This is a genomic window from Acidiplasma sp. MBA-1 (assembly GCF_000949015.1).
Lineage (GTDB): Archaea > Thermoplasmatota > Thermoplasmata > Thermoplasmatales > Thermoplasmataceae > Acidiplasma > Acidiplasma aeolicum.
The window spans coordinates 1-57,671 of sequence record NZ_JYHS01000002.1 but is presented as its reverse complement, the minus strand read 5'-3'; the positions used below and the strand labels follow the sequence as shown (position 1 = coordinate 57,671).

Sequence of the window (57,671 nt, the reverse complement as noted above, 5' to 3'; positions counted from 1 at the left end):
TATTGATAATATATGGCTTTAAGCCTTTAGAATAAACATAATTATCATCAATTTTTATAATTTTTGAAACACTAAAAATTCTTAATGCATGCAAAAGTTGAATTCATAAAATTACATCAGATGTTTATATTTTAGTTACTTCAACTTTAGATAAATTTATTTAGGTATACCTAATATTGTTGCATGGATTTTAGAAATAATGAGGAGGATTATATAAAAACAATTTACACCCTCATAGAGGCATTTGGTAGTGCCAACGAAATAGGAATAAGCTCCGATTTAAATGTCTCCATGCCAACAGTTTCTGAGTATTTAAACAAGCTTGAGGCTAAAAACATTATTAAAAAGTTTAACAGAAAGATATATTTAACAACATATGGACTTGACCTGGCCGCACCAATAATGAGCAGGCACAGAATATCCGAGGTATTTGCCGTAAAAATGCTCGATGTACCATGGGAGGAATCCCATGATGCTGTTATGGATATAGAGCATTCAATAGATGATTTACATTTTAATAAGCTCAGGAAGAACCTTGGAAATCCTGATAGATGCCCTCATGGAAATCCCATAAACATTAAAGAAAACCCAAATATCATGGAATTTAGCATTAATCAGGTTCCAGAGGGAAGATACAAACTTTCAAGAATTATATATGAGGAAAATAACCTTCTGAAGAAATTTGCAGATGCATCGATCCTTCCCGGTCAGAACTTAACCTTCTACAGGGATGGTAGGAGCATAGTTATATCAGGTAATAATGAATTTAAAATACCAGAAAAACTTGCAGGCTCCTTCAGGCTAGTGACATCATATGAATGAGGAATCAGATTTAAACCTAAGATCCAGAAAGAGCAGGTTAAGGTTCTACCTTCGCTTCTTTGGTCCCGCATGGCTTGTTATGATTGCTGATATGGACGCAAGCAGTACAATAGGGGCTGCAGAAACAGGTGCCATTTTTAAATACGGATTAATATGGTTCATGATTCTCATGATACTTCCATTATATTTTGTCCAGGAGATATCAGGGAGGATAGGCATAGCAACATCCAAGGGACTTGGTGATGTCATACGTGAGAATTATTCAAAAAAAGTATCTGTTATTATGTCATTTCCAATGGCACTTACAGATGTTGTAACATATGCAATAGAATATATGGGCATAGCCATAGGATTAAACCTGATGGGCATACCAATATTAATTTCACTTCCGGTTATATATGTGGTTCATTTATTCGTTGTTTCCAGACACGGATACAGAAAAACAGAAAAAATCTTAATACCAATAACACTGGTGCTTATAGTGGCCTTCATTGTTGACCTGTTCCTGCGTGGTTTTATTAATTCATCCCCGGTATACTTTTCACCAGGATACTCCTACATATTTATTCTGGCAGTAAATGTTGGTGCGGTCATAATGCCATTTATGCTGTTTTTTCAGGCATCAGCCACGGCAAATAAGGTCAGGTATGTTAAGAACTCATATATTGATATAAACAATACAAGGAGTGATGAAATAGACCGGGCGGCGTTAAAATCAATGAAACGTGAAACGTTATTTGGTGCAATAGTTTCAGAACTGCTCATGGTAATAGTGGAGATGGTATTTTCAGGGGTGCCAAAAACCACAGATTTTGCCTCAGCATCACAGCTTTCAGTTGCGCTTGACGCAGTTGCCGGGTCTTTCTCCCCATATCTATTTGGAATAGGTTTAATTGCAGCAGGATTTATTGCCCTAATAGTAATATCCATGGGCAGTGCATGGGGGGTTGTTGAGTCATTAAACATAAATAAAAAGCATGTTTTCACCGTTTATGTTCTGGAAAGCCTTCCTGCAGTTATAGCCGGAATGATACTGCCTGCAGATATGTTAATTAATTCAGTTCTTTACCTGCTCGTCATCTTTGTTTTTGTTCTGATAGGCCCTGGTGTGATAATGGGCATTATTGGTCAAAACAGGAAAATAATGGGAAAATTTTATATGAAAAAATTAACAAGAATATTTTACTGGTTAAGCCTTATATTTGTTGTATTCTTTGGGGTTCTTGCAATAATTTGAAATTTATTTTTTAAATTTATATTAAATTATAATTTGAATAAAATTTATTTCAAAGGTCATTAATTAAATAATATAAAAGGGCTGCACGCTCGGGCATTGAATTAATGTATATAAATTCATTTTCAGAGTGGGCACCGTCACCAACTGCACCAAGCCCATCCAGAACAGGGGCATAGTATGAACAAAAATTGCCATCGCTGCCACCGGCAACAGATGTTTCCTCAAGATTCATATTTAATTTTTCATGTGCAATTTTCCTTGCCCTCATGAACAGCTCCTGTGATTTGAGCGTTTTTATCATTGGTGGCCTTATATTGTATTCTGTTTCTATTTTTGCCAGTGGATTTACAGGTTTTATATTTTCAATCAGATTTTTAATATCAGACACCATGCGTTCTGATCTGAATCTCAGATCTGCCTCTGCAATGCAAAGATCTGGTATAACATTTGACCTCGTGCCCCCTCTTATGACATCAAAATTTATTCCAGCTATACCTGATTTTTTTACCTCCATTATTATATTGGCAGCCTCTATAATTGCATTTACTCCCTTTTCCGGATCAAGGCCGGCATGCGATGATTTTCCATGCACTGTTAGTTTTACTGTGCCAACACCCATTCTTTCCGTTTTAAGCTTTCCATTTAATGATGGTTCCATAACCAGAACATATTCTGCATTCCTGGCATTTTCTATAATTATATCCTTTGAAAAGCCACTTTCTATTTCCTCGTCAGATGTCATTAAAAGAACGATTTGCCTATTAAATTCAGAATGCTCAACAATGTATTTAAGTGCATATAATGTCTGTATTATTCCGGCCTTCATGTCAAATATGCCGGGACCGTATGCCTTTTCACCCTCAATTCTGAATGGCCTTTCCTTTAATGTTCCCTCTGAAAAAACAGTATCATAATGTGTTAATAAAAGTATTTTTTTTCCGCTGCCAAGTGTGCATTTAATATCATTCCCGGTGTTATCAGATTTTATAATTTCCGGTACACATTTGAGGTTTTCCTCCAAATATCCTGAAATAAAGTCCACAAATTTATCAAGAAGTTTTTTATTATATGATGGGGTTTCAAATTCAACAACAGTTCTAAGGTCATTTATCATATTTTTTTTATTTTTTTCCATATATTCAAGCGGATTCAAAATATAACACCCCTTTCAACAGCATACTTATTAATTAATTCCTCATCTATTTCTATCCCATTGCCTGCGCCATTATAATCCTTTATTATGCCGTCCTCCATATTATATGGATTTTTAACAATGTCCCTTATGTAATATTTGCTGTTTGGTGATGTATCACCGGGATAGTCTATGAGCTTATTTGACGCCATTGCGATGTTATATGATCTGCCAACCCCTGTTTCAAGCATTCCACCGATCCAGACATGGCCATTATTTTCCCTGGCAATTCTTGCAATTTTTAATGAATTGGTAAGTCCTGATACCCTTCCAGGTTTTATATTGATCACGCTGCATGCGCCAATGTCAAATGCTTTCTGTGCCTTTTCAGGGGATGTTATTGATTCATCAAGGCATATTGGGGTTGATATCTCCCTTGCAAGTCTTGCATGGTATATTAAATCATCATGATATAATGGCTGCTCTATATACACCAGATTGAATTTATCAAGTTTTTTAAGTAATTCAAAGTCCTTTTCAGTGTAATCAGAATTTGCATCAACGCTTAAATTTATATCAGGGTATACGTCCCTTATGGCAGAAACTATTTTTAACTCCTCACCCTTCATTATTTTTACCTTTATTCTCTTATATTTTAATTTTAATGCATCATCTATTCTTTTTATCATTTTATTTATATCGTCCATGCCTATTGAAATTCCAACGTTTGCATACCCACGGCTATCACCAAGGAATTCATGCAACGGTTTTCCCATCTCCCTTGCCCTGTAATCATATAAAAGCATTTCAAGTGCAGCCTTTGCCATATTATGGCCTTTTATGTTTGATGATCTTGTTAGAAATTCCTCAGGATCAGGAACATCCTTAATATTTTGTGCCAGATACCTTTTTATTACATGAAGTGCGGTGTCATTATCCTCATAGCTGTAAAATGGATCCTGATCAGTTACTGATTCAGAGTATGATACAATACCATTATGTTCAAGCCTAAAAATAAGGGGCTTTCTGTTCACATCCGTGCCAAAGCTAGTTTTGAATGGCACAATCAATGGCATATCCAGTAAATAATATTCAAGTTTCATTGGTTTATATATATTAACTGTTTATTAATTTTCCGAGTTAAACAATGTATAAATATTTAAAATTGTGATAATGTATTTATATTAAAGAATCACAAAAACAACGGTTACCAGAAGGATTAATGCAACAAGATAGTCTATTTTCTGTGGACTTAAACTGTTTATTTTATTAAAAAGAATTTTATGCAAAAATATGGTTATTGAAAAAAGTGTTAGACCGGAAATTATTATAAAAACGGAGATCGTATTAAATATAAATCCCATGCCATATGTAAGCCCCATGAGTATGACCGGCACTATTGCCGGATCTGGGATAATACTTGTTAAAAGTATGGTTTTTTTAATTGGCTCTGGCATGCGGTTCTCATGTGCCTCATGCCTTGCGTTTATTATTATATAAAATGAAACAAATAATAATATGGAGACCACAAATAGCCTTAAATATATATCAGGAATAAAATGAATACCAAAAATAACTATGGTAAATGATAGCACAGATGAGAATAAACCATGAAGAATTCCCAGTGAAAGTGAAACAGCGCCCGTCTTCTTTTTTGTATATCTATTCTTTATTGCATATGAAATTATTGGGGTCCAGTGGTCAGGTGCAATCATATGAAGTATGGCTATTATTATTGCCAGTGATACTATGGCTGCGGGTACCAGCAGGTATAAAACTACCATCATAAAAAGGTAATGATATAAATGTTAATAATCTTGCCTATAAATATCTGATAAAAAATTGGGTTTTAATTCGCTTAATGCCGTATTTATTAATCTTGTATTAATGAAAAAATAGATAAATGTATTTATTATACTTATTCGATGTTAGATACTTATATAGTTTCGGCAAAAAGAACGCCCATAGGGAAATTTGGAAAATCCCTGGCAAGGGTAAAGGCCACAGAACTTGGTGGTGTGGCAATTAAGGGCGTCATAGATGATTCAAGGATAGATAAGGACCTCGTGGAGGAGGTTATTATGGGTAATGTAATCCAGGCCGGTGTGGGCCAAAATCCTGCAGGCCAGGCAGCATTTTATGCAGGTCTGCGGGATGAGGTGACAAAAAATACAGTAAATGTTGTATGTGCCTCTGGAATGCTTGCAGTTGAAAATGCCGCAAGGGAGATAGCCCTGGGGGAGCACGACATAATAATCGCAGGCGGCATGGAAAATATGAGTGCATCACCACTGTTGCTTAATTCTGAGTTTAGATGGGGACCAAAACAGCTTTTATACAAAAATTTCAAGGTTGAGGATTCCATGCTTGTTGATGGTCTGATAGATGCAATGTACAATGAGCACATGGGCGTTTCCGCCGAGGGGTCTGCAAGGAAGTACGGCATAACAAGAAAGGATGCCGATGAGTTCTCTGTTGAAAGCCAGGAGCGTGCATTAAGGGCCACAGAATCCGGTGAATTTTCAAAGGAGATTGTGCCGTTAAAAAACCTTGAAAAGGATGAGGGAATAAGAAAGACCACCATGGAGGACCTTGAAAAGCTTGTCCCCGCATTTGATCGCAATGGGATTCTCACGGCAGGCAGCTCATCCCAGCTTTCAGATGGTGCCTCTGCCCTGCTTCTGGCATCAAAAAAGGCTGTTGATGAGTATGGATTAAAACCCATAGCAAAAATCACAGGATTTGCCTCCGCATCAATGAATCCAAGGGACTTTGTTGAGGCACCAATACCCGCAACAAGAAAATTGCTGGAAAAACAGGGGAAAAATATAGATTATTACGATCTTGTTGAGCACAACGAGGCATTTTCAGTTGCATCCATAATAGTACGTGATCAGCTGGGTATAGACCCTGAAAGGTTTAATGTAAATGGCGGGGCAATAGCAATAGGCCATCCACTGGGAAACAGCGGGTCAAGAATTATAGTAACACTTATAAACGCACTTAAATCAAGAAAGTTGAATACCGGCCTTGCAACGATATGCCATGGTGGTGGCGGTGGCCACTCATTATCACTGGAGATGATATATTGAGGGTAACTGTAATTGGTGGTGGAACCATGGGTTCCGGTATTGCGGAGGTATTTGCACAGTTTGGACATGATGTCATACTTTCAGATATTTCCGACTCAATACTTAGAAAATCAGAGCTGGCAATCAACGCATCACTTAAGAAATTATCAGAGAAGGGCATAATAAAGGAACCTGAAAGGGTATCAGAAAGAATATTATATGATACAAATTTCACTGCATATGACTCAGAATTTTATGTGGAGGCTGTAATAGAAAAACCTGAAATTAAAAGTGAGGTTTTGCATAAAATTAAAAATCAGAATGCCATTGTTGCAACAAACACATCATCAATATCAATTACAATGCTCTCAAAATATGCGCCGAATCCAAAAAAATTTATTGGCATGCACTTTTTTAATCCTCCAGTAATAATGAAGTTAATCGAGGTTGTTTCAGGATACGATACTGATGGTGATACAATAAAAAGGGTTATGGATATTTCAAAATCACTTGGAAAAACCCCGGTTATGGTTAAGGATTTTCCCGGTTTTATTTCAAACAGGGTTCTGATGGCATTAATCAGGGAGGCAATTATATCACTTGAGGAGGGCATATCAGATGCGGCCGGAATAGATACAATAATGAAGCTTGGAATGAACCATCCCATGGGCCCGCTTGAATTATCTGATTTTATAGGCAACGATGTTGTTTATGATATACTCAATGTATTATATAATGACCTTGGCTATGAAAGGTTTAAGCCACCAGTCACGTTGAGAAATATGGTTTATGCCGGAAAACTTGGTAGAAAAACAGGTGAGGGGTTTTATAAATATGATAAATAATGAAGAGTTTGATGAGTATAATGTAATAAAAATGGATGATGGCGGACTTAATCCACTTGATATTTCAAGGCTGGAATCTGTTAAAAACCTGCTTAAAAATAATAAGATAAACATTATAACAGGAAATAACCGTGCCTTCTCTGCGGGTGCAAATATAAACAATTTCGTTGGCATGAAGGATACAGAGGCATTTAATCTGAGCATGAAGGGGCATGAGATACTTGATGAAATTGAGTCTTTTCCCATGCCGGTCATTTCCGTACTTAATGGATACACACTTGGTGGCGGTCTTGAGCTTGCATTATCAACAGATTTTAGAATAGGAGGGCCGAAATTAAAATGGGGATTTCCGGAAGTTAATCTTGGAATACTTCCGGGCTGGGGGGGAACCCAGCGCCTAAAAAAAATTGCAGGAAGGGCAAATTCTGAATACATAATCATGACAGGTAAAACCTTTAATGCCGATGATGCAGTGAGGTACGGCATAATTGCAGAAATTTCAGATAATCCGATGGAGAGGGCCATTGAACTTGCAGTTGATCTTTATAAAAAATCCCGTGAGGCCATAATAAATATCAAAAAATTGATGATGGAATCCTCATTTTATGATGAATCAAAATATTTTGCTGAATTATTTAACACAAAAAATGCGAAAATGGGCATAGAGAGCTTTCTAAACAAAAAAACCCCAAAATTTAATGAGTAAATATATTTTTCTCCCTGTAAATTTCCATATATTTTTTACCGCTATCAGGAAACACTGTTACAACATTTTTATCAGGAAACATATCGCTTAATTCTTTTGAAACATAATAATTAGCACCCGATGAGGGGCCTACAAAATAAACGCTGTTTATCCATAAGTTCCCTAACACCATAATATGCATATTTTTCATTTAATTCTTTAACATCATCAATATATTTCATATATTTATCAAGTATCCACTTATTATTTGAAATAAACGGATTCCTGAGGCCAAAAATATGCGATCCGGAATCAGGAATTATTCCTACTGTTTTTGTATTTCCATTCTCCTTCAAATATCTTGAAATTCCTGTAATGGTACCGCCTGTGCCAATTCCAGCAACCAGAAAATCAACGTTAATTATTTCATTTTTAATTTCTGGTGCTGTTGTGTAATAATGTGCATCTGAATTAAGGTCATTTCCGTGCTGGTTTAACCTAAAGTATCTTCCGGGATCGGATTCAACGATTGATCTGGCATATTCAATGGAGGCCTCTGTGCTGTTTCCCTTTGTAAGTATCAAATCTGATCCAAGAGATTTTAAATAATCTTTTGTACCATTACTAGCACCCTCCGGTATTATTATTTTACTCTTAAGCCCAAATAAATTTGATATACCTGCCACTGCTATTCCTGTATTTCCAGATGAGGCCTCAACAATAATTGTATCCCTATTTATTATGCCGGTTTTTAGTGCATAATCTATCATAAAAAATGCTGCCCTTGATTTAATTGATCCGAATTTATTGCAAAATTCGGCCTTTGCGTATAAATTATCATCCAGCTTTATAAGTGGTGTGTTGCCTATGCCAAAACTGTACATTTCACTGGCAATATCATTTTCAATAGACATAAACATGGATATATTTTTAATTAATTAATATTTGCAAATTAAAGAATAATATACAAAACATTTAATAATTAAAAAATCATGATTAATAAATGACTGACAATAATGAGAACACAGAAAATGAAATAAAGGCTGAAAATATTTCAAGTGACGAGAATGTTGAATCAACTCAGGTTATAAATGAAAAACCTAAGGGAAATAATAAAGCTCTTTTTTATATAGAACTTGGAATACTGCTGGTTGCCATTATTTTAATAGGAATTGCATCCCTCCAGTTTGATAAGATAGGCCATGTAAAAATTAATGGATTTACAGAGGTGGCATTTCCACTGGGATTAATATTTATAGCATTTCCAAGCCTGTTTTATTTCGAAAAATTAAGGCATAAGAACCCGGCAATTGTCATATTAATAATATTTTTAATAGGAATAATATTAATATACGTTCTTCTGGGTCCATATAAAATGTTCACTGTGCATCTCAGGCTCCTTGGTGCTGTAATGGCAGAGTATATCATTGGATTCTTTATGCTAATGCATCACATATCATATGAGAGAAAACATATAATAAAAGAATAATTGTCTTTATATTTTATTTTTCACCAAATTTTGAGGTGTATTTCCCAGCCTCGTCCATGGCCCTTTCGACAGCCTCCTCTGGTGTTTTAACTCTTATTAATTTTCCATCCCCCTCTTTTACATCAATGTTTAAATTTCCTATTGATATCACACTTTTTCCCTCGGTTAATGCAAATGCCGCCTCGGAGGTTGTCCCTGATTTTCCGTCGATTGCAATTAATGCATCACTTGCCCTTATAATGAGAAAGTTCCTTAAATAGCCTATTCCGGTAGGTATAACCAGTGAAAGATACTTATTTCCACCATTTTTTGTATATTCCGGCATAAAGCCTGCAACAAACCCACCGGCATCATAAACACCATGCGATGCGCACTCCATAACGCCTGTTTTTCCGCCGCAGAACACTGCGCATCCATTTTTGGAAAGTAAATATCCAACCTTATAGGCAATGTTACAGTAAAATTCATCAGCTGTGCTTCCGCCAATAATTCCAATGTTATATTTGAACATGGTCAAAAATTTGTAACAATTATAAAAATTATTGTATTTTTGTAATATAAACCGTTAAATTTTTTATGGCCTTTACATATGCCATTTCACCCTTTTTAAATGTATCCTCGGGATTAACAGGAACGGCACGCCAGATCTGCGAATCTATGCTAATTTCATATGTATTATTTTTGAGAACATTTTTTATTTCACCGGTTTTGCCGATTAGTGCATCCGGCCCTGTGGCTATTGGCCTTCTGAATGGGTGCCTCAACCAGAATCTTGAAAACCATGCCCCTATAAAGAAGAAAATTACTGCAACCAAAAATATTGTTATATAATATTCCTGTGAATTCATAAACATTTAAATGAATTGCTTTATATTAATATTATGTAAATGTTTTAGTGCAATGCTGGAATTATAAAAGAATGAATCTTAATGAAGAAATAATCAATTGCAGAAAATGCCCAAGGCTTGTGGAATACAGGACGACGCGGGAGATACCAAGAAGGTATTCTGGAGAAATTTACTGGAGCAGGCCCGTTACAGGTTATGGGGACATTCACGGTAAACTGCTCGTGATTGGTCTTGCACCGGCATTTAACGGTGGTAATAGAACAGGCAGGATCTTTACAGGTGATAAAAGCTCCGATTTTTTGATATCGGCACTTTACGAGGCAGGTTTTACAAATATCCCAACATCAACATCCAGGGATGATGGACTAACATACAATGATATGTATATAACACTTGCATTAAAATGTGCGCCACCGGATAACATACCATTAAAGGATGAGCTTATAAATTGCCAGCCGTTTCTTATAAGAGAAATACAAATGATGGATAAGCTTAGGGCTGTTCTGGTTCTTGGTAAAATAGCCTTTGATTCCTATTTAAGGATACTATCAGAAAAGGGAATAAACATTAAAAATGTTAAATTTGGAAATGAACTTTATTATGATATCAATGGAATCAGACTTTACTGCTCATACCATCCAAGCCCAAGAAATGTTAATACCGGGTCATTAAAAAGGGAGAACTTTATAAAATTTTTAAGGGAAATAAAAAAATACATAAATTCCTGATCATTCCTTTTTATGGTAAAACCATTTATTATTTTCTAAATGAAAATATGCACCATTTCTTAAATAAATTCTGTCTATTTTTTCCTCACTTTCTATAACATCATGATAGCATATTCTGCTTCTTCTTACCACCTTTCTGATGCAATCATTCCTTCCACCACATTTATTCAATGCCTTTCTAAGGTTTATTATATTATCCTTTTCGTTTTTTAATTTCTGCTTTTCCTTGGTTATATACCCGGGCTCAAAGCGCTCCCTTGAGGAATGCTTTCTTTTTCTTACATAAACTGCCCTTCTGGGTATAAAAACGCCCTTTCTTGGAGTTACAGCCATTGCATATATTAGTTAAATATTATATTTAAAAATTTTTAATCAATGTCCTTTTAAATTATAATTCCGGAGGATATGAATTATTTATGAATTTCAATGTTTAATGATATTATAATCAATAATGTTAAACATTAGAGTGTCTAAAGGCTATTTAAACTTTAAATATAAGAACATCCAGCATTGAAGCTGAATATTTAAATCTTTAATGGCATATTAATGTATGCATACTCTTATACTGAATACCACAAAAAATTTGGAAAATTAGGATAAATAATGGAAATAATAGGTCGTATATATTATGGCCTTTTTTGATGTTAAAAAAATTAATAAATATTTATCATCAGTATTTTATTGCATATATGTTGATATTTGGTTCTGGTATTCTATAAAGCTTGATACAATAATGCATTAACATGATATGGGTTTACCAGTTTTGATAACTATATCTTTTTTTATTTGTACAAATTATTGTTAAAAAATGTGCGTTATCAAAGACGTAATTATGTATTATATGTTTTTTTAATTATACATATTTTTTTATTTGTAACATTCAGTTATGGAAAATGATTCAATACCGATGGATATGGCTACCTTCTTCAATGGGAATATTATTTTATTGTTTTAAACCATATTGTTGATAATATTAATCCTCTAAATTTATTCTTTTAATATCCATTTTGTCATATACGTGGTCAGAACTAATTATTTCTCCATTGCAATAGGCTGAATGGAATGCATCGGAAAAATTAACCCCACTTTTTATATACTCTGCGGCCAAAATATACATACTGTTATTTTCATGGCAGATGGCCATAACGTCTTTTTTAATTTCAATAAATCCAGATCATATTTTTTGGCAAGCAGCATTAATTCAATATATGTTACCTCTGAGGTTTCAATTTTATGGTTTTTCATAATCTTAACTGCATTTTCCTTTAACCAATCAGAATTTTTAAAATTGCCAGAAAAAAGTCGGTATCAGCGTATGTCATTATAAGCCTCCTCATTTATATCATTTTTTAATTTTTTGATCGGTATATCCCTTAACCTTTCTCCAAGCCTTATGAGGTCCTCTATTGGATTTTCAGGAATATCATAAGGTATAATTTTGTCCCTGTATGGAACTATAAAAAATTTTGTTCCATAGTTTTCTCTTATTTCTTTGGGAATGTATATTTTACCATTTTTTTCCATTCCTATTATTGAATTTACCATAAGACTGTATTATATAATTAAATATTAAGTTATTAATAAATAATCAATTTTAAAATTTTTTGAGAATCCATAGGGGATGGATTCCTGAAACAAGATCAAATTAATTATTTTTAGAACAAACATTATGTATACAGTATTTATGAAGAAATTGTAACCTAGAATTATTGATAGTAGATTGAAAATGAACATAATAACTGGCATTGGGATAATGAAGGATATTCATATATTTATTCACCCAGATGTTAAATACAAATAACATTTTCCATGCTTGTTTGGATAATTAATTAAGAACAATATGCAATGTAAAAAATGTACGATGAGATGCAATTATTGAAGTTTTAACAGTGGTATAACATCTAGGCAACTCCAAGTATAAGGGGTGCAAAAGGCCAGGAGAATAATTAAAATTGCCAGTTATTAAAAGTTGAGACACCAATATCAAAAATTCTGTTAAATAATCAATGTTGAAGATATACAAATATTTATTTGATATAAATTCGTATAGAAAAAGTATTAAAATAATGAAAATATGTTAATAACATGTACAAAATTGCTGAATATATGTTTGAGGGTATGGAAACCCGGGATGGTGCAGGCGTTAAATTAAGGCGCATATTCGGGTCACAGCAAACAGTAAAATTAACCGATCCATTCCTGCTTCTTGATGCATTTGGTTCAAAAAATCCTGATGATTACCTTGCTGGTTTTCCATGGCACCCACACCGTGGAATAGAAACCGTTACCTATGCACTTAAGGGTAAGGTATATCACCGGGACAGTGAGGACAACTCCGGAACAATATATCCTGGTGATGTTCAGTGGATGACAGCCGGGAGCGGCATCTTCCATGAGGAAATGCCAAAATATATGGAGGATAATGCGGGAAAGATTCTGGATACAGAGCTTGCAGGATTTCAGCTTTGGATAAACCTGCCGGCATCACAGAAGATGTCAACTCCTGTATACAGATCCCTAAAATCAAATGAAATCCCTGAAATTTCAGGAGACGGCATACGTGTTAGGGTTATTGCCGGCAAATACATGAAAGTTCAGGGTATTTATTCTGGTGGAACTCAAGACATATCATATTTCCATATATCCATGGATCCTGAGGCACAGATAAAATACATATCGGCTGAGAATTACCGCGTTATTATATATATTATAAGCGGCAGCATTAAAATTTCTGGAAATACATTCATGGCAGGCAATGCAGTATCATTTTCACTTTCAGGTGATGAGATAGATGTTTATACGGATGTTTCATCTGAAATTTTATTAATGTCTGGCAGGCCATTAAATGAACCTGTTTACTGGTATGGCCCGATTGTCATGAACACACGTGAACAGATTGAGGAGGCCATAAACGATATAAATAATAATAAGTTTGTAAGGGAAAAACATCCAGTAATAGACTAATTAAATCAATTTCATAAATAACTTTTTGACAGAAATTTTATAAATAAATAATTTATTATGATAAGTAATTTTGGGATTTAAAAATCCCGCTGCAGTGACCCGACTGCGTGAAGTGGAATAATTATGGAATCAAATGGTGAGAAAATAAAAACATATGTACTAATAAGTGTTTTTATAGGCACACTGATGTCCGCAGTAGATACCACAATAGTCCTGCTTGCACTGCCAACAATGACGGTTGATTTGAAGGCACCGTTTCTTTCAACGATATGGGTCATATTAATTTATCTTCTGGTGCTTGCAGCATTTACAACACAGCTTGGTAAAATTGGCGATATTTATGGCAGGGGAAAAATATACAACATTGGATTTCTCATATTTATACTAGGCTCGGGTATGGCCGGTGCGGCACCCAATGTCACATTTTTAATTTCATCAAGGGTAATACAGGGTTTTGGCGCCGTTATTCTTCAGGCAAACAGCAATGCAATTATTGCCGATTACTTTACACAGGGTACCCGCGGCAGGGCTTTCGGAATAACAAGCATGGGCTGGAATATAGGCGGAGTTCTGGGGATTGTCCTTGGCGGGGTCATAACAACGTTTATAGGCTGGAGATATATATTTTATATTAATGTTCCAATTGGCATAATTGGATGGTTAATTGCCGCAAAATACATAGAAGACAATAAAAAAATAAGCACAAAAATAGATGTGCCCGGTGTTATTATACTTGTTTCTATTCTATCTCTAATATCATATGGTTCTGTTGAGATCGCATCCGTTGGTGTAAACACAGTTAATATTATACTGGTTTTGGCAGGCATATTACTTATAGCACCATTCATAGCGGTAGAGGCAAGGTCCAAAAATCCATTGATGCAGCTAAAAGTATTTAGGATAAAAAAACTTTCATATTCATTAATGGCCGCAACCTTTCAGGCCATAGGATTTTTGGCCGTTCTTTTTATATTAATAATGTATCTTCAGGGTGTCAGGGGCTTCTCACCATTTTATGCATCGCTTATACTGGTTCCCGGATATTTATTATCAAGCGTTCTGGCACCAAGAATGGGAAGGCTATCCGACAGAATTCCCCCGGGTATTCTTTCAGGCACAGGCATTGCCATGATGGCCGTGGGTATAATAATATACCTGTTCCTTGGTGTATCCTCACCAATTTATATTGTTATAGCAGGTTCCCTTGTTACTGGCTTTGGGGGATCAATGTTCTGGCCATCAAATACAAGTGCGGTTATGTCAAACACACCAAGGGAATTTTATGGTTCAATTTCTGGTCTTTTAAGAACACTATCAAACATTGGCACATTGTTAAGCTATGTTATTGCAATAACTGTTGCAGCCGCCACAGTACCAAGAGATGTTACCTTTGAGGTTTTTCTGGGCATTGGCAGGCTCAACGGTGGGCTATCTGCAAAGTTTATTACCGGTCTCCACTCAGCATTAATTGTCTCCTTCATTATACTGGTACTTGGATGCATTTTCTCATATATAACCGTGTTACATGGCAGTAATAAAACTGTTGAAGAAACAGCATAAAATATTACATTGAAATAACATCTTTTTTAAATACCTGCATAAATATTTGTTTAAAAAAATCATTAACATAAATCATGTTTTTCATGCAAAACTAAATGATCCTTAAGCGGTATAAGGTGTCGTTTCCATAATAATAGCATTCAGAATATCCCAAACCGGTACCTCCGGGCAGGTTTTCAGTTTTAATTTCTATGTTTAGGATTTTATTCAAATTTTTTGACTCCTTCTGCCGGAATAAAAATACATGGCTTGAATTCTTAAAAATTGAATGTGATCTGATATTCATAAAAAAATCATCTATATTCTGTGTTATATTTATAATGGATGTCCCATAATGCCTGGAATTTCGTATAAAATTGTCTATGGTTTCAGCCGTTTCTGGATTGCCAAGAAGCAGGTGGCTTTCATCTATTACAACAAGCTTATGTCCATTATATGACCTTGCCATATTATTTATCTGTGCAAGTATAAAAATAAAATTAAGCATTTTTAAATCCTCCCTATCAAGGGAGTACCTAAATATTATTCTTTTATTATTTGCATTCACAGGAATTTTAATGTAATTGTTAATGTAATAATTTAATGATGATGAATGGTTACTTCCTGAATAATATTTATTAATGTCGGTTAAGATTTTTTTAATATCATTTCCGGGTTTTATATTATTTAGTGTATTTAATATATCAAGATATTTTACATCCCTTAATATTGTGCTTATAAACAGTGCAAGTATGGATTTTTCCTCATAGTTATCAACACTGAAATTTAAGTATTCACCGCTGGATGAGTTAATAATAAGGCCATCATCATACTCATTTAGGGGGTCTATGATAAATGCCATTTCATAGTATTCATGGAGGGATTTAAGAATTTTTTTGGTGAAAAAGGTCTTGCCAGAACCTGTTTCTCCAGTTATTATCATATTATATGACTGGTAATTAAACGGGTTAAAGTAAAATTTTTTATTATTTATGGAATTTATTGCAATTGCAGGGCATGATTTCTCATATTCAGAAAATGAGAGAGGCACCATACTGGAAAAACATTTTGACCCTATCAAATATTTATATCCATTTACATATAATTTTCTGAGGTTATAATTCCTGTATTTTAAATGATCTGAAATCTTGAATTCCAGCCCCATTGATTTTAGATGCTTAACGGTATTATCGGTGTTATTTTTCAGGTCAACCGGGTGTTCCGATTCTATTATTAAGGTCATATACATATCAAAAATTTTTTTAGAATCCTGCATATTTTTAATTGAATTTATCTGGTCCTTAATATTTACAGTCCTTGTGGATTTATTTCTGAATTCTGAAATTCTTTCGGCAAGCATCCTTTTTAATCTCACATCCTTATTTTTTATCGATTTTAGATTCAATACCGCTATGCAGGGGAAACTAAAACTATCAATAAGGAGGTTATATAGAAAATCCTGATCATAATTCGCATCATGTAGATCAAGAAGTGAGGCAAAATAATCATTGGTTTTTAAGAACGATTTAAAAAACCTTTCAGTTGTCAAAAATAAAATCCTGCTAATTTCTTCATGGTTATAAACCTGATTTTTAATTATTAATTTATTCTTTAATATAAACTCAGAATCATTTTTAATAATATCAATAATCCCTGATGAAATTATTAAAAAGGTTTTATAAAAATATGACCCATCTGCATATTTAACAGGCCTGGATATTATTGTTAATTCGGAATCAATATTCTCTATAAGTCCCTGAAATGATCCCATTATCCTGTTTTTATTTAAATTCATATAATAATTTCCGGTGTTTAATTCAAATGCTGAAATAAATTCTTTATCATTTAAAAAAATCCCATCATCATTTGTTTGATTAATACTGCTGGTTTTATAATTGATACTCTCTCTAAACGAATTATAAAATACCCAAATGTCTGTTTTATGGCCAAGAAAAATATACAGGTATATTATCAGAAAAATAAAAGGTATGTATATATTTATTTTAATTAAAACCGCGAATAAAGTAATTCCTATTATAATTACTAAAAAATTTTTGATAGAGATTCCAAAAACATACGGGGTATAATTATATGTATTTACAGGTATTTTAATTAACATCACCCTTACTTAATTTAACAGTATTTATATGCAAGGTAAGGCATGCTTAAACAATATTTAAGTCTTGAGTGGTATAATTAACCTAAAACCTGTTTAAGCCTTAAGAGTTTAATTCCCTGCCTAATTATTTATTAAATTGCGGATTATATAATATATGAGTTTATCAGGATTTTTTTAATAAATATTTTTAATATATGTGGCATAAAGATTTTAATGAGAATGTGGATGGTTAATCCAAAATATATGTGCAGCAGCCATCTGCTGGGAGAGCATAATGAAATACATATGGCCGTTGGATATTTAAGGGAAGGAAATCATTTGGGAAGGTACGCATCTGAAAAGCTCATACAGGTTAATACAATGTTATCAAGGCATAATCAACTTGTGGAGGAGATGCTATCACGCGGGTATAAACATAATAGCCCTCTAATTTTTGACCCCACGGAGATTGCAGGCCATTTATTTGAATGGGAACTGTCAGTGGTAATTGACCCAAAATATTCACTAAATATTCTAATGGGGCGCTGCAGTGGCTGCCGTGAGAGGTATCTGCAAAACATTGGTAGAATAGATCTTAGGGAAAAATGGGAGTATGCCATTCATAAGCAGCCAAATATTAATAACTCATCTGAAAAACCCAAAAGATATCAGGTGGAAAATGCCATGCAGCTTTTGGATGATATTCTTTAGGCAGTCCTTAAACAAAACATTAATTGTAAAAATTAACAATTAAATATTGCTGGTATGCCGGGATCGGGGATTGAACCCGAGGCCTTCGGATATCTCAGCATATGCTTATGAGTCCGACGCTCTGCCAACTGAGCCATCCCGGCATCTTTTTTTTAATTCTCCACTTCCTGCTCAACAGGTGTTTCATTTAAAACGGTCTGTTCAGATTTGCCCTCAACCTCTGAGCGGCGTATTTCTATTTTTTTAATTGGATATATATCCTTTAATGCATCACTTATATCATTGTATATATCATCGCCGATTAAGTAGAGTGCAAGCTCGGAAAGTTTCATATTTGCAGCCCTGTCACTAATGTATGATACAACTGTGGCCCTAACCTCGGCCCTTTTTGTTCCGGTTAACTTATTATCTGCAACAAGAACTATCTTTACAACGATTTTATACAAATCCTTTGTTGTTACTGCTGTTATAATATCTATTCTTTCCCTTCTTCTCCTTACCATCCTCCTTATTGCATCGTCGCTTACTTTGTGTCCTATGAATACTGTTGAGCATTTTTTACCAATACAGTTATCTATCTTGAAAAGCACCATGGATGATGATTTCTTAAAATTTCCAGTAAATTCTGATACAGGAACGGCCACAGTTCTATTTATTATATATCTTGGATCAGAACCGGGCGTTAATGCAATTTCCTTCTCACCAAAATATGAAGGTGCAACTACCGTATACCATGATTTTTCCTTCCATTTATCCTTTGTGTTAACCTTTCTTTTATCAACCATTTAATCCCCCGTTCACATTCACATTTGAATTTGATTATCCTATAGTGAAATACCTTATTGTTTATAAATTTATAATGTTTTCGTAAAAAGAAATGTAATTAATTATTTGTTTGAAAATATTGGTCTAAACAAAGAGGTGTTCATAAGGCATTAAGAAATCTAAATTACTGGGGAATTTCGGTTATGAAGCATACCCATAAAAAAGAAATATTTAAATATTTTAGCATAATACTAATTTATGGATATAACAAAAAAGGAAAGGGATTGTATTGTAGTTATTCACGATAATAGCAAACCTTTACCCTTAAGGCTTTCTGATGTGGCAGGTCTGATGAATATAAAACCACCCACAGCACATGAATTAATTAACAGGTTATTATCCAAAAACATAATTAAAAAGGAAAGGGGAATGATAACACTTACAGACTATGGGAATGAGATTTATAGTGAGATAATGATGGCCCATAGAACCCTTGAAATAATTTTAACAAGAAGCGGTGTTAACAGTGATAAGGCCTGCACACAGGTTGAAAAGGTAGATTATCTAATGGACACATCATCAATAGAAAAACTGCTTCAGACAATAGGGAATCCTGATAAATGCCCCCATGGAAAGCCGGTCCATGCAGTTTAAGATTTAAATATTTTTTTTATTCTGTCTGTAATAAGCAATGACCCTATTGAAAGGGGCTTTTTTCTTTTAACGTCTATAAATGACATGGATGCATATCTTATATCAATGCCAAAACTCTCCTCCTCATTAAGGTCAAGGTAATAACATATGGCGCATCTTATGGGAAATGCATGGCTGACTATTATGTACCTTCCATCATAGGAATTAATAAGGTCTATCATCCTTTCCATTTGGGACTGGAAGGACTCCATCCCAAGCTCCTCCCTTTTTTTATTTGGTATCTCTATTATCCTTTTTCCATCATAAACACCAAAATCCGATTCTATTGCCCTGTTATCAACAGTAATATCAAGGTTAACATAGGATGCCAGTATTTTTGATGTCTGAACCGCCCTCAGAACCGGACTTGATATTATACCTGTAAATTTCAAATTTTTAAGCTGCTCACCGGTGAATCGCGCCATTTCCTCCCCGGTCTCAGTTAACCCATATTTATTAAGGTCCCTTGAGAGTATGCCGGTTCTATTCGTATAGCTTTCGCCGTGCCTGATTAAAACAGCATAATCCATCCATGGAATATATATAATTAGTTTATAGTTTTTATTAAATTTTTTAAATATATGAAAATTTAATAATTATGATTTTTAAAAGCAAAAATTTTTGCATTCTTTTAAAATCCTGTTAAATTCATATTAATTATATAAAATGGTTAGCAGAATTTAAAACAATATATTTGTATATATAATTTTGATAAGCACGCATGAACCATTTAAAAAATGAAAAGAGCCCATATTTACTTGAACATGCCAATAATCCTGTTGACTGGTATCCATGGTCTGATGAGGCATTTAACCTTGCAAAGAGCCTTGATAAACCTGTTTTCCTGAGCATAGGTTATTCCACATGCCACTGGTGCCATGTAATGGATATGGAAAGTTTTAGTGATAATGATGTTGCGGCAAAAATGAACTCAACATTTGTATGCATAAAGGTTGACAGGGAGGAACGGCCTGACATAGATTCTTTATACATGACAATGAGCCAGATTCTTACAGGCCAGGGAGGATGGCCGTTAAATATGATACTTACCCCTGATAAAAAACCAATATTCGCATTCACATATATACCAAAAACATCCAGAAATAACATGCCGGGCCTTATTGAGATATGCGATAGTGTAATGGAACTCTGGCAGCACAGAAGGTCTGAACTTTTAAAAAATGCTGATTCCGTAATAGGGGCAATTGAAAATTATGAAAACAGTGAAAATAAAAGCAATGATTATGATATAAAATCCCTAATTGAAAATGCATATAAATCACTTTCAAAAAATTTTGATTCCGAGTCAGGCGGCTTTGGGTCAAGCCCAAAGTTTCCATCATTCCAGAATCTAATATTTTTAATGCAGTACTATAAAAAATATCATAATGAAAATGCTTTAAATATGGTTGAAAAAACATTAAGAAATATGCGCCTTGGAGGTATTTACGATCAAATAGGTGGTGGCTTTCACAGGTACTCAACAGACTCAATATGGAGAATACCGCATTTCGAAAAGATGGCATATGACCAGGCCCTTGCAATTTCAGCATACAGCTTTGCCTACTCTTTAACAAAAAGGGATCTTTATAAAAACACCGTTGATGAAATTTTTAATTTTGTTAAATCTGATATGTTTAATGGTGCATTTCTTACCGCAATTGATGCGGATTCAGAGAATGAGGAGGGTAAATATTATCTATGGGATTACACAGAACTAAAAAATCTGGTTGATGAGGATTTTATGAAAACAGTTGATGTTTTACCGCAGGGTAATTTTTATGACGCCTATTCAAGACCAACAGGAAAAAATATCATTTACATTCCACAGAATTTGAATGACGATGAAATTTTTAATAAAAAGTTTAGAGAAAATATATTAAGGCTCCACCAGGCCAGGGATAAAAGGATAAAACCAAATACCGATGACAAGATATTATCCGATATAAATGGCATGATGATAGAGGCACTTTCAAAGGCATATATTGTTTTTAAAAAACCTGAATATCTGGATCTTGCTGAAAATGCTGCAGATTTCATCATCTCAAAAATGTATAAAGATGGTGTGCTTATGCACAGATACCGTCAGGGGGAATCTGAGATCCCGGGATTTCTTGATGATTACGCGTTCTTTGCCTCGGGCCTGCTATACCTCTATGAGGCAACATTTAATGATATTTACCTTAATTATGCAGATGATCTCATAAAAACAATGATAGGTAAATACCATGATAAATCATCAGGAGGTTTTTACTCATACCTGACAGATCTGCCGGTCAGGTTAAGGGAAAGCAATGATAATGCAATTCCATCAGGCTTTTCAGCAGCATTAAATGATATTATCATTGAATCATATATTCATGATGAATACAATGAAATTATTGATAACAGCATAAGGTCTGTTGCATCCAGTATTAAAAGGAATCCTGTATTTTTTACAGGTTCATTAAATGCATTGTTTAAAAGAATAAATATGTATAAGATAGAAACAACCAATGAATCTGCAATAAATTCTATATTAAAATACTATCCATGGAACTACTTTATTTTAAAAAAAGGTGATAATAAAATAAATGTATGCGATGAAAACAAATGCTATAATATAGATGAATCAATGATACCAAAATTGATTAATGCTTAAATACACCTATGCAATAATAAAATGATGAAATGCATAATATGCGGAAAGAACGAGGCATATAAACATGGTATGTGTTCATCCTGCCTTGCCGATCAGATCCGCCTTCAGTCCAGTAAAATGGAGATTACAGTATGCCCAAAATGCGGGGCACTTAAAATAAATAAAAAATGGTATTATAATGATACTGAAAATGTATTGAAAAGACAGGCCCTTGGCCATATTAATATCGATAATGGCAATGTTGAATCCATAAATAATCTGGAGTTAAGTGATGATAGAATCATAATAAATATAGATGTAAATAGCAAAACACTTGGCATGGTAAATAAAACAGCTGAAATAGATCTTAAAATTTTAAAGGAAAGCTGTCCTGTATGCAACAAGGTTACCGGGTCTTATTATGAGGGTATAATACAGCTAAGAACGTTCAGCACAGAATTTGACAGCAGGCTCAATGATGCCAAAGACCTAATTGTGTCGTATGTAAGGGATTTAAACAGGGATAACCCAAATTCCTTTATAAGCAGGATAGAAAATAAAAGGGAGGGCATAGACATATATCTGGGCAGAAAGGAGGACGCAATAAAAATAGATAAGCTTTTAAATAGCATGTATTTTACATCAATGAAGCAAACAAAATCACTTGCCGGGAGAAAGGATGGCAAAGACATATTCAGATACACACATTTAATAAGAATACTTGATGTTACAAAGGGATCAATATTATTTGATAAAAAATATTATATGGTTACATCCATATCAGCAAACAGCATTGGGATTATGGATTTGGACACCCAGACCACAGAAAATATTACACAGAAGGAATTTTACAGAAGGAATTTTAATATTATAAGAAAGGAGCCATTAATTGATAAATTCATAGTAATATCCACTGATGGTGGAGAATCACAGATAATGAATTCTGAAACATATAAAATTATAACTGTAAGACAGGTATTTGACTCAAAGGAGGTCTCGCTTTACAAATACCGGGATAGGTACTACAGCATGTAAGCATTTGAAGAAATTTAATAAATCATAACCGCGCGCTTAAAATTTTATGGCTTATTTAAACCAATTTAGAATTACGGTGAATCACCGGATAATACCACCAAAGTTTTAATAATATATTTGCCTTTTTAATTTATGGCAACAATTGAGGGCCTTCAAAAAATTGCAAGGGAATTTGTTGAAAAAAGGGACTGGCAAAAATTTCAGACATTAAAGGATTTATCAATGAACTCTGCCATAGAATCCTCTGAACTCATGGAGATATTTCTATGGCACGATCTAAATTTTGAGGCTGATATTAAAAACGGGCGTAATCCTGATATAATGAAAAAGATACAGAATGAAATATCTGATATATTTTTCACATGCCTTGCAATGGCAAACGAGCTGAACTTCAATCTTGAGGATGCATTCTTAAATAAAATGTCTGAACTGGATCAGAGGTATGATGTGGAAAAGGTCAGGGGAAAAATAGTAAAAATACCATCACCGGACCATAAGGAAAAGTAACAGCAGCTATTTTAAAAATTTCATTAATTTAATTTTGTGTGTAAATTGATTTATATATCCTGTAAAACTTCCCCTCCTTTTTAAGCAGGGCCTGCGGATTTCCATATTCCACTATGCTGCCATTATCAAGATAATAAACAGCATCCGTATGAAGTATTGTTTTAATATGATGTGCTATTATAATCATTGTCTTATCCGCCATTAAATTCAATAATGCATCCTGAATTCTTTTTTCATTGATTGAATCAAGTTCAGATGTGGCCTCATCCATTATTATAATATCAGGGTTTTTAATAACGGCCCTTAAAATTGACACCGCCTGCCTCTGCCCCTCAGAAAGCCTGTTTCCATGCATGCCAATATCATCATGCAAATTTAAACCTGAAAATACCTCTGAGAGGCCAAGATCATTAATTTTATTTTTTATTTCCTCCTCTGTAATATTTTCATTTGAAAATTTAATATTGTCCAGAATGGTGCCATCAAACAGAAAGGGATCCTGAAGTATCACACCAAAATGTTTTCTGTAATTATATGTATTAATTCTTGAGATATCAATATTGTCCATTAAAATTGATCCTGAATCTGGATGATAGAATTTTAGTATTAAATTTGTAATGGTGGTTTTTCCAGCACCCGTTCTGCCCACAAGTGCTATTTTTTCACCCTTTTTTATCTCCATTGATATATTTTTTAAAACCCTTGTTTTATTGTATGAAAAATCCACATTAATAAGTTTTATTGACTCTTTTAAGCTGATATCATCCACATCATAATGATTTTCCTCTGCAGGCTCATCAATTATTCTATAGATACGTTCCACCGCAATTGATGATGACTGGTATGAGTTATAAAACTGGGAAAGCTGGACAATGGGCGTGAAAAATCCCTGAACATATATGACAAAGGATACAACAAGGCCTATGCTGATGGTACCGGATAATATCTGCATGCCACCCATATAAAGCACAAGGATAATTCCGGCCGCCTCAATAATCTCCATCATGCTGGAAAAAATTGATGTTAATTTAACTGCATTAACATTTGCATTAAAATTATTCCTGTTGAGCGATTCAAACTGCCTTTCAAATACATCCTCTGCACCATTTGATTTAACAGCATTTATACCATTTATTGATTCTGAAACACCACCTGTTAATGCTGCTATTTTTCTTCTAACCTCATGATAATTATATCTTATTTTTCCGCTCATAATTGCAATTACCGCCAGAAGGAACGGAATAACAATAATCGCATAGGCAGTTAACACAGGGTCAAGGTAAACCATAATTATTATGGATGCAATTATGCCAATTACACCTGCAGCAACCTGTGGAAGTTGAAATGTTAAAAATTCGCTTAATGTCTCAGCATCGTTTGTAATCCTGCTAATGATCTGGCCTGACTGTTTCTAGCCATAATATGATAGCGGCACATACTGTAAGTTTTTAAACATGCTCTGGCGCAGGCTTTTTATAACCTGCTGGGCCGTAATCATGGAAAAAACGTCCTCTTTTTTGATGCAATATAATTAATAAAGTATACCAAAATATAAATTATTGAGAATAAAACCACAAGCCTGAATCTAAGATCCAGTATATAATCAACAGAAAGGCCTATAAACAGTGGGCCAAGCATTGAAACTGCAGATGTTGCTATTATTGAGATTATAATAATTAATGAATTCTTCCGGTAACCCAGCATCTGCCTTATTAATCTTATAAGGTATTTATTAAACATTAATTATACCTCCTGGCTTTCATAAAATTGAGCCATTATGGGGCTGTGCTTTTCAACATAATCCCTTGGGCCATGATCAATTACTGCACCATCCTTCATTATTATTACAAAATCTGCAAGACTTAATGCGGAAATTTTGTTGCTTATTATAATTGCAGTCTTGTCAATAATATAGTTTTTGAGCGACTCAATAATCTCATGTTCCGTGTAAACATCCAGATTTGTGGTGGAATCATCAAAAATAATAATTTTTGGATTTTTTATAACCACCCTTGCAATGGCTATTCTTTCCTTCTGGCCCCCTGAAAGGTTAATGCCCCTTTCACCAATGAGTGCGCCATATTTGTCTGGAAGTGATTCTATAAAATCATCAATGCCTGCAATTCTGGCAGCATTTTTAATCTCATCATCTGTATATTCCATGCCAAGCGTTATATTAAATTTAATTGTGCCGGAGAATAATGTTATGTCCTGTGAAATTATTCCTATGGTATTCCTTAGAATCTTATCGTTTATTTCCCTTAATTCATTTCCACCGAGATAAACATGGCCATCATAATTCTTATAAAGACCGGATATTATGTTTGCAAGTGTTGTTTTACCGGATCCAGTAAAGCCCATTATCATTATCTTTGACCCCTCATGCATATCCATGTTAATATTTTTCAGCAGGGTCCTGCCATTGATATTATAACTCAAATTAACTATTTTTATATCATATGAATTTATGTTTTTTATAGAATATAAATCTTTCTCCGGGGTATAATCCATTGAATTAATCCTTTCAAGGCTGGCCCTGCCATTTTCATAGAATGATATGTACCTTCCATAAAATCTAACCGGTCTGAGCACTATGGCAAAAACATTGACTGCTGCTATTATTGAACCAATGCTAAGATTATAATAAACAGACCGGTAGCCACCATATATTATTATGAAACCTGTTGCCATGCTTATTAGAAAGAGTGATAATGGCACATAAAAGGACCTTATTGCCGCAATATTTTTATAGTCCCCATAGTAGTCATCTGTTATTGAATTAAATTTATTTATTTCACTGTCCTCAGCATTAAAGGATCTGACAACCCTGTTACCGGCAATATTCTGGTTCAACCTATCATTCATATATCCATATTTTGACCTTAAACCCCTCCAGTACGGCCTCTGTAATATCTGTAATTTAACAGTTAACAGGATCACAGGAATGATTACAGCAAAGAATATTAATGTAAAACCATAATAAAGCCTTGTCAAATCTATGGCTGCAACAATTATTAGGAATGTTACACTGAAGAAGTTTGACAGTGTCATATTTATTAATCGGCGTAATGTTTCCATATCCATTGTGAATTTTGATAATGTATCGCCGGGGTGATTCTGCATAAAATATTCATAATTTCTGTCCATTACCTTTTCAAACTGTTCCCTTCTTAAATTATATATAAATCTCTGGCTTACCTTATTTGAATAATAATCAATAATAAATATAAAAAATGATACAAGTGCCGATACAAATAATATTAGGATGGAGAAATGATAGATTCCCATAAAATTTTTTTCCTTCATTGAATTTACCGCATCACCGATATAAAGCGGTATTAACACACTAAAGTATGCAAACAGAATGGATGCTGCAACAACCGCTGTAATGAGATGCCACAGCCCCCTGACATTCCTAAATATTATGGAGTAATCATTTAACCTATAACGCATTATAAATCTATATGCCCGATTTGTATTTTTATTTATCTTTTACCGGTATTAAGTGAATAAAAAATTAAAGTTTCATACCGATAATATTATATATTCTCATTAGTTTATTGTATTTGGGATAATATGAGTGGTGAAAGATATTATTACTATTTAAAACTCATTAATTCACCAGCAGATAATTCCATAGATTATTTCATGGATATATCCCAGCAGCTTGAAAATGATGCAGGCCTGGATGAAAATGAGATAATAAGCCTTGAAAATATAATCAACGATGCAATGGCAAGGTATAACAGGGTGCCCGTAAGGGTGGTTAATTCTGTAACAGGCATGGAGGAGGAGCCACCAAAAACTACAGTTGATGACTTCGGGGGCAATGCCATTTATTTAGGCATCGAGAAAAAGTATGGCATAGAATGGAAGGTTTATGAGCCAAAGTATGATTACAGCCTGCTCTTTAAAAAATGGTATTACAATGAAAATATTTCAAAAAAATTAAACACAATACTCAGGCCTGCCATACCGGGAAGGCTGAGCAATTATTTTGACATACCGCCATGGATGTTCGGTACAAGCTCGTTAAAGGGTATAAAATACGTTGGCCTTAAGGATATAATAGACGCAGCTGTATCCATGGAGGTTATCCCAAATAAATATCACCTTGTTTCTAGGGGTATACCAAAAGAATTTATAGACCATCTAAAGGAGGGTGATATGTGGATTTGAATTTTCTTATTTTTCTGTCATTCAATGTATGACAGAATTAATTATTTCATTTTAAATAAAATACATAAAAAATTGAAAACGTTTAATTAATAGCTAATAATTATAGAATATATGTTAGAGGATAAATTTATTGATGTGGATGGTGCAAGCATACATTATATTGAAAGCGGATCTGGAAAGCCCTTTTTAATGTTTCATGGGGCAAGATTTAACTGCAGGACATACGAGGAAACCGGCACAATAGATGCCGTTGCAAATTCTGGTTTTCACGCAATATCTGTGGATTTCCCGGGTTTCGGCAAATCTGCAAATCTTAGCATATCATTATCAGAATTTATTAACAAATTTATGACAGCACTAAAAATTAAGAGTGCAATAATTCTTGGTGCATCCATGGGTGGTGAGGCTGTTGTTGGCTTTGCAGTAAATTATCCTGATATGGTTGATGGCCTTGTACTCAGCGGTGCTGTTGGTGTTTCACAGTATGAGGAAAAATTAAATAATATCTCAGGCAAGCCAATGCTGTTAATGTGGGGCAAAAACGATGCCGTTTCACCACAGAATAATTATGAGCTGCTGTTAAAATACAATAAAAAGGCAGAGTTTTATAATGTTGGAAGGCAGCACGCATGCTATCTTGACGACTCTAAAGAGTTTAACCAGCATATAACAGATTTTTTAAAAAAATTGTAATTTTTATTATTATCATTAAAATAAAATGCGAAAAATTATATACTCCAGATATCATTAACACATATGTCCAGTCTTAAAAAGGAATACGAGGAATTAACACAAACTTTAAAGGGGCTGCAATCAGAGCTTGGGGATAAGGATAATGAGATCAGCCAGCTGAAGGAAAAGATAACACAGCTTGAAAATGAAAATTCAAAGCTTAATGATACAATTATGGGAAAGGATTCTGAGATAGAAAAATACGCAAAATCACAGGCAGATTTAAAGGACCAGATATCTGCGCTTTCCGATTTAAAGGATAAATTTACAGAGGAAATTGAGAGTTTTAACGCACAGACACAGCATTATAAGGATGAAATTAATGATTTGAATAACAGGCTTTCAGAATCCGGAAACCAGATACAGGATTTAAAATCGGAGTTGCATGATCGGGATATTAAAATCGCATCATTAAACAGTGATATAAATTCAATACAAAAAAAATTTAATGATTTAATGGAGGAAAACAAAAAATTAAATTCAATTTTAAAGGATTTGCAGGATAAAAATGATGATCTTTCATACCAGATAAAGACACTGCAGCTGGAGGATAAAAACAACAAGGATATTATAGATAGCTATGAAAAGGAGCATGAACTTTTTAAAGGCCTTCTTGAAAAATACAGATATATATTAAATAACAATATATCAATGCTGACAACAGAAAAATCACGTACATATTCAAGAACAAAAAAGGCAAAGGAGGCAGATAAAAAATCACAGTAATTTAAAAAAATTTTATTGCATTAAAATAATGTTATTATTTTATAATAGAAAACATAATATAATATATTTAAATAATTAAGCGTGCAGTATGAATTTAGGGGCGGAAAAATTTATCAGGACGGTAACGAGGTCTATTCAGTAAATACAGTTCAGGGCAGCCTCGGTTCAAGAGCTGTGGAAATTACCGGTCAGCAGACAATATCAATACAGAGAACCGGCGGTGTATATAAGATAATGCAAAATGATATGGACATGGGTTCAATTTCACGCGGGCTCAGGATGAATTACAATGGTAGAAATTATTCAATAACTGCATTCAGCTCCGACGGAATGAACCGCGTTTCAAATCTGCTTTCAGATGGCACAAAGGTTGGAACAATTACCATTTCAGGTGACAGTTTAATTGGTGTATGCGATTTTATGAATGATGAGGTTCCATTAATAATTTATTTATCATTACTGTCACCGTATATTAACCGTCTTGGCCCACAGCCCGGAAACATGCAAAATAACCGTGCAAACATGTACAGAATGTCACGTGGCTATTTAATTGCATCAAACCTTGTATTTGTGCTTGCAATAATTTTTATTTTTGCAGGTTCATTTATACTTCCCAAATCAATTGTTGATTCACATTATTTCCTTTACATAGATTATGGTGTTATCGTTATTGCCATAGCCCTTTCATACGTTATAAGGTTTATTGGAAGAAAAAAATACAGGGAGCAGATGGCGCAGAAAAATGATGATATGAATAATAATTTATAATCATTTATAATTTAGATACCAGTTATGGATTTCTATGAAGAAATTACAAATGAATTAAAAAGCGGAAGAATAAGAAATAAGATGGAATTGCAGAAAGAAAAGGTTAAACTATCAAAAAAATTTAATCTTGATGTTGTTCCAAGCGATGTTGAAATTTTAAATTATGGGGATAATAAAAACGAATTCAGGGAGCTTTTAAAAAAGAAACCAACAAGAACAATTTCAGGGGTTGCCGTGGTAGCAGCAATGACATCCCCGGAGGCATGCCCGCACGGCAAATGTTTATTCTGCCCCGGTGGTGTTGATAATAATTCACCGCAGTCATACACAGGATTTGAACCATCTGCATTAAGGGGTAGAAATAATTATTATGATTCATACAATATAACATTTAACAGGTTAAAGCAGCTTGAAAATATTGGGCATGATACAAGCAAGGTTGACCTCATAGTAATGGGTGGCACATTTACCGCGAGAACCGAGGAATACCAGAAAAACTTTGTCAAGGGTTGCCTTGATGGCATGAATAAAAAAATATCAAATACACTTGAGGAATCCATTTTAGAAAATGAAACAGCATCAAGGAGATGCATAGGATTAACAATAGAAACAAAACCGGACTGGTTTTATGAAAAGGAAATAGACCTTGCACTGTCATATGGTACAACAAAGGTTGAGCTTGGGGTTCAGATTTTAAATGATAAGATTTTAAGGGATAACTTAAGGGGGCATGGTATAGCAGAAATCATAAGATCAACCCAGCTTGCAAGGGATGCCGGTCTTAAGGTTTTATACCATCTTATGCCGGGCATGTACGGGGCGGATTATAAGGATGATATAAAAAGTTTTGACCTGATGATGTCATCACCGGATTACATGCCTGACATGCTTAAGATATATCCTACGCTTGTGGTTAAAAATACATCAGTATACAGACTCTGGAGGGAGGGAAAATATACACCATATGATACAGAAAGGGCTGTGCAGGTAATATCATACTTTATGAAAAACATGCCACCATGGGTAAGGGTCATGAGAATGCAGAGGGATATACCGGTGCATTTTATAGAGGCCGGCGTTAAGAGAAGCGACCTTCACAATCTTGTAAATGAAAACCTTAAAAGCCTTGGAATAAGGACAATGGAGATAAGAAGCAGGGAGGTAGGAATAACAGGAGAAAAATTTGATGGCGATTACAAACTTATCAGAAGGAATTATATCGCAGCCGGCGGGGATGAAATATTTTTATCATTTGAAAACTCCAGAAATGAGATTATTGGATATTTAAGGCTCAGGATCCCCTCTGAAATGGCACATAGAAAGGAGGTTCTGGGATCGTCCATCATAAGAGAAATAAAGGTTCTTGGTGATGTGGTGCCAATAGGTTCTGAAATAGAAACAAACTGGCAGCATCATGGTTTTGGCCAGAGGCTAATCAGGGAGGCCGAGAGAATAACACTTGAGGAATATGACAAAAAACGCATACTTGTAATAAGCGGAATTGGTGTCAGAAACTACTTCAGGAAGCTTGGTTATGAAAGGCTTGGTCCTTACATGGCAAAATCCCTGAATCACAACTAAAAATACATGCATTTAATATCCAGAATAAAACTAAAAAATGATTATTTATCAGGCACCATTATAATTCAGGATACATTCTCTTTTTATGGTTATTCCCAGTTTTTCCATTGTTTAAGATAATTTCCAGACTTTTCCATTAATATTTTTATATCCTCATCCGGTATTGTTGTGTATTTTCCATACATAATAGCATAGGACATAATTCTTGCAGTTTTTTCTAAAACCTCTGAGGCGGCCATTGCCCTTTCCATATCCTGGCCAACTGAAACCGCACCATGGTTTGCCATTATTGCCGCATTATTACTGCCAAGTGCATTGACAACGTTCTGTGCAAGCTCCTCTGTTCCGGTTAATGCATACCTTGCTATTTTTACCGATTTCCCGAGTATCATTGCAACGTCCTCAGTAATTGCCGGGATTTCCATGTTTATTACTGAAAATATGCTTGAGTATACGGCATGTGTATGTATTATAAAATTAACATCCGGCCTTTTCTTATATATTTCATAATGCATGAGCCTTTCACTTGATGGTTCAAGTGTACCCTCTATTTTTTTCCCATTTATGTCTGTTACAACTATATCTTCAGGCCTTAATTTTGAATAATTTGATCCACTAGGGGTAATGCATATATAATTACCAGAACGCATGCTTATATTCCCCCAGGATCCAACGGTAAAGCCGCTGGCATACATTCTTTTGCATGCATTTACAACATTTTCCTTGCATGATTCTAGCATTATTTGTGATTATTACAATATATAAAAATGTGATTAAATATAAATATATGGATGATATTAAACAATACTCATGCTGGTATCGTATATAATAGTTGGTGTACTTCTTTTATTGGTTGCAGTATACCTTATAATCTCAATATTAGAGGCTGAGAGGCTATGATCAGTATATACTCATTAATAGACAGTAACAGGGAAATTTCTGGGCTTTTAATTGTGTTTTTTTATATAATTATCGCCCTGTTTTTTGGCTACCTGATTTCGGGGTTTATCAGGAAAATTTATCTTGATCAGGAGGAAAAAACATGGATTTATCCGGTATCCGGGAGAATTGTAAATTTTTTTGAGCGATTTTTAAAAGAGGATAAGAACAGGCAGATGGATTTTAAGGAATACTTTTTAAATCTTCTTATCTTTAATTTTTTTGCAGGTCTCATTGGCATAATCTTTATTTATTTTCAGAATTATTTACCATATTCACATGCAAATAATCACATGACACTATCACTAATTGTTAATACAGTTGTCAGCTTTCTAACAAATACAAATCTTGAGCATTTTTCAAATCCATTTGATCTGAGCATACTTTCATGGACATTTGTAATAACCGGATTGATGTTTTTATCTGCAGGAACCGGTTTTGCAGCATCCATGGCATTTATACGTGCAATATTAAACGACAATGGAAAGCTGGGAAATTTTTATCATGATTTTTTGATATCCATATTTTATGTAATATTCCCGCTGACCATTCTTTTTACTGTTATTCTTGTACTTTCCGGTGTGCCTGAAACCCTGAGCAGTTATATAAATGTACTTCCAATTGGAAGCAACTCTGCGGTCAGGCTTCCACTTGGCCCTGTGGCAACCCTGGTTTCAATTAAGGGTGTTGGAACCAATGGCGGTGGCTTTTACGGTGCAAATGCCGCATATCCCCTTGGAAATCCAAACTGGTTTACAAACATAGTTGAGTATGTTTCGTTCATGCTTGTTCCACTTGGTTCGGTATTTTCATTAAGATTGATTTTTGATAAGAGATTTGGAAACATGGTCATTGGTGTTTTAACATTTATATTTGTTTTTACATCCGTTGTTGCATTTATTGCAGAATACACGGGAATACCGGCACAGTCAGCACTTGCACTGTATACCGGAAACATGGCAGGAAAGGATGTGTACCTTGGGCTCTCAGAATCAACTGTTTTTCAGGTCGGCGCTGTATTTACATCCACGGGTGCCTCCACAGGAGGAATTATAGACTACACCCCAATAGGCCTTATGTCATTGCTAACAAACCTTGTTTTAAATGATCCACTGGGCGGTATTGGCACCGGAATTATCAATATATTTACATACATAATATTCACAGTGTTTATCACATCCTTAATGGTTGGAAAGCTTCCGGAATTAATGAACATAAGAATAGGTTCAAAGGAGATGAAGTATTCAACATTGTCACTGATAACACATCCGCTTATAATTTTAATACCACTTGGAATTACATTAATTATTCCAGCGGTAATGCACACATTTTACAATGGATTTTCATCAAATATTTCAGATCTATTGTATGAGTTTTCAAGCTCAGCATCAAATAACGGTTCAGAGGCGGGTGGATTTCTTACAAACTCGCCATATTTTAATTACCTTGATTCCTTAATAATGCTCCTTGGAAGGTATTTAATAATGGGCATACAGCTGCTGCTGGCACAGCAGTTTGCATTTAAGAAGCCCAAGATGATATATGAAAAATCAACAATAGATACCGGATCATTCTCATTTGGATTCATGCTTCTTGCTGTAATTATAATGGTTGGCCTGCTGTCATACATACCTGTCTTCTCACTTGGAACATTGTATGACTGGGCAAGGGATTTTAACTTTCTGGTGATTCCATGAACATTAGGGAAATTGTAATAAATTCACTTAAGGGTTTTGACCCACGTAATGAAATTAAGAACCCTGTAATGTTTATAACAGAAATAGCCTTTGTGCTATCAATATTTATAGCAGCATTTCCATCATCGTTTAATGTGCCATCATCAGGTGTATACATGGACTTTTATATTTCTGTCACGGTCTTATTATTTTTAACAGTGTTCTTCTCAAATTTAAGCACGTCATTATCTGAAAGCCAGAGCAAGGCCATAACAGAATCACTTGAAAAAATGAAAGTTTCCACAAAGGCAAATTTACTCAAGGATGGAAAAATAGAGATTGTTGAATCCGATAAATTAAGAAAGGGCGATATAGTTTTAGTAAGAAAGAATGAAATTATTCCGGCCGATGGTGAGGTAATAAAGGGCTCAGGATATGTTAATGAGTCAAATATAACCGGTGAATCCAGACCGGTCCTTAAACTTGTGGGTGACTCTGTCACAGGTTCAACAATGCTTGTAACAGATGAAATCACGGTTAGGGTCAATGTAAATCCCGGGGAATCATTTATAGACAGCATGATAAATATGGTAAAGAATTCTGTAAGGGAGAGAACACCAAATGAAATAGCATTATCCATATTTTTATCCGGGGTTACATTAATATTCCTAATAGTTGTTGCATCAATATTTTCAATATCAAATTACAGTGGTGTGAGGCCAAACATTGATATTTTAATAGTTTTATTAATAGCATTAATACCAACAACCATAGGCGGCCTGCTTCCTGCAATAGGCATAGCTGCAATAAACAAGGTGTCACAGTACAATATTATAGCGAAGAGTGGAAAGGCGGTGGAAAATGCAGGGGATATTGACACAATAATACTTGATAAGACCGGAACCATTACAATGGGTGAGAGGGAGGCTGTAAAGTTTTATCCAAATATGAACGTTGATGAGAGGGATGTTGCCCGGGCAGCACTGATGTCGTCATTAAATGATGAGACAATAGAGGGGATATCAATAGTCAGGCTGGCAAGATCAGAAAATATAGATGTTAATGATGATGAAATTAAGGATTATGAATTCATACCATTTTCATCAGAGACCGGTTTCAGCGGCATAAGGAAGGGTGATCATTACATCTATAAAGGCTCCTTAAGGTCATTATCAGAAAAACTCAATCTGCAGGATCAGTACATAAATGGAATATGCAAACAGATATCATTAAAGGGTGGCACCGCCATTCCCGTGGCATCCGATGGAAAATTCCTTGGCGTTATAGAATTAAATGATATATTAAAACCAGGAATTAAGGATAGAATAAACGACCTTCATAAAATGAACATTGAAACAGTGATGCTCACCGGTGATGATGAGGTTACAGCTGCATATTTTGCACGTGAGGCCGGTATAGACGATTTTATTGCCAACAGCAAGCCGCAGGATAAGTACAACAGGGTTGTCATGGAAAAGGAAAGGGAAAGAATGGTGGCAATGATAGGTGATGGGACAAACGATGCACCGGCCCTGTCAAAGGCAGATGTTGCCATGGCCATGAATACCGGCACACAGGCTGCAAAGGATGCTGCAAACATGATAGATCTGGACTCCACGCCAACAAAACTTATTGATGTAATCTTCCTTGGAAAGCAGATTTTAATTACAAGGGGATCACTTACAACATTCAGCATTGCCAATGACATATCAAAATACTTTGTAATAATACCTGCAATGTTTTACATGTTTCCTGAGCTTGGATTCCTGAACATACTTGACCTTACAGACCCGCTCAGGGCCATTACAGCGGCGCTTATATTCAACACAATAATCATTGTAATACTGGTTCCACTTGCATTAAGGGGTGTTAAGTATTCGCCATCAAGTGCATCAGACCTGCTGAAAAGAAACATAATAATATACGGCTTTGGTGGCATTGTCTTTCCCTTTATTGTTATATACATAATTTATTTATTGTTAAGTTTAGGAGGCATAGCATGGTAAAATTAAGAATTATAAAGGCATTTGCGCTTGCCATATTAATAATGTTTGTGGCCGGTTTTGCATTCCCGGCGGTAACATCATTAATAACGGAAAGCACACTTCCATACTATTCAAATGGGCATCCAGTGAAATACGATGGAAAAATAGTTGATTCATATCTTTTGACAGAGGCATTCAATGAGTCATATTTCTTCCAGCCAAGGCCATCTGCAGTGAATGATAACATTTCATCCAGCGGATCGTACTCAACATCATTAAGCAATAAAACAACACTTGAATTAAGTGAAAAATATCTAAAGGAATTTGAGGAAAGAAACCATGTCAATGCATCACAGATACCTTATGCCATGATCACATATTCCGGATCCGGTGTTGGCTATGCAATTCCATTAAAGGGTGCAACGCTTCAGGTTCACAGAATTGCGGTCAGCATCAGCAATTTAAGCGGTGGCAATTTAAGTATTTCTTCAATAGAATCATTCCTAAATGGCATAATAAATAAGGATAAGCAGAGGAACTTCCCGGTATTTGGAACATACTATGTAAACGTTGTGCAGCTCAACATGCAGATACTAAATTACCTGAAACAGAACAATATTTATGTGGATGTTCATTGATTATTTTTTTATTAATAATGTATCAACCCTCTGATCCTTTGATATATACTTTATATCAGAATTTATTCTTATTCTCTCATTTGCCGGTGACCTTGCGCCAATAACAACGCAGTCAGGGTCCTCGTTAAGTATAATCGAATCTATCTCTGTTTTTATTCCAGATTTTTCTCCCGATTTTTCTATTTTAATATCTATACCATTTTTTGCTATATCTCCTATGCCATCAAAGAGGTTTTTAAATCCATGTGTTCTCCTTTTATCGTATTTTCTTAAATCAAAAATAATTATTTTTGCATGGTTAATCTTTGCAAGCTCAATACCAAAATACACTGCAGCCCGGGTGTTTATGGACTCTGCAACAGGCAAAAGTATTTTTTTATACGGGTATTCACGCTCGCTTATGCTTAGCAGTGCCACCGGTATATCTATGTTTTTAAGTATGTAATCACCAATGGACCCAAAAATAGAACCTGAAAGCATTGCCCTTTTATGTGTGGCCATTAAAAGCATGTCATAATAATGCGATGATGCCTCCTTTAATAGCCCGGACCTTACATTATCGCTTGTGGTTATTTTTGGTATTACCTTCAGGCCGCGCCTTTTTCCATCCTTATATGCATTTGTTACAAGTGTAACACTGTTTGACCATTCTATGCTATCATTTTTTTCCCTTACTGTTATTGCTGTAATCTCAGAGTTATTATACTCAGCAATATCATATGACATCTTAAGCGCCTTAATGGAATTTATACCCCTAAACATAGGTACCAGTATATGATCTGTTTTCAAAAAATATGATCTGGATGCCTCAAACATAATCTATTATATGTTATACGCATATAATAATTTCTATTAATATGTGTGTAAAAATGACAATGATTAACACATATAATAAATTATTATATGAATATATTAATTAATATATATAAATTGTGAGTGTTTATCTCAGGTACAGAATTTTGATAATGTTTGAATTTCATAAAATCAAATGATATTTTTTACAACACAAAACTATAAATAATTGTTTTCATTTTAAATTGTAAGGGGAGCCATTAAATTGGCTGAGAGGATTGGGATCGACCCTTGGAACCTGATCCGGGTAATGCCGGCGGAGGGATGTTATGTATGAGGATGCTGGTTATAATGATATAAGGAAAAATTTGGATTATCACCATTGGAATAAACAAGATTCACTCATACTGACAACAATGATATCAACATTTTTTATATGGGGCGTTGTCTTAAGCATAGCACCTTTAATAACAACATGGCCTTTTATACCAAAATATTTTGATGAATACATTATATTATCATCACCATCAGGACTGCTATCAGGAAACTTTCTTTTGGGATATATTTCTGACAGGTACGGCAGGAAAAAATTATTTCTCTTAACAGTATTTTTAACATCTGCCGGTCTTCTTGCCATTGCACTCATTAAAAATCCCTACCTTATAATATTATCTGTTTTTACTGCAGAATTTGGGCTTGGAGGGGATGAAACAATATCATTATCATATTTATCAGAGCTTATACCCCTGAAATACCGTGGGGCGGTGCTGGTTGAAACATCAAATGTGGCAAATGTTTCCATAGTTGTTATGGCTGCAATTTTTTTATTTATACCAGACTCTGTTTATGCTGATAAACTATCCCTTCTAATAATTGCAATTTCAGGATTTTTTATATCATTAATCGCAAGGCTAAAATTAAAAGAGAGCATACGTTGGGATTATTTAAATAAAAATACAGAAAAACAGAGGGTTAAAATTAATTTTTCAAACTCCATAAAATTTTTATCATTATCATTCATAGCAATAACCATTGTTGTTGGCTTTGCCTTTTCAAGCCTTGTTCTTGGCCCATTTGAATTTCCGCAGTACTCATCTCTTATAATATTTGGCTCAACACTTGGCGGGACATTAACCGGTTTAATAGGTGGAATTTACATCGGTAAATCCAGAAGAAAAATTGTATCACTGCTGGGCTATACCGGTATGTTTATTATATGGATTTTACTTTTAATCTTCATAAAATTTGTTCTGTCAAACATATATATACTTATATTTATGATAGCTGTAAGCGGCATATTCGGCGAGCTTGGCTGGGCATCAAGGGAGATGCTGGAGCCTGAAAACTTTGAAACGCTGCACCGCGGCACCGGCATTGGTAGCGTAAGGACTGTTGGATACTTTATATACATAATTTCAGTGTTTTTGCTTGTTAATAAATCAATTTATTTTTACCTTTATTACCTTTTAATAATATACCTAATAGGTTTCATCGGGTCTGTGCTTTATTACAAATATGGCAGGGAAACAAGAAAAAGCAGTGTTCTTTAAATCCATATTTTTATTTTAACAGTATTTATATATCCAATCAAATTTATTAATATGAATACAATATTTAAATGTGTTATGCATTGGAATAAGCAATAAAAAGATAGTGGGATACCCAAATATAATGAATCTACTTAAATCTGGTGTTGAATCATTATTTTTAATAGATTTTGATGCAATTCATAAAAGGGTTTTAAACCTGGAAATATACGAAAAACTATCCAAATTTTTTGACCTCACCGTTATGAACTATCCGCAGACCGAGGAGGATCTAATGGATACAATAATCAGCGGGGCCACATATGTTATAATAAACAATAATCTAACATATAAAAGGATACAGAGCTATTTATCATACACGCAGAACATTGGAATTAACTATGATTACAACGATACATGTGTTTTTTTCAGCCAGAACGGCGGAAATATATACCTGACAAATAAACAGGTAATGCTTCCATATAGGCTTGCCTTTAACTACGGCCCATTTGATCTGCCAAATTCCATAAAACTTGAAAATTACCCATCCTCATTCATTTAATCTTTAATCTGGGAATCATTTTTGTTATTTTAAATATTATTTTTGGAATACTTTAGATATTATTAAACAATTAGGATGCAATGAATCTAAATGTGGATATAGGAATTAAAATTTCGAATCCCTTTATCCTGGCCTCCGGAATTCTGGATGAAAACGGCTACACAATGAAAAGAATTCTAGAAAATGGTGCGGCCGCGGTGGTTACAAAGTCCATCGGAACATCTGAAAGGCAGGGATACAATCCTCCAATTATATATGAAAATGACCCTGTATTTTTAAATGCTGTTGGCCTTTCAAACCCCGGCATAGACAATTTTAAAGATGAGGTAAAAATAGCCCTCGAATCCGGAAGGCCTGTAATAGGAAGCATTTTTGGAAAGGACGCCCCTGAATTTTCAGAACTTGCCAAAAAAATGGAGTCATACGGTGTTTCTGCCATAGAATTAAATTTATCATGCCCGCATGTAAACGGCTATGGCATGGAGGTTGGATCAGATCCTGACCTTGTCTATGAAATAGTATCTGAGGTTAAGTCAAGAGTAAAAATACCGGTTTTTTCAAAGCTGAGCCCAAACACATCAAATATACTCGAGGAGGCAAAGGCTGCTGAAAAATCAGATGCGCTTGTATTAATAAACACATTAAAGGGCATGGAAATAGATATAGCATCGAAAAAACCTGTTCTTAGCAATGTATACGGTGGTTTATCCGGAAAATGCATTAAGCCTGTTGGAATAAGATACGTTTATGAGGTAAAAAAGGAGACCGGAAAGACAGTTATAGGCGTTGGTGGCATAGAAAATGTTAATGATGCCATAGAATACATTATGGCCGGTGCATCTGCAGTTCAGATCGGAACTGCAATTTACAGGCATGGAATAAAAATATTTAATGAACTGAACTCTGGATTAATAGAATACATGGATAAAAACGGAATAAGTAATATTAATGATATGATAGGGGTGGCCATAGCATGAATCATTCCATAGTTTACAGCAATGTAAGGATTAATGAAAGCACGCATTCATTGAGATTTTTCATGGAATCTCCAGTACATCCGGGCCAGTTTATTATGATCTGGGCACCGGGGATAGGTGAAATACCCATATCCTTTTCATCTGTAAATAATCCGGTTGAAATTACCGTAAAAATTTATGGAGAACCATCAAAATATATTGCAAACCTCATGCCGGGAGAAAAAATTTTTTATCGCGGGCCATATGGAAGGCCATTCACCGGTGTAACTGGAAAAAAGCTAATTATAGGTGCAGGAACAGGAATTGCACCGTTAATGCCACTTGTTGATAACATGACATCAGGAATATTATCCGCAAAAACAAAAAATGATCTGATATTTACAGACAGAATTAAAAATTTATATGTTGTAACAGACGATGGAACACTTGGAATAAAAGGTTTCGCGGTTGATGCACTTAAACAAATGGATATAAACGAATTCGATATGATATATGTATGCGGCCCGGAGATAATGATGAAATCCGTTTATGATTATTTATTAAACAAAACAGACAGGGTAGAATTCTCACTGGAGCGTCCAATGAAGTGCGGTATAGGCATATGCGATTCATGCTCAATCAACGGCATTCAGGTATGCAGGGACGGCCCTGTATTTTCAATTAAAGATTTAAAAAATATGGATGAATTTGGCAGAACAAGGCTTTCATTCTCCGGAAAAAGGATTTATCTTTAAAATTGTTTATATATTATTATAAAATTATATATCATGGTCTCACTGGAGGAGTCATGTGTTTTTAACCGCGGTGGCATATGCTATTTTCTTGAATCATCCACATCAAAATGTTCGTTATGCTTCAATTTTAAAAGTTTTACAAAATACGGAAGCAGGAGGAAGATATATTATAATTTATTTGACTATATAAAATCCACCGGGTCACAGATTGCCTTTCCAAAGGGTGATGAGGAGCAGGAAACCCTTGAGTAGTTATTGAAATTTTATATTATTAATTTAAAAATCCATAATTATTAAAAAATAAGATTAAATTTATATGTATTTTAAACATACAATCAGAATGGGAATAACCGACCATCTTGCAAATAAGAGAACATTCCTTGCATGGGTTAGAACTGGCATAGCACTCATGGGCTTTGGTTTTGTAATCTCAAAGTTTGAAATTTTTATTCACATATTAAATAGATCATCATATAATAATATTGGAAACTCACTAATAGCCGGGGAGATTATGATAATTCTTGGCATTGTTACCATAGGCTATGGCCTCTATGAATTTCTATCAAATGAAAAGGATATAGAAAATAATAATGTAAATTCAAGAAAGGTTGAATCAATAGTATTTTCAGCCATTATAATTGGCATGGCAATACTTCTTCTGGTATTTATTGTTTAAAAATACTATTATAAAAATTTTTAATTAATATGTTTAATTCTTCGGCCTGCCCCTTAAAACGATCTCTCTGAGCTCACGGCCGACCTGCTCCTCAAGGGAATTATCAAGGTCATCCATTAATGCCTGGAGGTGTTTTGATCCCTCATCGTATTCCTCTATCCATTCACTGGCAAATTTTCCACTCCTGATCATTTCGGCCTTCTCCCTCATTCTTTTTTTGACCTCATCGTTAATTATATATGGCCCAACGGTAAGCCCGCCATACTTTGCAGTATCTGAAACTGCCCTGAGCATGCCTGAAAGCCCCTTATCATATATCTGGTCTGTGATCAGTTTCATCTCATTTATTGCCTCAAAATATGCCATCTCCGGCCGGTATCCAAGATCAACTATGGTCTGAAATGTTGCCCGGAGCATTGCGGTGAGGCCGCCAACAAGGTCAAGCTGCTCACCCATTAGGTCTGTCTCTGTCTCCTCCCTGAATGATGTTTCAAGCACGCCTGCCTTTGTTGCTCCAAGCCCCTTGGCTATGGCCAGGGCCTTGTTCAGGGCATTTCCTGAATGATCCTGATGAACGCCTACAAGCACCGGAACGCCGCCGCCCTTAACGAAGAATTCCCTTACAGACGGCCCTGGTGCCTTTGGGGCTGCCATGTAAACATCAACATTTTCTGGTGGAACAATCAATTTATAGTGTATGTTAAAGCCATGTGCAAAGACCAGGTCCATGCCATCCCTTAAAACAGGCATAACCTTTTCTGTATATATCTTTCTCTGCACCATGTCCGGAACAAGGAATATAACTATATCAGAATCCTTCAATGCATCCTCTGTTTTTTCCGGTGTTATGCCATCAGAAACTGCCTGCTTCCATGAATTGCCCTGCCTTTCAAGACCAACATGAACATTCAATCCGGAGTCCCTAAGGTTCAGTGCCCAGGCCCGGCCCTGGCTGCCGTATCCCAGTATTGCTATCTTCTTATTCCTTATGTAATCAAGATTTGCATCATTTTCAGTGTATACCTTACCAAGTATCTTACCCAACAAGCTCACCCCATTCATATTTTTCCGATTTTTTAAAATTAATGTTAAATTTATTTACATTATAATCCTCCAAGACCTCGACATTGTCAACATCAACTGTCTTGCTAAGTGTCATTATTGCTATATTCATATTGCCGAGATTGTACCTGTCGTAAAGGGACAGGTAAACCGTGCATTCATTTTCATCATTGCATTCCGCATTCATCCATTTTATATCAACCCAGAATTTTCTAAAATTGGCTGCAATTCTCTCAAGCAGCCCCGGGTCTCTATAATTGGCCGTTACCTTTATTACCTTTTCTTGGGTCACTTACTATCACCTCGCTTAATTTTCCTCCCGGCGGTAATGTCGGAAGGGCCAGCTCCTCCTTATTAACCGGCACCCTGATGACTGACGGCACATTCTCATGCATTGCCCTTTTTATGGCCTCTGCAATGTCACCATATGTTTTTGCATCATATGCATCGGCACCGAAGGATTCTGCATACTTAACTATGTTTGGAGAATTGCCGTAATCAACGCCAACTATTCTCTTATTCTGGAACATGTCCTGAACCTGTCTAACAAGTCCAAGAGTCCTGTTGTCGTTTACCACCGCTATTACCGGTATGTTCTCATCCACTGCGGTGGCAAGGTTGTTCCCTGTCATCATAAAAGACCCATCACCGTCATAGTCCAGAACAACCTTATCCGGCCTGCCGACCTTTGCCCCCATTGCAGCAGGAAGCCCAAAGCCCATTGTGCCCATTCCAGTGGATGAGAAGAATGATCTTGGCTCAAGATTTTCCCAGTAAACCTCTGCCCACATCTGGTGCTGGCCAACACCTGTGGTTAATATCGCATCCCTTGGCAGCGAATCCCTCAGCGTCTTTAGTATTCTCCACGGCCTTAAGTGGCCGTCATCCGGTGGATGTGAAAACTGTGAATAATACTCCTTTAGCTCATTTACCCTTTTGTTCCACTCATGGTTCTGGTGCTTGCTTCCCAGAAGGGCCATGGCATTTAATAATTCTGATACTAAAACCTTTGCATTGCCCTGAAGCTCTATGTCAGGCTTTATGCCCTTATTAAAATCTGTCGGGTCCAGATTTATTGATATGAATGTTTTCCTTGTATCCTTCATTTCATCGTACGATGTGAATGTACGGTCGCTAAACCTTGCACCTATGGCAACCATGACGTCAGATTCAAGTGCCACCATGCTTGCCTCTGCACGGCCATAGTAACCCATGGCACCAACATATAATGGGTAATCAGCAGGTATTACTGATTTTCCGGGAAGCGTTGATACTATTGGGCACCCGATAAATTCAGCAAGCCTCATTATTTCATTGGTTGCATTGGCCCACATTGCCCCGGTTCCAACTAAAAGCACGGGTCTTTCTGCATTTAATAATGCATTTGCAGCCTGCCTTAATTTGTCCTTATTTACAACGGTTCTGAATGGCCTGTAATGAACCCTTGGCTCTTCTGGATAATTAACATTATCTATGTCCTCGAGCTGTATGTCCCTTGGTACATCCATTACCACCGGCCCTGGCCTTCCAGTGGAGGCTATGTAAAATGAGTTTTTCACCCATAGCGGTATCTCATTGATATCCTTTATCTCAACGGCATATTTGGATACCGGGAATGAGGCGCCAAGGGTATCAGATTCCTGAAATGAAAGCTTCCCCATAGAGCTTCTGTTAACACCGCCTGTTATAGCAACAACCGGTGAGGAATCCTGGTATGCCGTGATCAATCCGGTGATCAAATTGGTCACACCAGGACCGGATGTCGCAGTGCATACACCAGGTATGCCTGTGGCACGTGCAAAACCGTCAGCAGCGTGCACCGCTGCCTGCTCATGCCTCATCAGGATATGCCGGAGCTCGCCATTGTTGACATCCTCAAAAAATGAGTCATACATTGGCATGTTGTATAGCCCCGGTATTCCAAAAATATTTTTTACACCCTCCCTTTTCAGGGATTCCACTAAAAGCCTAGAACCCTTCATTTACATCACTTTCTTTAAAAACAAACCCAGTAGCATGCATTATACCAAAAAAACCGCCACAGATGTTAGATAAACCTTTTCATCCCATACATATTTATTCACCACCCCATGCATTAGCACGACACAGGGTAATCTCTATTAATACTTAATACTATTTAAATATTTCTCAATATTTTATGGAAATATGTCCCAATTTTAAATTTTTAATAATTTTTTTCCTGTACATTACATTATTTTAAATGATAAAATCAGAAATTATCTCATTTTTTACATTATTAATATTTTTTTAAACATAATTTTTTAAAATTTTAATAATCAATTATCAATTCATTACATAATCACATATTTTTATAAAAATTTATATAATGGCAATTGTCCGCTTAACAAGTCTTATATACTATATTGCTTTTAATTCAAAAATGAAACGATCTGATGTTACCTACAGCGGTCCCGAAAGGGCACCCAACAGGTCTTACATGAAGGCCATGGGGCTTACAGATCAGGACCTTGAAAAATATATTGTTGGTGTTGCTGCAGCATGGAATGAGGCAGGTCCATGCAATATTCATGTCCTGTCACTTGCGAATCATGCGAAGGAGGGTATAAGAAATAGAAACGGAACACCAAGGGTTTTTACCACGCCTGTTGTAATAGACGGTGTTGCAATGGGCACAGAGGGGATGAAATACTCACTGGTGAGCCGTGAATTAATAGCAAATACAGTTGAATCCACTGTCAATGCCCATAGTTATGACGGCTTTGTTGCACTTTCAGGCTGCGATAAGACCAGTCCAGGGATGATGATGGCAATGGCCAGGCTTAACCTTCCGTCAATAGTGATGTACGGCGGAACCACACTTCCCGGATACTTCCATGGAAAGCAGATTGCTGTTGGAGACCTTTTCGAGGCTGTTGGCGCATACATGAACGGGAAAATGTCGCTTGCAGAGTTAAAGCTCATGGAGGATAAGGCCGTACCAACTGCAGGATCATGCGGTGGACTTTATACTGCAAACACAATGGCAATGATGACCGAGGTTCTTGGACTTGCATTGCCGGGCAGTGCATCGCCGCCTGCAGTGGACAGTGCCAAGGAAAAGTATGCATATGAAACCGGCCGCACATTAATGGATTTAATTGAGACAGACCTTAAACCAAGGGATATACTAACTCAGGAGTCATTTTACAATGCAATCTCTGTTTTGATGGCATCTGGGGGTTCAACCAATGCTGTATTGCACCTGCTTGCAATAGCCCATGAGGCCAATGTTAAAATAGATCTGGATGACTTCGACAGATTATCAAGGAAGATACCTGAAATTGTTAACATGAAGCCATCAGGTGAGTATGTCATGGCAGATCTTGATAAAATCGGCGGTGTTCCAATATTAATGAAGATACTTTTGGAGCATGGCATTTTAAATGGGGAACAGCTCACTGTAACAGGAAAAACCATAGCAGAAAACCTTAAGGATATAAGGGTTGCAAATTTAAATAATGTTATATACGATTATGATAAGCCGCTTAACCCTACCGGGGGCATAAGGATACTAAAGGGATCACTGGCACCAGATGGTTCTGTTTTTAAGATATCGGCATCAAAGGTTAAGTACCATAAGGGCCCTGCAAGGGTATTTGATTCTGAGGAAGAAACATTTAAGGCAATAAAGGCCAGGAAAATAAAAGCCGGTGATACTGTAATAATCAGGTATGAAGGGCCAAAGGGTGGACCGGGCATGAGGGAAATGCTATCGGTCACATCAGAAATCGTTGGTGAAGGTCTTGGAGAATCCGTTGCCCTTGTTACAGATGGACGGTTTTCCGGTGCAACCAGGGGAATAATGATAGGCCATGTGGCACCAGAGGCCATGGATGGCGGCCCCATAGCACTTGTCAGGGACGGAGATATGATTGAAATAGACGGGGTAAACGGAAAAATAAATATCCTTGTCAGCGAGGATGAGCTTGAAAGGAGAAAAAAGGAGTGGAAAAAACCGGAGCCAAGGTATAAGACAGGCCTGCTTCACCAGTATTCAAGGCTCGTTGCATCCTCTGCTGTGGGTGCCTACCTTGAATAAAACATACAAAATATTTTTTAAGTATTTTCAATAATCATTTTTAATAATTTTATCTTATGGGTATTATTTGCATTATCAAAAAAAAAATAAAGTTTAATATAAAATAATTAACAGGACCTAATGATAATTCAATTGTTTTGCTGAAATCCAATAAATAATTAAAATGTGTGTAAATAAGCATAAAAACTTCATGAAAAGTGGTTCATGAAGACTTAAAATTATAAAATATTAAAAAACATTGAAATTGAGAAAAACCAGCTGCATTATTTTAGTCTATCCCCATAAAAATACAAAAGACTAAATATTTTTAATATATAAACACAAATGGAAGATATAAAGTCAATTGAGGAACAGATGGAAAAAACGCTTGAGGATTACAGGTCAAAAATAGAATCTATAGTAAATTCAGAATATGAAAAATTGAATACAAAAACATTAAACAATCAGGATGATGAAAATGTTTCAGGTGCCCTTACAATGATGGAATCAATTAATATTGATATTCTGCACATCTTAAGAGACCTTGACGACCTTATTTATTATTTAAATGAGATTAAAAAATTATAAAATTTATTTTATTAGTTTCCCTTATTTCCCTCTGCCTTCTTTGCATTTTCCTCCATTGAAAACCTTTCTATCTCGGCATTTGATGGCGGGTATGACATGTCAAATCCAGTTTCCCCATGTATTGCCATATCTCCTATCTTAAGATTCTCCTCCTTTTCCTTTAATGGTATAAACACACCTATAAGCTTTAGTATTCCATAGGTGAGTGCAAATACATATATTATGACGACCACAGCAGCAAATGCCTGTATGCCGAGCTGATAGAAATCACCGTATATTGCGCCCCTCAATCCCGGGTCTACGTACTGTGTGACAACAGGGTCGGCCAGAACACCTGTAAGAAGCCCGCCAACAACACCCGCAACGGCATGTGAGGAGAACACACCAAGGGTGTCATCAACCCTGAATTTTGGTTCTATTTTATATAAAAATATCCATGGTATTATTCCGGTTGCTATTCCTATTACCATGGCACCGTATATATTCACGTATCCTGCAGCAGGAGTAATTCCGACAAGCCCCGCAATGGCGCCCACGGATGCACCAATTAATGACGGCTTTTTAAAGAACTTCATATCCATCATCATCCATGTAATCATGCTCACGGCCGTTGCCACATTTGTGTTTATTATTGCAATGCCCGCATCAATTGTGCTTCCATACGGGTCACCACCATTGAAGCCATCCCAGCCGAGCCATATCAGGCCAAGTCCAAGCATGACAAGGGCAAGGTTGTTTGCCTTCATGTGCATTTCCTCCTTGATTCTGGGCCCTATGGCAATTGCAGCGGCAAGTGCGCCTATGCCCGCATCAACATGTATTACATAGCCACCGGAAAAATCCACTGCGCCAAGCTGGTTCAGCCACCCACCTGCAAAGAGCCAGTAGGCAACAGGGCTGTATACAAGAAGCGACCAAACAGGAACAAATATCATCCATGCCTTGAAGTTCATCCTCTCAAGTATCCCCCCCATCAGAAGCACCGGTGTTATTGCGGCAAAAACAAACTGGAAGAACATTACAGTTGAGTTTGGAATCGTAAGTGCCTGCTTAAGCGGGCCAACAATGGCCTGTCCCCCGATAAAGCCCCCGCTCATTGCCGGCGTTGGAATTCCAAGGATGTAATAACCATCTATCTTTAAAATGCTTGATGTGCCAAACCCGAAGTTATAGCCTGCAATAACCCATATTACCAGAACGGCAGCAAATGCATAAAGGGCCATCATCATTGCATTGACCATGTATTTTCTTTTTGTTAGCCCGGCATAGTAAAGTGCAAGCCCTGGTATGCTCTGTAGACCTACAAGGGTTGCTGCAGTAAGCATCCATCCATTATTGCCATTGCTTAACCACGACGTATTTGTTAGGAACATCGTCAAAAAACTTCCATTAAGCATATAATATAAACCTAAAATGCATAATATAATTTACCATGATTTTTCTGTCATTTTATTATAAAAAATTTATTTTAGGAACAAAAATTCAAAAAATTAAAATATTAACAGGTAAAAATGCAAGCCGTGTCATTTAATAACGCGGTGTTATGACCGTGAATTTTGAATCCAGATATTTTATATTTTTTGTTCCCATGGATGAATCAAACTCATTGATTAAATTTCTAACCTCCTGAATTTCATCCTGATTAAGCTTTCTGTACTCATAACTTGGAATTTCATGCTTGCTCATCATCTTCCTAACGTATTTTTTTGCCTCATCAGGGAGTTTGTCAAAAATGTCAATTATGTTTTTGTTTTTCATTGAAATGTAAAAATCATTGTCTATTATGGATGCCTTTCTAAGAGCCATGAGCATGCTTCTTACGTATTCTTGTGATGGCTGCAGTCCAACATACTTTTTATTAATTTTTTTCCTTATTATTATTTTCCCGCCTATCATGCCGGAACCGATATATTTACCTGTATATGCATTGTTGTTTGCAAATGATATTATAATGCCCCCGGACATGTACTCACCAAGATAGTCGGCAAATCCACCATTAATGATCATTACTGGTTTATAATCCATGTATGCCCTCATCTGCAGGCCTGATCTGTTTCCAACGTTGCCCAGCACAAATATTTTTCCGTTCTGAAAGGCCTGTCCAAAAACATCGCCGGCATTTCCATGAATTCTTATGGTTCCGCCAGTCATTGTATCACAGCAGTCATCAGCAACGTTGCCATACACATCAACATCATGGTTATAATTAAGGTTCATAAGGCAGTTCCCGGGGTTTCCATATAATTTTATATGTTTATTTCCAGCAGGGAATTTCATGCCTATGTATCTGTGGCCCAGTACATTTGAAATTATAATATCATGCTTATTTAACGCCATAATATGCGAATCAAGATCATTGTATTTTACTGATGATGCATCTATATCTGCATCATTATATGAATAAACATAATCTGTTATTTTATGTCTCGTTCCATGGCTTATTATTCCCTTTTTCATTGATGCAATAAAATATGAACCGGGCTCCATGGGCCATACCGTGGCATTTTTGTTAATATTCCTTATCTGGTTCTCCTCGCTGGCAATGTAATAATTATTTTCATCTGAACCCAAAATAACAGGCCTGAGTTTTGTCTTATCTGTAAGGCATATCATGTATAAATCATCGCCGGAATCATATCCGATAATTAATGTATATGGCCCATCAAGCACTGCACCACGGTACTTGTATTTTATAACAGGGTCATCACAGTTGTTTGACATTATCTTCACGGCTGTTATTAAATCAAAGTCCCTTAAAAGCTCCCTGAATAAAAAGGCTATAACCTCGCTGTCAGTGCCAACAAAGCTCCTCATTCCCCTTGATATTAAAAACTCCCTGTTTGCACCAAATGAGCTTATATCACCGTTATGGACTATTGCTATATTAAATGATGAGAATGGATGGGACCAGTATGGATAATTTCCGGGTGAGTTTGTTGGCTGCCTTGTATGGGCCAGCCACATATCGGCCTCCTTATCATATATATTGAACGCCCTGGCAACATCTGCCGGAAACCCAACACCCTTAAAGACATTAAGTGATTTTCCTGCACTGTAAATCCTGCCACTGCCATTAATCCAGAGTTCATCGTTAATTTCATCAAGTGCATCCTCATTATTATATAATGAAACATTAAAGCAGTAACTCTTTGTATTGCCTGCATCCTCAAATGTTACATTATCTGGGTATATGCCTTTTTCAGCAAATATCTTTTTAATCTCATCCTCGGTGCCATTAAAAAATGTTTTTATTGTATAATAATTGTTTGAATCCAGATTAAATGCAGCATAGCCAGACCCCTTATCGCTTCCCCTGTATTTTATTAGCTCAAGGGAATTTGCAACATTATTTCCGCATATCTTTTTTGAATCAATTTTCCTCAAAACACCCAAGAGACCGCAGCTTGATGGAGAATAATTCATAGTGAACCCGCCTCATCAACTTTTATTCTTGACTCTATATCGATATCAAGATTCACGCCCCTCATTAATTCTCTGTTGCCTGTGACAGAATATTGCAAATTTGATACACCCATGGCACCGGCAATTAATGCAAGTTCCCTTCTAATGACAATCAGAAAATTTAATGCTTTTTCATTTAAATTTGAATAATTGTTGTTAAGTGCATCCGTGAAAATGCCTCCGTTGAGTATGATGGTATCCGCACCAAGTGCAAGATATTTAATTATGTCACCGGTATTTCTCAAATTATTAAGGTAAACAAGAAGATCGAAATTGTATCTTGTGCCATTGTTTTTCAGATTTATGTCAAGGTCTGATAGCCTCAATTCCTGATATTTTTCAGGGAATATTATGAAGCCATCCAGACCATGACCTCCGGCAGGGCCGTATCTTATATTATTTTTTACAAGCAAATTACCATTTTTTAATATTGTCATCTTTTTGAATCCCTTTTTATACGATTTATCAACGATAACGCTACCTGTGAACATTGATGCCCAGTAAAGCGACGACCTAACATCCTCCGGCTCTGAGGAAGCATCAATTATAACCGGCATTGGAATTTTAATCCTGCCATGCGCCAGATAAAAACTGGTATCTATATTTTCCCTGTATGGATCAATGGGCGGCCTTGTAACCTGTGCCCCATCAAGCCTGAGAAAATCAATTATCCTTGATGGTCTGGCAACCTCCGGTGATGCTGTGCTTCCCATGCTTGTTATGGGAACCTCGCCCTTTGTAATAATCTCATTGAGGTATTTTTTATTTGGTTTGAAGTCATCAAGCATTATAGTTGAATTGGATTCTGCATGAATCTTAAGAACATCCGCAGCTCCTTTTGATATATTTTTTGCCGCAAGCAAATCCTTCCTGCCTGTTAATTCTTTTATGGAATTAAATCCAAGATTGTCCAGAATGCCTGCAAGCTCAAGCCTGAAACCTGTTATAAAATTGACTATATTGTTTACGCCGAAATCAACATCATAAATTCTTTTACCGTCTATTTTATTTGTAAGAGCCGTCGGGCAGAACCCAAGGTTGCACTTCCTTACCATGATGCATCCCATGGAAATTAATATGGCCGTGCCCATGCTGACCACATCTGCACCCAGAGCATACAGCTTTGCCGCATCGAGTGCACCGGTAACCCTGCCTGCGGCTATTATCCTAAATTTATCCCTTAAATTCTCCCTGACAAGCGCATCATGGGATGCTGCAACCGCAAGCTCAATTGGAATGCCAAGGTTATCCCTGATTACCTCGGGGGTTGCGCCTGTGCCTGCCCCCTGTCCATCTATTATGACCCCATCGGCACCTGATCTGGCAATTCCGGTAACTATATATGGTATATAATTTGTTGCCGCAACCTTTACAAATACAGGTTTTCCTGTGGCTATTTTTAATGCCTCTATCCTCTGTGATAAATCCTCTATGGAGTATATATCATGGTGGGGCGCCGGTGAGATTGCATCTATATTCTCAGGTATTCTTCTTGCCCTTGATATTTTTTCGGTAACCTTGCCCGCTGGGAGGTGGCCTCCTATGCCGGGCTTGGCACCCTGACCGATCTTTATGACTATCCCTGAACCAGAATTTATGGTTTTATAATCCACGCCAAATCTGGCGGAAGCCCACTGGACATATATTCTCCTATTATCACGTATTTCCGGAAGAAGGCCCCCCTCACCAGTACCGGCAAAGGTTTTTGTAATCTCTGCCGCCCTTGCAATTGCTATATTTGGATTTCCACTCAGGGCCCCAAAGGACATATCACCAAGGTAGAGCGGAACCGAAAGCTTTAAACCTTTGAAATTTACCTCTGTATCTGCAAGTGTGGAACGCAAATCTAGAGGCATATTCTTGAAATATATCTTGTCCAGTATTCTGTTGCCGCTATCTGAAGGATTAAAAATTCCAGTGGGTTTTCCAGTGTATGCGAGTTCCCTTATGTGTTCAATTATACTCCCTGTCCAAAAATCCTCCTCTTTCTGATTGGGTACATTAATAAAATTATCAACTATATTGGCCATGTGCAATATGATAGATTGTGTCTAGCTATATATATTTTTTGTCGAATTGTGCAATTATGAAGTAAATTAAAAAAATATTAATCTCAATAATAAAATAGGCTAAAGGTTATCAATATTTATCCATTCATTATTAATTAATCTCTGCCTCAGCAATGATATATTCAGGCCATTATATTCATTTAATGTTTTAATTTTCAATGCCCTTGATACTACATTTTTTGCAGTTTCCTGATGCCCACGCTGGTTATGCACATTTGCGGCGCATATTAATATCAGGAATCTTAAGGTTTCCTTTTCAATTCCATATGAATCTCTCCATATATTTTCAAGAACCTCATGGGCAAGCCAGTACATGCCATTATTCATCAGTTCCAATCCATCAGAAAAATTTTTGTCATTCCTAAAATTATCGACATTAATTACCTTATAACTCCTTGAAAAGAGGTCTGCCACAACCCTGTTAATATAATCATATGATGCAATTTCAACATGATTTTTCCCTATTCTAAGATCATAAATATTTTTATCAAGCAATTTGAATGATTTTAATAAATCATCACGCATATCATTTTTAAGCATTATGTCATAAACATATATTAACAACATGGCATAAGACGTTTAAAATATCTAAATATTTTTATTACCACATTTTCAGGATATAAATTGTGTTTATTCTAATAAATTTCTAATTATTAAAAAAAATCATCCAGTGTTTCATTTTTTGTTATTTTCCCAAGCCTGACGCCGACCCTTCTTATATTTCTCTGATCCTCGTTGATGATCCTGTTTAATAGACCTATTGCTATTTCAAGTGCGCGGTTTTTATCTATTCTTGCACCTGTATATGACCTTGATAGTATTGAAATATCCTCCATAATGGCAACAAGGCTTAACTCAGATGGCAGGCCTGGTGCCTTTTCATATGCTGAATCAATTGCCTTTTTTACATATGGTATGATGATATTCACATCCCTTGTATTCTCAGGCAATGTCATGTACCTACCAAAATTTTTCTTCTCCCTTGGTGTTACAGGTTTATTGTATGTATTATTTGCTATATCATAAAGATAATTATATTTGGCAGTTCCAATTATGTTGATAAGTTGATCCCTATCTGCATTGATTACATCTGTGATATATTTAATACCAGCATCATTTAGCCTCTGCCCTATTACTTTGCCAACACCAGGTATTTTGCTAATCTCGAGGCCCTTTAGAAAATCCTGAATCTCTGATGGCCCAACAGACTTTATACCATTGGGTTTTGCCATGTCACCAAGAACCTTTGCTATTGCCTTGTTAACTGAAACACCAACAGATACCCTTACACCCGTTTTATTGTATATCTCATCCTTAATCTTTTGTGCTGTGTTAACAGCATCATTAAAATCTTTACATGAATCTGTTACATCAATATACGCCTCATCAATGCTGGCAATTTCAATTTTATCAGAGTATTCGGAAATTATATCCATGATATGGTCAGACCATTCCTTGTAAAGATCCTTTCTTATGGGCAGGAAAACGGCCCTGTCCTTTCCTATTTTCATTGCCTGTGGAAGTGGCATTCCCGATTTTATGCCGATCTTCCTTGCAAGGTAATTTGATGTTGCAACCGCCCCGCTTGTTTCAGTTCTTCCGGAATAAACGCAGACAACAACGGGCTTTTCCCTGATTTCTGGATTTAATATCTCCTCTACCTGTGCAAAGAAGTAATCAAAGTCAATGAAAATTATAAACTGAGGCATTATAAAATAAATATTTAATTCATATTTTAACATTTTGAATAAATTTTAATTCTTATATGGTTATTATCATCAAATGTCAAGTGTGTTTATTGCGCCAAAGAGCGAGGAGGAATCATATAAAAAACTGCTCGAAATGATAAATAACGGCATATTATATAAGGACATTGAAAAATATCTAACGCCAGAGAATAAAAAAATTTTAGGATTAAAGGAAAAATTTTATGGCTGCGGGTTAAGAAGGACATTAATAGATTATTATAACATGATAAACATTAACGACAAAATTATATTTTATAGAAAAAAGGATCTTGTATTCTATGGAAAAATAATAGCAAAGCAGTATATACCTGAGGTACCAGATATTTATGGTTGGCCCATAAGGCATAACATGAAGAGGTCCTATGTTTATTTTTTTGATAATATTAAACCAATTAACATATCTGTTTATGTTTTTAACGAATTTAATTATAATATTATGCCACTAACGCATTTTAGCAATATTAATAATGAAGTTATGGATAAAATAAATGAAAGATATGGGAGTTTTGACAGCTTTATTGATGTTAAAAATAAATACATTCATTTTTTTTAATGATTTTATTAAAATATTTTTGTATATGTAACGATAGCTTGAAGGATAAACAAAATAAAATTTACAAATTTTAATATTATTCGGCTTGTTCTGACCATAAATTTATTTATAAATGGATAATAAAAAAATAATTCCATTTAAAGCAAAAATCATGGTTCACTGCCCTAGGCAACAAGTACTGTACGTGAAACGCCGGTATATATCATGCCACGATCCGATTTGGTTTGATTTTAGACTGTTTTCAGAATTCATGGATTTAAAATTTTTTATATTATTAATATTTCTGCGGGCTTAAATAGAATAAGTTATGGAAAAACAAATAATTAGATTAATAATAACATAATGCATACTAAATTATGCCAGATAATTCAATGGAATTAATAGGAAATTCCAGATTTAAAGAGGCGGTTAACACTGAATTTGCAAGACTTCTTATTGAAAACCACTGCCCGGAAAATTTGCTAAAAAAATATTTTATTCAGGATTATTTTTTTGTACTTGAGGATATAAAAGTTTTAAATAAATTGATTGATATATCAAATGATAATTATGCTGAAAAATTCAGACGGTTCAAACACATTGTTGAGAATGATGAGATAAAATTTTTTACTGATTTTTTTGTTAAAAATAACATAAATTCTAAAAATATTGAGTTATCAACATGCACAAAAGAATACATAAATTTCATGGATGAAGTAATAAATTCCAACGATTTTGTATTAATATTATCAATGCTCCTTGCAGGTGAATGGATTTACCTTGAAACATTTTCAAATAGGAATTCTCAAAATGATTATATAAATACCTGGGAAAAGCTGCATTCCGAAGATTTAAGAATATTTGTTAATTTCATGATTGATATAATAAATAATGAAAATATAAATGATAAAATTATCAATGTATTCAAAAATACTGTTGAACTTGAAATAAAATTTTTTTGCCAGTTTTTAAAAAATTAAAATTCTTATGATTGCAAAATTTGATTTTTATAAAAATTATTATCAATCCTTGTTATATATCTCCTATCTTCATTGTTTTCATGCTTCCTCCTGTAATAGTATGTTATCCTGTTAATTCCAGAATAATAGCATGCTTTTTTTACTTCAATTCCATTATTATTCATCTCATTCACCGAACTCATCTTTTCCTCCTCATATAATTTTTTTTAATATTTCATTTGCTATGGTCATTTCACCTATTATTGAGTTAAGATTCTCATTCTCCTTCATTAAAGACTTATCAGGATCCTTTCCTTCCAATCCCTTTTTGCCTCCTTCTAAAAACTGTTCCCTCCATTTATAAAATAGTGATACTGCTATTCCATGGTTCCTGGATATTTCTGCTATTGTAATATTTGGATTCTGGAATAATTACATTATAATATTGAATTTCTCCTCACCAGTCCATATTCTTCCAGGCATTTTACATTACCCACCTTTGTATATTTATATAAATCATTCTTTATATAGAGCTCTTTAGATGTGTTTAACTTTAAACTCCTATGAAAAACCTTTACTTAACAATCTTTTATGCCTCCATTGTATTTTAAATTTGCTGAATCCCCCTTTATATCATTATTGCCTTTTAATAATGTATATTCCATAGCCCTTCTTTTCCTTATTGCAAGGCTTTCCAATTTATCATAATAAGAATAATCAATATTTTTTAGATCTGTTTTATTCCTTTCATAGTCAATGTAACCTGTATTATTTTTAAGCATGGTAAATATTGTCTCTGCTAATATCCTTGCTATTGCTATTATGGACCTCTTCTTTCCTAATCTTCTTACAATGCTTAGGTATTTAGTTCTGAACTTCTTTGTATATTTTATAATTATGTGTGATATTTCTGTTAGGAAGAACCTTAATAT

General features: G+C 35.4%; 59 protein-coding genes, 1 tRNA gene, 1 pseudogene and 1 riboswitch. Of the genes and pseudogenes, 32 read left to right on the top strand and 29 right to left on the bottom strand.

What is annotated here, in order from left to right:
• The first annotated feature begins 183 nt into the window (after positions 1-183).
• Both TZ01_RS03465 and TZ01_RS03460 read left to right on the top strand, forming a co-directional pair.
• The gene (locus TZ01_RS03465) at positions 184-822 is read left to right on the top strand and encodes a metal-dependent transcriptional regulator (protein WP_048101435.1); all 639 of its coding nucleotides are present in this window, start codon (positions 184-186) and stop codon (positions 820-822) included.
• Positions 815-2,059, top strand: a complete 1,245-nt coding sequence (locus TZ01_RS03460; protein ID WP_048101434.1) for an NRAMP family divalent metal transporter — start codon at positions 815-817, stop codon at positions 2,057-2,059. The genes TZ01_RS03465 and TZ01_RS03460 overlap by 8 nt, the downstream gene beginning before the upstream one ends.
• Before the next feature lie 49 nt (positions 2,060-2,108).
• On the opposite strand, the gene TZ01_RS03455 is transcribed toward TZ01_RS03460, so the two are convergent.
• From TZ01_RS03455 to TZ01_RS03445, 3 genes are all read right to left on the bottom strand, one after another.
• Positions 2,109-3,212, bottom strand: coding sequence for a M20 family metallopeptidase (locus tag TZ01_RS03455; RefSeq protein WP_052656733.1), 1,104 nt, complete (start codon positions 3,210-3,212; stop codon positions 2,109-2,111).
• On the bottom strand, positions 3,209-4,294 hold the full coding sequence (menC, locus tag TZ01_RS03450) for an o-succinylbenzoate synthase (protein ID WP_048101433.1): 1,086 nt from the start codon (positions 4,292-4,294) through the stop codon (positions 3,209-3,211). Before menC ends, TZ01_RS03455 begins: the two co-directional genes overlap by 4 nt.
• Positions 4,295-4,375: 81 nt before the next feature.
• On the bottom strand, positions 4,376-4,978 hold the full coding sequence (locus TZ01_RS03445) for a hypothetical protein (RefSeq protein WP_048101432.1): 603 nt from the start codon (positions 4,976-4,978) through the stop codon (positions 4,376-4,378).
• Positions 4,979-5,116: 138 nt separating this feature from the next.
• Here TZ01_RS03445 and TZ01_RS03440 point away from each other — a divergent pair, with 138 nt between their 5' ends.
• Genes TZ01_RS03440 through TZ01_RS03430 form a run of 3 tightly spaced genes read left to right on the top strand, consistent with a single transcriptional unit; the run spans position 5,117 to position 7,813 of the window.
• Positions 5,117-6,283, top strand: a complete 1,167-nt coding sequence (locus TZ01_RS03440; RefSeq protein WP_048101431.1) for an acetyl-CoA C-acetyltransferase — start codon at positions 5,117-5,119, stop codon at positions 6,281-6,283.
• Entirely contained in the window at positions 6,280-7,107 is an 828-nt protein-coding gene (locus tag TZ01_RS03435; protein ID WP_048101430.1) for a 3-hydroxyacyl-CoA dehydrogenase family protein, read from the top strand. Before TZ01_RS03440 ends, TZ01_RS03435 begins: the two co-directional genes overlap by 4 nt.
• Positions 7,097-7,813, top strand: a complete 717-nt coding sequence (locus TZ01_RS03430; RefSeq protein WP_052656731.1) for an enoyl-CoA hydratase/isomerase family protein — start codon at positions 7,097-7,099, stop codon at positions 7,811-7,813. Before TZ01_RS03435 ends, TZ01_RS03430 begins: the two co-directional genes overlap by 11 nt.
• 110 nt (positions 7,814-7,923) lie before the next feature.
• Here the strand turns inward: TZ01_RS03430 and TZ01_RS03425 are convergent, their stop codons facing one another.
• Entirely contained in the window at positions 7,924-8,706 is a 783-nt protein-coding gene (locus TZ01_RS03425; protein WP_052656729.1) for a pyridoxal-phosphate dependent enzyme, read from the bottom strand.
• Positions 8,707-8,795: 89 nt separating this feature from the next.
• Here TZ01_RS03425 and TZ01_RS03420 point away from each other — a divergent pair, with 89 nt between their 5' ends.
• Positions 8,796-9,281: a hypothetical protein gene (locus TZ01_RS03420; protein WP_048101428.1), complete on the top strand. Its 486-nt coding sequence runs from the start codon at positions 8,796-8,798 to the stop codon at positions 9,279-9,281.
• A 13-nt stretch (positions 9,282-9,294) separates the two neighbouring features.
• Here the strand turns inward: TZ01_RS03420 and TZ01_RS03415 are convergent, their stop codons facing one another.
• Together TZ01_RS03415 and TZ01_RS03410 are read right to left on the bottom strand one after the other, a co-directional pair.
• Positions 9,295-9,792 carry a TIGR00725 family protein gene (locus TZ01_RS03415; RefSeq protein ID WP_048101427.1) on the bottom strand — a complete coding sequence of 166 codons (498 nt, stop codon included), beginning with the start codon at positions 9,790-9,792 and terminating at the stop codon, positions 9,295-9,297.
• Positions 9,793-9,820: 28 nt separating this feature from the next.
• Positions 9,821-10,129: an NfeD family protein gene (locus TZ01_RS03410; RefSeq protein WP_048101426.1), complete on the bottom strand. Its 309-nt coding sequence runs from the start codon at positions 10,127-10,129 to the stop codon at positions 9,821-9,823.
• Positions 10,130-10,200: 71 nt separating this feature from the next.
• On the opposite strand from TZ01_RS03410, the gene TZ01_RS03405 reads away from it, so the two are divergent.
• Positions 10,201-10,857, top strand: coding sequence for a uracil-DNA glycosylase (locus TZ01_RS03405; protein ID WP_048101425.1), 657 nt, complete (start codon positions 10,201-10,203; stop codon positions 10,855-10,857).
• Here the strand turns inward: TZ01_RS03405 and TZ01_RS03400 are convergent, their stop codons facing one another.
• The 3 genes from TZ01_RS03400 to TZ01_RS03390 all read right to left on the bottom strand — a co-directional run bounded on the left by TZ01_RS03400 (position 10,858) and on the right by TZ01_RS03390 (position 12,402).
• Entirely contained in the window at positions 10,858-11,190 is a 333-nt protein-coding gene (locus tag TZ01_RS03400) for a hypothetical protein (RefSeq protein WP_048101424.1), read from the bottom strand.
• A 756-nt stretch (positions 11,191-11,946) separates the two neighbouring features.
• Positions 11,947-12,102 (bottom strand): hypothetical protein, encoded by a 156-nt coding sequence (locus TZ01_RS09715; RefSeq protein WP_197065852.1) that lies wholly within the window; start codon positions 12,100-12,102, stop codon positions 11,947-11,949.
• 63 nt (positions 12,103-12,165) lie between these two features.
• Positions 12,166-12,402 carry a hypothetical protein gene (locus TZ01_RS03390; RefSeq protein WP_048101423.1) on the bottom strand — a complete coding sequence of 79 codons (237 nt, stop codon included), beginning with the start codon at positions 12,400-12,402 and terminating at the stop codon, positions 12,166-12,168.
• Between the two features lie 540 nt (positions 12,403-12,942).
• Between TZ01_RS03390 and TZ01_RS03385 the strand changes: the two genes are divergently transcribed.
• A complete protein-coding gene (locus TZ01_RS03385) occupies positions 12,943-13,821 on the top strand; it encodes a pirin family protein (RefSeq protein ID WP_048101422.1) in 879 nt (292 codons plus the stop codon).
• A gap of 123 nt (positions 13,822-13,944) precedes the next feature.
• Positions 13,945-15,381 (top strand): MFS transporter, encoded by a 1,437-nt coding sequence (locus tag TZ01_RS03380; RefSeq protein WP_048101421.1) that lies wholly within the window; start codon positions 13,945-13,947, stop codon positions 15,379-15,381.
• A gap of 91 nt (positions 15,382-15,472) precedes the next feature.
• On the opposite strand, the gene TZ01_RS03375 is transcribed toward TZ01_RS03380, so the two are convergent.
• Positions 15,473-17,479 carry an ATPase/DNA packaging protein gene (locus tag TZ01_RS03375; RefSeq protein ID WP_048101420.1) on the bottom strand — a complete coding sequence of 669 codons (2,007 nt, stop codon included), beginning with the start codon at positions 17,477-17,479 and terminating at the stop codon, positions 15,473-15,475.
• A 213-nt stretch (positions 17,480-17,692) separates the two neighbouring features.
• Between TZ01_RS03375 and TZ01_RS09165 the strand changes: the two genes are divergently transcribed.
• Positions 17,693-18,169 (top strand): pyrimidine dimer DNA glycosylase/endonuclease V, encoded by a 477-nt coding sequence (locus tag TZ01_RS09165; RefSeq protein ID WP_052656728.1) that lies wholly within the window; start codon positions 17,693-17,695, stop codon positions 18,167-18,169.
• Between the two features lie 55 nt (positions 18,170-18,224).
• Here the strand turns inward: TZ01_RS09165 and TZ01_RS03365 are convergent.
• A tRNA-Met gene (locus tag TZ01_RS03365) sits at positions 18,225-18,312 on the bottom strand.
• A gap of 9 nt (positions 18,313-18,321) precedes the next feature.
• On the bottom strand, positions 18,322-18,954 hold the full coding sequence (locus tag TZ01_RS03360; RefSeq protein ID WP_048101419.1) for a 30S ribosomal protein S3ae: 633 nt from the start codon (positions 18,952-18,954) through the stop codon (positions 18,322-18,324).
• Between the two features lie 238 nt (positions 18,955-19,192).
• Between TZ01_RS03360 and TZ01_RS03355 the strand changes: the two genes are divergently transcribed.
• Entirely contained in the window at positions 19,193-19,588 is a 396-nt protein-coding gene (locus TZ01_RS03355; RefSeq protein ID WP_048101418.1) for a metal-dependent transcriptional regulator, read from the top strand.
• Here TZ01_RS03355 and TZ01_RS03350 read toward each other — a convergent pair.
• A complete protein-coding gene (locus TZ01_RS03350; RefSeq protein ID WP_048101417.1) occupies positions 19,585-20,157 on the bottom strand; it encodes a 2,3-diphosphoglycerate-dependent phosphoglycerate mutase in 573 nt (190 codons plus the stop codon). The two genes, TZ01_RS03355 and TZ01_RS03350, sit on opposite strands and share 4 nt — an antisense overlap.
• Positions 20,158-20,348: 191 nt before the next feature.
• Here TZ01_RS03350 and TZ01_RS03345 point away from each other — a divergent pair, with 191 nt between their 5' ends.
• The 3 genes from TZ01_RS03345 to TZ01_RS03335 all read left to right on the top strand — a co-directional run bounded on the left by TZ01_RS03345 (position 20,349) and on the right by TZ01_RS03335 (position 23,789).
• Positions 20,349-22,268: a thioredoxin domain-containing protein gene (locus tag TZ01_RS03345; RefSeq protein WP_082180444.1), complete on the top strand. Its 1,920-nt coding sequence runs from the start codon at positions 20,349-20,351 to the stop codon at positions 22,266-22,268.
• Between the two features lie 24 nt (positions 22,269-22,292).
• Positions 22,293-23,282 carry a 60S ribosomal export protein NMD3 gene (locus TZ01_RS03340; protein WP_048101416.1) on the top strand — a complete coding sequence of 330 codons (990 nt, stop codon included), beginning with the start codon at positions 22,293-22,295 and terminating at the stop codon, positions 23,280-23,282.
• A gap of 132 nt (positions 23,283-23,414) precedes the next feature.
• The gene (locus TZ01_RS03335) at positions 23,415-23,789 is read left to right on the top strand and encodes a MazG-like family protein (protein ID WP_048101415.1); all 375 of its coding nucleotides are present in this window, start codon (positions 23,415-23,417) and stop codon (positions 23,787-23,789) included.
• Between the two features lie 28 nt (positions 23,790-23,817).
• On the opposite strand, the gene TZ01_RS03330 is transcribed toward TZ01_RS03335, so the two are convergent.
• From TZ01_RS03330 to TZ01_RS03320, 3 genes are all read right to left on the bottom strand, one after another.
• A complete protein-coding gene (locus TZ01_RS03330) occupies positions 23,818-25,173 on the bottom strand; it encodes an ABC transporter ATP-binding protein (RefSeq protein WP_231563427.1) in 1,356 nt (451 codons plus the stop codon).
• Between the two features lie 110 nt (positions 25,174-25,283).
• Positions 25,284-25,529 (bottom strand): hypothetical protein, encoded by a 246-nt coding sequence (locus TZ01_RS09845; RefSeq protein ID WP_048101413.1) that lies wholly within the window; start codon positions 25,527-25,529, stop codon positions 25,284-25,286.
• A gap of 3 nt (positions 25,530-25,532) precedes the next feature.
• Entirely contained in the window at positions 25,533-27,242 is a 1,710-nt protein-coding gene (locus tag TZ01_RS03320; protein WP_048101412.1) for an ABC transporter ATP-binding protein, read from the bottom strand.
• A 123-nt stretch (positions 27,243-27,365) separates the two neighbouring features.
• On the opposite strand from TZ01_RS03320, the gene TZ01_RS03315 reads away from it, so the two are divergent.
• The 5 genes from TZ01_RS03315 (at position 27,366) to TZ01_RS03295 (ending at position 31,775) form a co-directional block, all read left to right on the top strand.
• Positions 27,366-27,968, top strand: coding sequence for a hypothetical protein (locus TZ01_RS03315; RefSeq protein WP_048101411.1), 603 nt, complete (start codon positions 27,366-27,368; stop codon positions 27,966-27,968).
• 111 nt (positions 27,969-28,079) lie between these two features.
• Positions 28,080-28,661, top strand: coding sequence for an alpha/beta fold hydrolase (locus TZ01_RS03310; RefSeq protein ID WP_048101410.1), 582 nt, complete (start codon positions 28,080-28,082; stop codon positions 28,659-28,661).
• Between the two features lie 63 nt (positions 28,662-28,724).
• Entirely contained in the window at positions 28,725-29,426 is a 702-nt protein-coding gene (locus TZ01_RS03305) for a hypothetical protein (RefSeq protein WP_048101409.1), read from the top strand.
• An 81-nt stretch (positions 29,427-29,507) separates the two neighbouring features.
• Entirely contained in the window at positions 29,508-30,194 is a 687-nt protein-coding gene (locus TZ01_RS03300) for a hypothetical protein (protein ID WP_048101408.1), read from the top strand.
• A gap of 24 nt (positions 30,195-30,218) precedes the next feature.
• Positions 30,219-31,775 carry a tRNA uridine(34) 5-carboxymethylaminomethyl modification radical SAM/GNAT enzyme Elp3 gene (locus TZ01_RS03295; protein WP_048101407.1) on the top strand — a complete coding sequence of 519 codons (1,557 nt, stop codon included), beginning with the start codon at positions 30,219-30,221 and terminating at the stop codon, positions 31,773-31,775.
• 89 nt (positions 31,776-31,864) lie between these two features.
• Here the strand turns inward: TZ01_RS03295 and TZ01_RS03290 are convergent, their stop codons facing one another.
• A complete protein-coding gene (locus tag TZ01_RS03290; protein ID WP_048101406.1) occupies positions 31,865-32,515 on the bottom strand; it encodes a class II aldolase/adducin family protein in 651 nt (216 codons plus the stop codon).
• 156 nt (positions 32,516-32,671) lie between these two features.
• On the opposite strand from TZ01_RS03290, the gene TZ01_RS03285 reads away from it, so the two are divergent.
• Genes TZ01_RS03285 through TZ01_RS03275 form a run of 3 tightly spaced genes read left to right on the top strand, consistent with a single transcriptional unit; the run spans position 32,672 to position 37,013 of the window.
• Entirely contained in the window at positions 32,672-34,411 is a 1,740-nt protein-coding gene (locus TZ01_RS03285) for a potassium-transporting ATPase subunit KdpA (RefSeq protein WP_048101405.1), read from the top strand.
• Positions 34,408-36,396 carry a potassium-transporting ATPase subunit KdpB gene (gene kdpB / locus TZ01_RS03280; RefSeq protein WP_048101404.1) on the top strand — a complete coding sequence of 663 codons (1,989 nt, stop codon included), beginning with the start codon at positions 34,408-34,410 and terminating at the stop codon, positions 36,394-36,396. The genes TZ01_RS03285 and kdpB overlap by 4 nt, the downstream gene beginning before the upstream one ends.
• A complete protein-coding gene (locus TZ01_RS03275) occupies positions 36,390-37,013 on the top strand; it encodes a potassium-transporting ATPase subunit C (protein WP_048101403.1) in 624 nt (207 codons plus the stop codon). Before kdpB ends, TZ01_RS03275 begins: the two co-directional genes overlap by 7 nt.
• Here TZ01_RS03275 and TZ01_RS03270 read toward each other — a convergent pair whose 3' ends face one another.
• Complete coding sequence (locus TZ01_RS03270) at positions 37,014-37,829, bottom strand: universal stress protein (RefSeq protein ID WP_048101402.1); 816 nt, start codon at positions 37,827-37,829, stop codon at positions 37,014-37,016.
• A 216-nt stretch (positions 37,830-38,045) separates the two neighbouring features.
• A riboswitch (TPP riboswitch) is annotated at positions 38,046-38,147 on the top strand.
• On the opposite strand from TZ01_RS03270, the gene TZ01_RS03265 reads away from it, so the two are divergent.
• From TZ01_RS03265 to TZ01_RS03240, 6 genes are all read left to right on the top strand, one after another.
• The gene (locus TZ01_RS03265; protein ID WP_048101401.1) at positions 38,135-39,355 is read left to right on the top strand and encodes an MFS transporter; all 1,221 of its coding nucleotides are present in this window, start codon (positions 38,135-38,137) and stop codon (positions 39,353-39,355) included. Its footprint overlaps the riboswitch before it by 13 nt.
• A 121-nt stretch (positions 39,356-39,476) precedes the next feature.
• Positions 39,477-39,893, top strand: coding sequence for a hypothetical protein (locus TZ01_RS03260; RefSeq protein ID WP_231563411.1), 417 nt, complete (start codon positions 39,477-39,479; stop codon positions 39,891-39,893).
• Positions 39,894-39,973: 80 nt separating this feature from the next.
• Entirely contained in the window at positions 39,974-40,870 is an 897-nt protein-coding gene (locus TZ01_RS03255) for a dihydroorotate dehydrogenase (RefSeq protein WP_048101399.1), read from the top strand.
• Positions 40,867-41,604 carry a dihydroorotate dehydrogenase electron transfer subunit gene (locus tag TZ01_RS03250; protein WP_048101398.1) on the top strand — a complete coding sequence of 246 codons (738 nt, stop codon included), beginning with the start codon at positions 40,867-40,869 and terminating at the stop codon, positions 41,602-41,604. The genes TZ01_RS03255 and TZ01_RS03250 overlap by 4 nt, the downstream gene beginning before the upstream one ends.
• 33 nt (positions 41,605-41,637) lie before the next feature.
• Entirely contained in the window at positions 41,638-41,856 is a 219-nt protein-coding gene (locus TZ01_RS03245; protein WP_048101397.1) for a hypothetical protein, read from the top strand.
• A gap of 88 nt (positions 41,857-41,944) precedes the next feature.
• The gene (locus tag TZ01_RS03240) at positions 41,945-42,280 is read left to right on the top strand and encodes a YidH family protein (protein WP_048101396.1); all 336 of its coding nucleotides are present in this window, start codon (positions 41,945-41,947) and stop codon (positions 42,278-42,280) included.
• A gap of 33 nt (positions 42,281-42,313) precedes the next feature.
• Here TZ01_RS03240 and ilvC read toward each other — a convergent pair whose 3' ends face one another.
• The 3 genes from ilvC to TZ01_RS03225 are packed head-to-tail and all read right to left on the bottom strand — an operon-like array spanning position 42,314 to position 45,324.
• Complete coding sequence (ilvC, locus tag TZ01_RS03235) at positions 42,314-43,324, bottom strand: ketol-acid reductoisomerase (RefSeq protein ID WP_197065851.1); 1,011 nt, start codon at positions 43,322-43,324, stop codon at positions 42,314-42,316.
• A complete protein-coding gene (locus TZ01_RS03230; RefSeq protein WP_048101394.1) occupies positions 43,317-43,634 on the bottom strand; it encodes an ACT domain-containing protein in 318 nt (105 codons plus the stop codon). Before TZ01_RS03230 ends, ilvC begins: the two co-directional genes overlap by 8 nt.
• Positions 43,594-45,324 (bottom strand): acetolactate synthase large subunit, encoded by a 1,731-nt coding sequence (locus TZ01_RS03225; protein ID WP_048101393.1) that lies wholly within the window; start codon positions 45,322-45,324, stop codon positions 43,594-43,596. Before TZ01_RS03225 ends, TZ01_RS03230 begins: the two co-directional genes overlap by 41 nt.
• Positions 45,325-45,743: 419 nt before the next feature.
• Here TZ01_RS03225 and ilvD point away from each other — a divergent pair, with 419 nt between their 5' ends.
• Together ilvD and TZ01_RS03215 are read left to right on the top strand one after the other, a co-directional pair.
• Positions 45,744-47,402 carry a dihydroxy-acid dehydratase gene (gene ilvD, locus TZ01_RS03220; RefSeq protein ID WP_048101803.1) on the top strand — a complete coding sequence of 553 codons (1,659 nt, stop codon included), beginning with the start codon at positions 45,744-45,746 and terminating at the stop codon, positions 47,400-47,402.
• Positions 47,403-47,726: 324 nt separating this feature from the next.
• Entirely contained in the window at positions 47,727-47,969 is a 243-nt protein-coding gene (locus tag TZ01_RS03215; RefSeq protein ID WP_048101392.1) for a hypothetical protein, read from the top strand.
• A gap of 11 nt (positions 47,970-47,980) precedes the next feature.
• Here the strand turns inward: TZ01_RS03215 and TZ01_RS03210 are convergent, their stop codons facing one another.
• From TZ01_RS03210 to TZ01_RS03190, 5 genes are all read right to left on the bottom strand, one after another.
• The gene (locus tag TZ01_RS03210; RefSeq protein ID WP_082180442.1) at positions 47,981-49,366 is read right to left on the bottom strand and encodes an ammonium transporter; all 1,386 of its coding nucleotides are present in this window, start codon (positions 49,364-49,366) and stop codon (positions 47,981-47,983) included.
• A gap of 130 nt (positions 49,367-49,496) precedes the next feature.
• Positions 49,497-51,392, bottom strand: a complete 1,896-nt coding sequence (locus TZ01_RS03205) for a hypothetical protein (RefSeq protein ID WP_048101390.1) — start codon at positions 51,390-51,392, stop codon at positions 49,497-49,499.
• On the bottom strand, positions 51,389-53,461 hold the full coding sequence (locus TZ01_RS03200) for an FMN-binding glutamate synthase family protein (RefSeq protein WP_048101389.1): 2,073 nt from the start codon (positions 53,459-53,461) through the stop codon (positions 51,389-51,391). Before TZ01_RS03200 ends, TZ01_RS03205 begins: the two co-directional genes overlap by 4 nt.
• Positions 53,462-53,560: 99 nt before the next feature.
• Positions 53,561-54,067: a DUF309 domain-containing protein gene (locus TZ01_RS03195; RefSeq protein ID WP_048101388.1), complete on the bottom strand. Its 507-nt coding sequence runs from the start codon at positions 54,065-54,067 to the stop codon at positions 53,561-53,563.
• A gap of 86 nt (positions 54,068-54,153) precedes the next feature.
• Entirely contained in the window at positions 54,154-55,209 is a 1,056-nt protein-coding gene (locus TZ01_RS03190) for a hypothetical protein (RefSeq protein ID WP_048101802.1), read from the bottom strand.
• Positions 55,210-55,282: 73 nt separating this feature from the next.
• Between TZ01_RS03190 and TZ01_RS03185 the strand changes: the two genes are divergently transcribed.
• Both TZ01_RS03185 and TZ01_RS03180 read left to right on the top strand, forming a co-directional pair.
• Positions 55,283-55,801 (top strand): hypothetical protein, encoded by a 519-nt coding sequence (locus TZ01_RS03185; protein ID WP_048101387.1) that lies wholly within the window; start codon positions 55,283-55,285, stop codon positions 55,799-55,801.
• A gap of 356 nt (positions 55,802-56,157) precedes the next feature.
• Complete coding sequence (locus TZ01_RS03180) at positions 56,158-56,760, top strand: TenA family protein (RefSeq protein WP_048101386.1); 603 nt, start codon at positions 56,158-56,160, stop codon at positions 56,758-56,760.
• Positions 56,761-56,765: 5 nt separating this feature from the next.
• Here TZ01_RS03180 and TZ01_RS09540 read toward each other — a convergent pair whose 3' ends face one another.
• The 3 genes and pseudogenes from TZ01_RS09540 to TZ01_RS09710 form a co-directional block, all read right to left on the bottom strand.
• Entirely contained in the window at positions 56,766-56,942 is a 177-nt protein-coding gene (locus tag TZ01_RS09540; RefSeq protein ID WP_156150295.1) for a hypothetical protein, read from the bottom strand.
• Between the two features lie 10 nt (positions 56,943-56,952).
• Entirely contained in the window at positions 56,953-57,147 is a 195-nt protein-coding gene (locus TZ01_RS09945) for a transposase (protein ID WP_082180441.1), read from the bottom strand.
• A gap of 170 nt (positions 57,148-57,317) precedes the next feature.
• Positions 57,318-57,671 (bottom strand): annotated as a pseudogene (locus TZ01_RS09710) (hypothetical protein); the annotation flags it as partial.

What these genes read in the sequence shown, in the direction of transcription:
- TZ01_RS03465 (WP_048101435.1), top strand. Translation starts at nt 184, where the DNA reads ATGGATTTTAGAAATAATGAGGAGGATTATATAAAAACAATTTACACC.
- TZ01_RS03460 (WP_048101434.1), top strand. Translation starts at nt 815, where the DNA reads ATGAATGAGGAATCAGATTTAAACCTAAGATCCAGAAAGAGCAGGTTA.
- menC (WP_048101433.1), bottom strand. Translation starts at nt 4,294, where the DNA reads ATGAAACTTGAATATTATTTACTGGATATGCCATTGATTGTGCCATTC.
- TZ01_RS03445 (WP_048101432.1), bottom strand. Translation starts at nt 4,978, where the DNA reads ATGATGGTAGTTTTATACCTGCTGGTACCCGCAGCCATAGTATCACTG.
- TZ01_RS03440 (WP_048101431.1), top strand. Translation starts at nt 5,117, where the DNA reads ATGTTAGATACTTATATAGTTTCGGCAAAAAGAACGCCCATAGGGAAA.
- TZ01_RS03430 (WP_052656731.1), top strand. Translation starts at nt 7,097, where the DNA reads ATGATAAATAATGAAGAGTTTGATGAGTATAATGTAATAAAAATGGAT.
- TZ01_RS03425 (WP_052656729.1), bottom strand. Translation starts at nt 8,706, where the DNA reads ATGTCTATTGAAAATGATATTGCCAGTGAAATGTACAGTTTTGGCATA.
- TZ01_RS03420 (WP_048101428.1), top strand. Translation starts at nt 8,796, where the DNA reads ATGACTGACAATAATGAGAACACAGAAAATGAAATAAAGGCTGAAAAT.
- TZ01_RS03415 (WP_048101427.1), bottom strand. Translation starts at nt 9,792, where the DNA reads ATGTTCAAATATAACATTGGAATTATTGGCGGAAGCACAGCTGATGAA.
- TZ01_RS03410 (WP_048101426.1), bottom strand. Translation starts at nt 10,129, where the DNA reads ATGAATTCACAGGAATATTATATAACAATATTTTTGGTTGCAGTAATT.
- TZ01_RS03405 (WP_048101425.1), top strand. Translation starts at nt 10,201, where the DNA reads ATGAATCTTAATGAAGAAATAATCAATTGCAGAAAATGCCCAAGGCTT.
- TZ01_RS03400 (WP_048101424.1), bottom strand. Translation starts at nt 11,190, where the DNA reads ATGGCTGTAACTCCAAGAAAGGGCGTTTTTATACCCAGAAGGGCAGTT.
- TZ01_RS09715 (WP_197065852.1), bottom strand. Translation starts at nt 12,102, where the DNA reads ATGAAAAACCATAAAATTGAAACCTCAGAGGTAACATATATTGAATTA.
- TZ01_RS03390 (WP_048101423.1), bottom strand. Translation starts at nt 12,402, where the DNA reads ATGGTAAATTCAATAATAGGAATGGAAAAAAATGGTAAAATATACATT.
- TZ01_RS03385 (WP_048101422.1), top strand. Translation starts at nt 12,943, where the DNA reads ATGTACAAAATTGCTGAATATATGTTTGAGGGTATGGAAACCCGGGAT.
- TZ01_RS03380 (WP_048101421.1), top strand. Translation starts at nt 13,945, where the DNA reads ATGGAATCAAATGGTGAGAAAATAAAAACATATGTACTAATAAGTGTT.
- TZ01_RS03375 (WP_048101420.1), bottom strand. Translation starts at nt 17,479, where the DNA reads ATGTTAATTAAAATACCTGTAAATACATATAATTATACCCCGTATGTT.
- TZ01_RS09165 (WP_052656728.1), top strand. Translation starts at nt 17,693, where the DNA reads ATGAGAATGTGGATGGTTAATCCAAAATATATGTGCAGCAGCCATCTG.
- TZ01_RS03360 (WP_048101419.1), bottom strand. Translation starts at nt 18,954, where the DNA reads ATGGTTGATAAAAGAAAGGTTAACACAAAGGATAAATGGAAGGAAAAA.
- TZ01_RS03355 (WP_048101418.1), top strand. Translation starts at nt 19,193, where the DNA reads ATGGATATAACAAAAAAGGAAAGGGATTGTATTGTAGTTATTCACGAT.
- TZ01_RS03350 (WP_048101417.1), bottom strand. Translation starts at nt 20,157, where the DNA reads ATGGATTATGCTGTTTTAATCAGGCACGGCGAAAGCTATACGAATAGA.
- TZ01_RS03345 (WP_082180444.1), top strand. Translation starts at nt 20,349, where the DNA reads ATGAACCATTTAAAAAATGAAAAGAGCCCATATTTACTTGAACATGCC.
- TZ01_RS03340 (WP_048101416.1), top strand. Translation starts at nt 22,293, where the DNA reads ATGAAATGCATAATATGCGGAAAGAACGAGGCATATAAACATGGTATG.
- TZ01_RS03335 (WP_048101415.1), top strand. Translation starts at nt 23,415, where the DNA reads ATGGCAACAATTGAGGGCCTTCAAAAAATTGCAAGGGAATTTGTTGAA.
- TZ01_RS09845 (WP_048101413.1), bottom strand. Translation starts at nt 25,529, where the DNA reads ATGTTTAATAAATACCTTATAAGATTAATAAGGCAGATGCTGGGTTAC.
- TZ01_RS03320 (WP_048101412.1), bottom strand. Translation starts at nt 27,242, where the DNA reads ATGCGTTATAGGTTAAATGATTACTCCATAATATTTAGGAATGTCAGG.
- TZ01_RS03315 (WP_048101411.1), top strand. Translation starts at nt 27,366, where the DNA reads ATGAGTGGTGAAAGATATTATTACTATTTAAAACTCATTAATTCACCA.
- TZ01_RS03310 (WP_048101410.1), top strand. Translation starts at nt 28,080, where the DNA reads ATGTTAGAGGATAAATTTATTGATGTGGATGGTGCAAGCATACATTAT.
- TZ01_RS03305 (WP_048101409.1), top strand. Translation starts at nt 28,725, where the DNA reads ATGTCCAGTCTTAAAAAGGAATACGAGGAATTAACACAAACTTTAAAG.
- TZ01_RS03295 (WP_048101407.1), top strand. Translation starts at nt 30,219, where the DNA reads ATGGATTTCTATGAAGAAATTACAAATGAATTAAAAAGCGGAAGAATA.
- TZ01_RS03290 (WP_048101406.1), bottom strand. Translation starts at nt 32,515, where the DNA reads ATGCTAGAATCATGCAAGGAAAATGTTGTAAATGCATGCAAAAGAATG.
- TZ01_RS03285 (WP_048101405.1), top strand. Translation starts at nt 32,672, where the DNA reads ATGATCAGTATATACTCATTAATAGACAGTAACAGGGAAATTTCTGGG.
- kdpB (WP_048101404.1), top strand. Translation starts at nt 34,408, where the DNA reads ATGAACATTAGGGAAATTGTAATAAATTCACTTAAGGGTTTTGACCCA.
- TZ01_RS03275 (WP_048101403.1), top strand. Translation starts at nt 36,390, where the DNA reads ATGGTAAAATTAAGAATTATAAAGGCATTTGCGCTTGCCATATTAATA.
- TZ01_RS03270 (WP_048101402.1), bottom strand. Translation starts at nt 37,829, where the DNA reads ATGTTTGAGGCATCCAGATCATATTTTTTGAAAACAGATCATATACTG.
- TZ01_RS03265 (WP_048101401.1), top strand. Translation starts at nt 38,135, where the DNA reads ATGTATGAGGATGCTGGTTATAATGATATAAGGAAAAATTTGGATTAT.
- TZ01_RS03260 (WP_231563411.1), top strand. Translation starts at nt 39,477, where the DNA reads ATGAATCTACTTAAATCTGGTGTTGAATCATTATTTTTAATAGATTTT.
- TZ01_RS03255 (WP_048101399.1), top strand. Translation starts at nt 39,974, where the DNA reads ATGAATCTAAATGTGGATATAGGAATTAAAATTTCGAATCCCTTTATC.
- TZ01_RS03250 (WP_048101398.1), top strand. Translation starts at nt 40,867, where the DNA reads ATGAATCATTCCATAGTTTACAGCAATGTAAGGATTAATGAAAGCACG.
- TZ01_RS03245 (WP_048101397.1), top strand. Translation starts at nt 41,638, where the DNA reads ATGGTCTCACTGGAGGAGTCATGTGTTTTTAACCGCGGTGGCATATGC.
- TZ01_RS03240 (WP_048101396.1), top strand. Translation starts at nt 41,945, where the DNA reads ATGGGAATAACCGACCATCTTGCAAATAAGAGAACATTCCTTGCATGG.
- TZ01_RS03225 (WP_048101393.1), bottom strand. Translation starts at nt 45,324, where the DNA reads ATGAAGGGTTCTAGGCTTTTAGTGGAATCCCTGAAAAGGGAGGGTGTA.
- ilvD (WP_048101803.1), top strand. Translation starts at nt 45,744, where the DNA reads ATGAAACGATCTGATGTTACCTACAGCGGTCCCGAAAGGGCACCCAAC.
- TZ01_RS03215 (WP_048101392.1), top strand. Translation starts at nt 47,727, where the DNA reads ATGGAAGATATAAAGTCAATTGAGGAACAGATGGAAAAAACGCTTGAG.
- TZ01_RS03210 (WP_082180442.1), bottom strand. Translation starts at nt 49,366, where the DNA reads ATGCTTAATGGAAGTTTTTTGACGATGTTCCTAACAAATACGTCGTGG.
- TZ01_RS03205 (WP_048101390.1), bottom strand. Translation starts at nt 51,392, where the DNA reads ATGAATTATTCTCCATCAAGCTGCGGTCTCTTGGGTGTTTTGAGGAAA.
- TZ01_RS03200 (WP_048101389.1), bottom strand. Translation starts at nt 53,461, where the DNA reads ATGGCCAATATAGTTGATAATTTTATTAATGTACCCAATCAGAAAGAG.
- TZ01_RS03195 (WP_048101388.1), bottom strand. Translation starts at nt 54,067, where the DNA reads ATGTTGTTAATATATGTTTATGACATAATGCTTAAAAATGATATGCGT.
- TZ01_RS03190 (WP_048101802.1), bottom strand. Translation starts at nt 55,209, where the DNA reads ATGCCTCAGTTTATAATTTTCATTGACTTTGATTACTTCTTTGCACAG.
- TZ01_RS03185 (WP_048101387.1), top strand. Translation starts at nt 55,283, where the DNA reads ATGTCAAGTGTGTTTATTGCGCCAAAGAGCGAGGAGGAATCATATAAA.
- TZ01_RS03180 (WP_048101386.1), top strand. Translation starts at nt 56,158, where the DNA reads ATGCCAGATAATTCAATGGAATTAATAGGAAATTCCAGATTTAAAGAG.
- TZ01_RS09540 (WP_156150295.1), bottom strand. Translation starts at nt 56,942, where the DNA reads ATGAGTTCGGTGAATGAGATGAATAATAATGGAATTGAAGTAAAAAAA.